Annotated in this window: 51 protein-coding genes, 2 tRNA genes and 3 pseudogenes (1 of these 56 running past the window's edge); 54 read left to right on the top strand and 2 right to left on the bottom strand. The window is 52.9% G+C overall.

The annotated features are described in order from the left end of the window. From JQC72_RS14285 to JQC72_RS14170, 24 genes and pseudogenes are all read left to right on the top strand, one after another. A pseudogene (locus JQC72_RS14285) lies at positions 1–113 on the top strand (hypothetical protein); its annotated part reaches 68 nt to the left of the window's first position; the annotation flags it as partial. Positions 114–290: 177 nt separating this feature from the next. Further along, entirely contained in the window at positions 291–833 is a 543-nt protein-coding gene (spoVT, locus tag JQC72_RS14280) for a stage V sporulation protein T (protein ID WP_205496791.1), read from the top strand. A 623-nt stretch (positions 834–1,456) separates the two neighbouring features. After that, positions 1,457–3,073, top strand: a complete 1,617-nt coding sequence (locus JQC72_RS14275; RefSeq protein ID WP_205496789.1) for a putative polysaccharide biosynthesis protein — start codon at positions 1,457–1,459, stop codon at positions 3,071–3,073. 13 nt (positions 3,074–3,086) lie between these two features. Further along, on the top strand, positions 3,087–4,559 hold the full coding sequence (gene yabN / locus JQC72_RS14270; protein WP_205496787.1) for a bifunctional methyltransferase/pyrophosphohydrolase YabN: 1,473 nt from the start codon (positions 3,087–3,089) through the stop codon (positions 4,557–4,559). Positions 4,560–4,684: 125 nt separating this feature from the next. After that, positions 4,685–4,957: an HU family DNA-binding protein gene (locus JQC72_RS14265; protein WP_205496785.1), complete on the top strand. Its 273-nt coding sequence runs from the start codon at positions 4,685–4,687 to the stop codon at positions 4,955–4,957. Position 4,958: 1 nt separating this feature from the next. Then, positions 4,959–5,249 carry an RNA-binding S4 domain-containing protein gene (locus tag JQC72_RS14260; protein ID WP_205496784.1) on the top strand — a complete coding sequence of 97 codons (291 nt, stop codon included), beginning with the start codon at positions 4,959–4,961 and terminating at the stop codon, positions 5,247–5,249. Positions 5,250–5,627: 378 nt separating this feature from the next. Further along, complete coding sequence (gene yabP, locus JQC72_RS14255; protein ID WP_205496781.1) at positions 5,628–5,918, top strand: sporulation protein YabP; 291 nt, start codon at positions 5,628–5,630, stop codon at positions 5,916–5,918. After that, positions 5,915–6,499 carry a spore cortex biosynthesis protein YabQ gene (yabQ, locus tag JQC72_RS14250; RefSeq protein WP_205496779.1) on the top strand — a complete coding sequence of 195 codons (585 nt, stop codon included), beginning with the start codon at positions 5,915–5,917 and terminating at the stop codon, positions 6,497–6,499. Before yabP ends, yabQ begins: the two co-directional genes overlap by 4 nt. 5 nt (positions 6,500–6,504) lie before the next feature. Then, entirely contained in the window at positions 6,505–6,879 is a 375-nt protein-coding gene (locus JQC72_RS14245; RefSeq protein ID WP_205496777.1) for an FtsB family cell division protein, read from the top strand. A 408-nt stretch (positions 6,880–7,287) separates the two neighbouring features. Next, positions 7,288–8,583 (top strand): exo-beta-N-acetylmuramidase NamZ family protein, encoded by a 1,296-nt coding sequence (locus tag JQC72_RS14240; RefSeq protein ID WP_205496776.1) that lies wholly within the window; start codon positions 7,288–7,290, stop codon positions 8,581–8,583. 69 nt (positions 8,584–8,652) lie between these two features. Further along, a tRNA-Met gene (locus JQC72_RS14235) sits at positions 8,653–8,728 on the top strand. A gap of 39 nt (positions 8,729–8,767) precedes the next feature. Then, a tRNA-Met gene (locus tag JQC72_RS14230) sits at positions 8,768–8,844 on the top strand. A 146-nt stretch (positions 8,845–8,990) separates the two neighbouring features. Further along, on the top strand, positions 8,991–9,464 hold the full coding sequence (locus tag JQC72_RS14225; protein ID WP_205496774.1) for a ribonuclease FAU-1 family protein: 474 nt from the start codon (positions 8,991–8,993) through the stop codon (positions 9,462–9,464). A 321-nt stretch (positions 9,465–9,785) separates the two neighbouring features. Further along, positions 9,786–12,254 (top strand): stage II sporulation protein E, encoded by a 2,469-nt coding sequence (spoIIE, locus tag JQC72_RS14220; protein WP_205496772.1) that lies wholly within the window; start codon positions 9,786–9,788, stop codon positions 12,252–12,254. Between the two features lie 520 nt (positions 12,255–12,774). Then, complete coding sequence (gene tilS, locus JQC72_RS14215) at positions 12,775–14,211, top strand: tRNA lysidine(34) synthetase TilS (protein ID WP_205496770.1); 1,437 nt, start codon at positions 12,775–12,777, stop codon at positions 14,209–14,211. Positions 14,212–14,229: 18 nt separating this feature from the next. Then, on the top strand, positions 14,230–14,772 hold the full coding sequence (gene hpt, locus JQC72_RS14210; RefSeq protein WP_205496768.1) for a hypoxanthine phosphoribosyltransferase: 543 nt from the start codon (positions 14,230–14,232) through the stop codon (positions 14,770–14,772). A gap of 61 nt (positions 14,773–14,833) precedes the next feature. Next, a complete protein-coding gene (ftsH, locus tag JQC72_RS14205) occupies positions 14,834–16,813 on the top strand; it encodes an ATP-dependent zinc metalloprotease FtsH (RefSeq protein WP_205496766.1) in 1,980 nt (659 codons plus the stop codon). A 122-nt stretch (positions 16,814–16,935) separates the two neighbouring features. Then, positions 16,936–17,124: pseudogene (locus tag JQC72_RS16635) on the top strand (RNA-guided endonuclease TnpB family protein); the annotation flags it as partial. Between the two features lie 362 nt (positions 17,125–17,486). Then, the gene (locus JQC72_RS14195) at positions 17,487–18,608 is read left to right on the top strand and encodes a polysaccharide pyruvyl transferase family protein (protein ID WP_205496762.1); all 1,122 of its coding nucleotides are present in this window, start codon (positions 17,487–17,489) and stop codon (positions 18,606–18,608) included. 7 nt (positions 18,609–18,615) lie between these two features. After that, a complete protein-coding gene (locus JQC72_RS14190) occupies positions 18,616–19,602 on the top strand; it encodes a CgeB family protein (RefSeq protein ID WP_205496760.1) in 987 nt (328 codons plus the stop codon). A 207-nt stretch (positions 19,603–19,809) separates the two neighbouring features. Continuing rightward, positions 19,810–20,256, top strand: coding sequence for a hypothetical protein (locus JQC72_RS14185; protein WP_205496758.1), 447 nt, complete (start codon positions 19,810–19,812; stop codon positions 20,254–20,256). 280 nt (positions 20,257–20,536) lie between these two features. Continuing rightward, a complete protein-coding gene (locus JQC72_RS14180; RefSeq protein ID WP_205496756.1) occupies positions 20,537–21,055 on the top strand; it encodes a carbohydrate binding domain-containing protein in 519 nt (172 codons plus the stop codon). Between the two features lie 519 nt (positions 21,056–21,574). After that, the gene (locus tag JQC72_RS14175; RefSeq protein WP_205496754.1) at positions 21,575–21,955 is read left to right on the top strand and encodes a hypothetical protein; all 381 of its coding nucleotides are present in this window, start codon (positions 21,575–21,577) and stop codon (positions 21,953–21,955) included. Between the two features lie 48 nt (positions 21,956–22,003). After that, on the top strand, positions 22,004–23,026 hold the full coding sequence (locus JQC72_RS14170; protein WP_205496752.1) for a glycosyltransferase family protein: 1,023 nt from the start codon (positions 22,004–22,006) through the stop codon (positions 23,024–23,026). Positions 23,027–23,233: 207 nt separating this feature from the next. Here JQC72_RS14170 and wecB read toward each other — a convergent pair whose 3' ends face one another. Further along, positions 23,234–24,361: a non-hydrolyzing UDP-N-acetylglucosamine 2-epimerase gene (gene wecB, locus JQC72_RS14165; RefSeq protein ID WP_205496750.1), complete on the bottom strand. Its 1,128-nt coding sequence runs from the start codon at positions 24,359–24,361 to the stop codon at positions 23,234–23,236. Positions 24,362–24,793: 432 nt separating this feature from the next. Here wecB and JQC72_RS14160 point away from each other — a divergent pair, with 432 nt between their 5' ends. From JQC72_RS14160 to JQC72_RS14105, 12 genes are all read left to right on the top strand, one after another. Beyond that, entirely contained in the window at positions 24,794–25,564 is a 771-nt protein-coding gene (locus JQC72_RS14160) for a type III pantothenate kinase (RefSeq protein WP_205496748.1), read from the top strand. A 244-nt stretch (positions 25,565–25,808) separates the two neighbouring features. Beyond that, a complete protein-coding gene (gene hslO / locus JQC72_RS14155; protein ID WP_205496746.1) occupies positions 25,809–26,684 on the top strand; it encodes an Hsp33 family molecular chaperone HslO in 876 nt (291 codons plus the stop codon). A gap of 153 nt (positions 26,685–26,837) precedes the next feature. Continuing rightward, a complete protein-coding gene (gene cysK, locus JQC72_RS14150) occupies positions 26,838–27,764 on the top strand; it encodes a cysteine synthase A (RefSeq protein WP_205496745.1) in 927 nt (308 codons plus the stop codon). 65 nt (positions 27,765–27,829) lie between these two features. Further along, a complete protein-coding gene (locus JQC72_RS14145; protein WP_205496743.1) occupies positions 27,830–28,192 on the top strand; it encodes a hypothetical protein in 363 nt (120 codons plus the stop codon). Between the two features lie 208 nt (positions 28,193–28,400). Continuing rightward, complete coding sequence (locus tag JQC72_RS14140) at positions 28,401–29,006, top strand: anthranilate synthase component II (RefSeq protein ID WP_205496741.1); 606 nt, start codon at positions 28,401–28,403, stop codon at positions 29,004–29,006. Then, on the top strand, positions 29,003–29,896 hold the full coding sequence (locus JQC72_RS14135; RefSeq protein WP_205496738.1) for an aminotransferase class IV: 894 nt from the start codon (positions 29,003–29,005) through the stop codon (positions 29,894–29,896). Before JQC72_RS14140 ends, JQC72_RS14135 begins: the two co-directional genes overlap by 4 nt. A 137-nt stretch (positions 29,897–30,033) precedes the next feature. After that, positions 30,034–30,810, top strand: a complete 777-nt coding sequence (gene folP / locus JQC72_RS14130; protein ID WP_302104885.1) for a dihydropteroate synthase — start codon at positions 30,034–30,036, stop codon at positions 30,808–30,810. Between the two features lie 4 nt (positions 30,811–30,814). Further along, positions 30,815–31,174 (top strand): dihydroneopterin aldolase, encoded by a 360-nt coding sequence (folB, locus tag JQC72_RS14125; protein WP_205496736.1) that lies wholly within the window; start codon positions 30,815–30,817, stop codon positions 31,172–31,174. Next, positions 31,171–31,710, top strand: coding sequence for a 2-amino-4-hydroxy-6-hydroxymethyldihydropteridine diphosphokinase (folK, locus tag JQC72_RS14120; protein WP_205496735.1), 540 nt, complete (start codon positions 31,171–31,173; stop codon positions 31,708–31,710). Before folB ends, folK begins: the two co-directional genes overlap by 4 nt. Positions 31,711–31,727: 17 nt before the next feature. Further along, the gene (gene dusB / locus JQC72_RS14115; RefSeq protein ID WP_205496732.1) at positions 31,728–32,729 is read left to right on the top strand and encodes a tRNA dihydrouridine synthase DusB; all 1,002 of its coding nucleotides are present in this window, start codon (positions 31,728–31,730) and stop codon (positions 32,727–32,729) included. A gap of 273 nt (positions 32,730–33,002) precedes the next feature. Further along, entirely contained in the window at positions 33,003–34,499 is a 1,497-nt protein-coding gene (gene lysS, locus JQC72_RS14110) for a lysine--tRNA ligase (protein ID WP_205496730.1), read from the top strand. 328 nt (positions 34,500–34,827) lie between these two features. Continuing rightward, entirely contained in the window at positions 34,828–35,301 is a 474-nt protein-coding gene (locus JQC72_RS14105) for a DinB family protein (RefSeq protein WP_205496728.1), read from the top strand. Positions 35,302–35,961: 660 nt separating this feature from the next. On the opposite strand, the gene JQC72_RS14100 is transcribed toward JQC72_RS14105, so the two are convergent. Further along, positions 35,962–36,873, bottom strand: a complete 912-nt coding sequence (locus JQC72_RS14100; protein WP_205496726.1) for a glycerophosphodiester phosphodiesterase — start codon at positions 36,871–36,873, stop codon at positions 35,962–35,964. Between the two features lie 360 nt (positions 36,874–37,233). Between JQC72_RS14100 and ggt the strand changes: the two are divergent. From ggt to JQC72_RS14010, 18 genes and pseudogenes are all read left to right on the top strand, one after another. Beyond that, positions 37,234–39,009: pseudogene (gene ggt, locus JQC72_RS14095) on the top strand (gamma-glutamyltransferase). 980 nt (positions 39,010–39,989) lie between these two features. Continuing rightward, the gene (locus tag JQC72_RS14090) at positions 39,990–40,433 is read left to right on the top strand and encodes a prepilin peptidase (RefSeq protein WP_205496725.1); all 444 of its coding nucleotides are present in this window, start codon (positions 39,990–39,992) and stop codon (positions 40,431–40,433) included. Positions 40,434–40,451: 18 nt separating this feature from the next. After that, positions 40,452–41,057, top strand: coding sequence for a nucleotide exchange factor GrpE (locus JQC72_RS14085; RefSeq protein ID WP_205496723.1), 606 nt, complete (start codon positions 40,452–40,454; stop codon positions 41,055–41,057). Between the two features lie 42 nt (positions 41,058–41,099). Beyond that, a complete protein-coding gene (locus JQC72_RS14080; protein WP_205496721.1) occupies positions 41,100–42,644 on the top strand; it encodes an Hsp70 family protein in 1,545 nt (514 codons plus the stop codon). Positions 42,645–42,687: 43 nt separating this feature from the next. Continuing rightward, positions 42,688–44,211, top strand: coding sequence for an Hsp70 family protein (locus JQC72_RS14075; protein ID WP_205496719.1), 1,524 nt, complete (start codon positions 42,688–42,690; stop codon positions 44,209–44,211). 42 nt (positions 44,212–44,253) lie between these two features. Beyond that, on the top strand, positions 44,254–45,594 hold the full coding sequence (locus JQC72_RS14070) for a tetratricopeptide repeat protein (RefSeq protein WP_205496717.1): 1,341 nt from the start codon (positions 44,254–44,256) through the stop codon (positions 45,592–45,594). A gap of 125 nt (positions 45,595–45,719) precedes the next feature. Further along, entirely contained in the window at positions 45,720–46,442 is a 723-nt protein-coding gene (locus JQC72_RS14065; protein ID WP_205496715.1) for a CpaB family protein, read from the top strand. A gap of 36 nt (positions 46,443–46,478) precedes the next feature. Further along, on the top strand, positions 46,479–47,654 hold the full coding sequence (locus JQC72_RS14060) for a CpaE/TadZ family protein (RefSeq protein WP_205496713.1): 1,176 nt from the start codon (positions 46,479–46,481) through the stop codon (positions 47,652–47,654). Positions 47,655–47,668: 14 nt separating this feature from the next. Beyond that, a complete protein-coding gene (locus tag JQC72_RS14055; RefSeq protein ID WP_205496711.1) occupies positions 47,669–49,036 on the top strand; it encodes a TadA family conjugal transfer-associated ATPase in 1,368 nt (455 codons plus the stop codon). Further along, entirely contained in the window at positions 49,033–49,959 is a 927-nt protein-coding gene (locus tag JQC72_RS14050; RefSeq protein ID WP_205496709.1) for a type II secretion system F family protein, read from the top strand. The genes JQC72_RS14055 and JQC72_RS14050 overlap by 4 nt, the downstream gene beginning before the upstream one ends. A gap of 14 nt (positions 49,960–49,973) precedes the next feature. Further along, positions 49,974–50,888 carry a type II secretion system F family protein gene (locus JQC72_RS14045; protein ID WP_205496707.1) on the top strand — a complete coding sequence of 305 codons (915 nt, stop codon included), beginning with the start codon at positions 49,974–49,976 and terminating at the stop codon, positions 50,886–50,888. 82 nt (positions 50,889–50,970) lie between these two features. Then, a complete protein-coding gene (locus JQC72_RS14040; protein ID WP_205496705.1) occupies positions 50,971–51,195 on the top strand; it encodes a DUF4244 domain-containing protein in 225 nt (74 codons plus the stop codon). 61 nt (positions 51,196–51,256) lie between these two features. Next, positions 51,257–52,576 (top strand): vWA domain-containing protein, encoded by a 1,320-nt coding sequence (locus JQC72_RS14035; RefSeq protein WP_205496703.1) that lies wholly within the window; start codon positions 51,257–51,259, stop codon positions 52,574–52,576. A 54-nt stretch (positions 52,577–52,630) separates the two neighbouring features. Next, positions 52,631–53,215: a TadE/TadG family type IV pilus assembly protein gene (locus JQC72_RS14030; RefSeq protein ID WP_205496701.1), complete on the top strand. Its 585-nt coding sequence runs from the start codon at positions 52,631–52,633 to the stop codon at positions 53,213–53,215. Positions 53,216–53,235: 20 nt separating this feature from the next. Continuing rightward, positions 53,236–53,622, top strand: a complete 387-nt coding sequence (locus JQC72_RS14025; RefSeq protein WP_205496699.1) for a TadE/TadG family type IV pilus assembly protein — start codon at positions 53,236–53,238, stop codon at positions 53,620–53,622. A gap of 34 nt (positions 53,623–53,656) precedes the next feature. After that, positions 53,657–54,847 (top strand): Tle-like phospholipase domain-containing protein, encoded by a 1,191-nt coding sequence (locus tag JQC72_RS14020; RefSeq protein WP_205496697.1) that lies wholly within the window; start codon positions 53,657–53,659, stop codon positions 54,845–54,847. 12 nt (positions 54,848–54,859) lie between these two features. Beyond that, a complete protein-coding gene (locus JQC72_RS14015) occupies positions 54,860–55,897 on the top strand; it encodes a hypothetical protein (RefSeq protein ID WP_205496695.1) in 1,038 nt (345 codons plus the stop codon). A gap of 107 nt (positions 55,898–56,004) precedes the next feature. Beyond that, positions 56,005–57,330, top strand: a complete 1,326-nt coding sequence (locus tag JQC72_RS14010; protein WP_205496693.1) for a vWA domain-containing protein — start codon at positions 56,005–56,007, stop codon at positions 57,328–57,330. Positions 57,331–57,671: the final 341 nt, after the last annotated feature.

Genomic DNA, 57,671 nt, shown 5'->3' with positions numbered 1-57,671 from the left:
GAAGAAACCGATGGCCGGGATCAACGCGGCACGAAAAGTGGCAGGGCAAGGAACCGGTTATCCTGGATCGTTCCCAGCCTGATATCGGTGTGCTGATCGATGATCTGGGCACCTCTTGCGGTTTGAAAAGTCGAATGATGCCCTATTGGAAAATACCTCCTGTATTGTTTCGTGAGGGCCTATCCGCATAATTAATTGGAAGCAGATGAATACTATGGGCGGATAGGACGTTTCAGACATTCAAGGCCTGATCCGGAAAAATCATCGACGAAAGTGAGGCATCACGACAGATGAAAGCAACCGGCATCGTCCGGCGCATCGACGATTTGGGTCGTGTGGTCATTCCAAAGGAAATTCGCCGGACGCTTCGCATTCGGGAAGGAGACCCATTGGAAATCTTTGTGGATCGTGACGGAGAAGTGATCTTGAAAAAATATTCCCCCATTGGTGAGTTGGGGGATTTTGCTCAAGAGTATGCGGAATCCTTGTTTGAAAATCTTCAACATGTCACCTTGATCTGTGATCGGGACAGCGTGATCGCCGTCGCCGGCGCCTCCAAGAAAGATTATCTGGAAAAACCGGTGGGCAGCCTGGTGGAATCCTGCATGGATCAGCGACGCACCCTTTTGGAAGCCAATCCTACCCGGGCAGAACTGATTCGTGACATGCCTGAACCATATCAATCGTACGTGGTGGCACCGATCATCGCGGGCGGGGACCCGATCGGCGCCGTGATCCTCCTGACCAAAAAAGAAGGCGTGCGCATGGGAGACCTGGAAGTGAAGATTGCGGGGACGGCCGCCGGATTTTTGGGTAAGCAGATGGAGCAATGACTTGGAGGGATATCGTTTATCCAGGCTGGGACCAAGCTGTCGCGGATGGAAGTGGGTTGGTCACCCGGATGAAGTGAGAAACCCACGGTGACATGGAGTGTCATTGGTGTCAGCCGTGTGGAGCAAGTAACGGCAGTGGATCCAACACTCTGAGCGGGCTACAGCCTGCTTTTTCTTTGCGCTTGGAATCGTATCTGACCAAGTCGTATCCGATCTGCTTGGAGCGTGCTGGCAATACCTTCCGTGATGCTTTCCCCGTTCGCTCCAACTGCGCCCTTGCAAGGAAACGGATCATGGCCGCGTGTAACCGGGGAGGATCGGACGCGGGAAAAGTGCGTCTCGCTTGGATGAAATTGTACGCGGTGAGTTCCTGCGTCCGATTGTTCGATCTGTCGGTCTTGGGTCTGTCCTCACCCGGGAAAACACTGCCCCCTTAACGGAATTGCCGGACACGTCGTAAAAAAGGTTTTGCCCGGACTTCAATGCGGTTCCGGTTCTCCGTTCGGTAGTCAGGCGGTTGGTTTCATGCTACAATATCAAAGATCCGATCGACTGCTGACAATCCCGTTGTCGGCAGTTTCGTTTTGTTGGGTGTCTGGAGGCGGACGGGAAAGGAGATCATCATGTCGCGGGGTTATTCCTTCGTCCGAGGGGCGGCCATTCTGGGTGCCGCCGCTTTCGTGTCCAAACTGCTCGGGGCATTGTACAAAGTGCCCTACCAAAACATCACGGGCAATGAGGGGTTGTTCGTCTACCAGCAGGTATATCCGTTGTACAGTACCTTGTTGTTGCTTGCCACCGCCGGATTTCCCACGGCGATATCCAAGATGGTATCCGAACGTCTGGCTGAGGGGGATCGTGATGCGGCCGGACGGATTTTCCGCGTGGCAACGGTCATCCTAAGTATGACCGGATTCTGTTTGTTTGTCTTGTTGTTTGCCGGAGCAGAAATGATCGCCGCGTGGATGGGGAGTCAACAACTGCTTACGGTCCCGATCCGGACCGTGTCGTTTGCATTGCTGGTGGTACCGGTTGTATCCGTCATCCGCGGCTATTTTCAAGGACATCAGGACATGATGCCCACGGCGGTTTCCCAGGTGATGGAACAGTTGGTGCGCGTCGCCACCATCTTGATTGCCGCGTGGTGGTTTATGACCACCGGAGCGGGTGTCGTGATGGCGGGTGCTGGGGCAATGTTTGGCGCGTTTACCGGTGCGGCGGCTGCATTGGTGTTCCTGCTGATCACGTGGAACCGACATTTGCGCGGGCAAGCCGCACACCGGGGACCCGCTCGCGATCAACGTGAAAATGAATGGCAAATTGCCCGTCAACTGTTGGAATTGTCACTGCCGATCTGCTTGGGGTCCTTGGTTTTGCCGTTATTGTCACTGACGGATTCCTTTACCGTCACCAACATTTTGTTGCATCAGGGATGGCAACCGGCAGAAGCTGTTGAGGCCAAAGGCATTTTTGACCGCGGACAACCGTTGATCCAATTTGCATCCTTTTTTGCCGGTGCATTGTCCTTGTCGCTGGTGCCGGCCATCGCCTCGGAAAGAGTTCATCGCGATGAGAAAGAAGTACGCCGTCTCTCCAATTCTGCTCTGCGGTTGACAGTGATGGTGGGTTTGCCCGCCTCCGTCGGGTTGGCGATCGTTGCCGGGCCGACCAATGTGATGTTGTATGAAGATGGAGAGGGAACGGCCGCGCTGTCCATCTTGGCTTTCGCCGCTTTGTTTTCCATGGTGAAAATGACGGCGGCCGGCGTGTTGCAGGGGTTGGGCAACGTATATGTGCCCGCGCGTAATTTGTTGATCGGTGTGGCGGTGAAAGTGGCGGCCAACTTGCTGTTGATTCCCGTCTGGGATATTCGGGGCGCCGCTTTGGCCACAGTGTTGGGTTACGGCGTGGCGGCCCAGTTGAACTTGCGAACGCTGAGACGGATGGGATATGGATGGAAATGGCGGGATGCATTGCTCCCGTTTGCCGGACCGACGGCCGTGATGAGCCTGTCGTCATGGTCCGCGATGTGGGGATTGGAGTGGATGATGGCGGGGTGGCTGCCGGAACGTCTGATGATGACGGTCGTTGCGCTGGTCTCGGTGTCCATCGGTGTGGCCGTGTACGGATTTGCTTTGATCCGCTTTGGTATCGTAAGCAGGGCGGATCTCGAAAACATGCCGAAGATCGGTCCCAAACTGATTCCGCTGGTGGAGCGGTGGCGCCGGTCTGATATGTAAAGGGGGAGTTCCTTTGCAAGGAACCATTACCATCGTCGGTTTGGGTTTCGGTGATGCATCCGCTTTGCCGATGGGGACATTGGAGGTCTTGGAGCGCGCGGATGCATTGTGGCTTCGAACAGAAGACCATCCGGTAGTCGATTGGTTGAAAGAACGTGGCCTTGGTTTCGCTACCTTCGATTCCATCTATGAAGCACACGCCGATTTTGAATCCGTCTATCGGGATATCGTCGATCGGTTGCTGGCCGAGGCCAAAGCGGGCCGTCCGGTTGTGTATGCGGTGCCTGGACACCCGATGGTGGCGGAACGGACGGTACGTCTGTTGCGGGAGGAAGCCACCCGACACAACATCCGGGTCGACGTACGCGGAGGCGCCAGTTTCCTCGACGCGGCGTTTGCCCGGCTGGGTATTGATCCGATTGACGGGTTCCTCCTCCTGGACGGGACCGATCTGTCCGCCGAACGCCTCGATCCGCGGGTGCACCAGCTGATCGCGCAGGTGTACGATCGGATGGTCGCTTCCGACATCAAGCTGACGTTGATGGAAGTCTATCCGGACGACTTTCCGGTTACGGTGGCGAGCGCGCTGGGAGTAGAGGAGAGGGAGCGGATTGAAACGGTTCCGCTGTATCAACTGGATCGCGAGGAGCGGTTCGACAACCTTACCCTGTTGTACATTCCGCCAACGGACGATGCAAGGGTACTCAACCGTCGTTTCGATACTTTGACCGACATCATCGCCCGCTTGCGCGGCCCGGGGGGTTGTCCGTGGGACCGCAAACAGACGCATCAAAGTCTGCGCAAATATCTGCTGGAAGAAGCGTATGAGTTTTTGGACGCATTGGCTGAAGAGGACCCTGACGCGATGGCGGACGAACTGGGAGACGTGCTGTTGCAGGTTGTCCTGCACGCTCAGATTGCCCGGGAGGAAGGAACATTCGACATCCGGGACGTGATAGGGAATCTCTCAGAGAAGCTGATCCGCCGCCATCCGCACGTATTTGGCGACGACTCGGCTGAAACGGCGGAGGACGTCAAGCGGAAATGGGACGAAATCAAGCAGCAGGAGCGGGCGGATCAACCGGAGTCCCGGTCCGTGTTGGACGGTGTTTCTTCCCAATTCCCCGCGCTGCTTCGTTCAATGGCATTGCAGAAACGGGCGGCCAAGGTGGGATTTGATTGGGAAACGTCCGAAGATGTTCGAGACAAGGTGATGGAAGAGCTGGACGAGCTGTTCCGGGCGGAAGACCACGCTCACCGGGAAGAAGAACTGGGTGATCTGCTGTTCGTCATCTCCGCACTGGCGCGCTTTTTCGATGTGGACCCCGAACAAGCGCTGCTCGGGGCCTGCCGCAAGTTTACCAAACGTTTTCAGTGGGTGGAAAAACGGGCAAGAGAGGACGGACGACCGCTGTCCGAGATTCCGATGGCAGAGCTGGATGCTTGGTGGGAGGAAGCCAAAGAAAAAATGCATGATGAACGATGATCCTCTGGCAAACCATTACCGTGAGCCGCCGAAATAGATGGATTTTTCCATTTATGGGGCAGGATTTTGTTTCTCCGCACAGAATGGTAAACCAGTGAGTACCCGACAAAAGGAGGTAGCGTGGAGTGAACAAGCAGGATTTGATTGCCCGCATCGCACAAAACAGCGGAATGACCAAAAAAGACGTTGAAGCGGTCATCAACCATTTTTTAAATGAAATCACGCAAGCGCTCAGCGAAGGTGAGAAGGTCCAACTGATCGGCTTCGGAACATTTGAAACGCGCAAACGTTCCGGGCGAGTGGGACGGAATCCGCAGACGGGGGCGACGATCGAAATTCCGGAATCCCAGGTGCCTGCCTTCCGTGCAGGCAGCCGGCTGAAAGAAGCCGTAAAGTAAGATGCGGCTGGATAAGTTTCTCAAGGTGTCCCGTTTGGTGAAGCGGCGGACGTTGGCCAAAGAAGTGTGCGACCAAGGCCGCGTACAGGTCAATGGCCGCCCCGCCAAAGCGGGCACCAACGTCTCCGTCGGCGACCAACTCACCATTCGCTTCGGCAAAAAACTGCTCACGGTCCGCGTTGACTCCATTGCGGAAACCTCCCGGAAATCGGAAGCCAGCCAGATGTACACGATCGTATCGGAGGAGACACTGTCGGAAACATCTTCGGACGAGACGGAAGAAGTGTCTTAGAATAGAGTCTGTTTTTTCGGTCAGGCGGTGATGTTTTCCTTGGGTGGACGAAATACTTGATCCCGATCGAGCGGAGAACCGGAACAGTGCGGGAACGATTCGCGTCCGGACGGAGTAAACCGGACGGCCATGAGCGGCTTCCCGAGGGGGCTCACCGGAAAGGGAATGCGGACGATCTGGAGCAGAGACCCCTTGGTATCGCGTCTGTCCGGCGTTGTTCGTCGGTTTTGTTCAGGGCGGCCCGCATCCTGCGAGCGCCTTGCTCCCATCCATCCGGGAGCGGGAGGGAAGAGGCGCAGCTGAATCAAGGAGGAAGCACAGCCTTGGTTCTAACATCTTGACGTCGTCCATATCATGTACCGAGAGGGGGTACATGCCATGGTCGACGAATTGTATACAGCCGCCCGTCACGAAGTGGTGCTGAGCGGGAGAAACGCTTTGGACGTGTCGGGCGTGGTCAGCGTGGAGAGTTTTGACAGCGAGGAATTCCTGTTGAATACGGAGTGCGGCTACTTGGGCATCCGCGGACAAAACCTGCACATCAAAAGTTTGGATTTGGAACAGGGCAAAGTGTCGATCGAAGGCAGCTTTTACGAAATGAGCTACCTGGATGACGGTACTACCCGCATGGAAAGAACGAAAGGTTTGTTGGGCAGGTTGTTCCGGTGAGTCTCGAAGCGCAATGGCTGACGATGGGCTGGATGACCGCATCCGGGATCATCCTCGGCGTCTTGCTGGACATCTATCGTGTGATAAAAGGCCGGTTCCGGTTCAAAGGATGGGTGGTTTCGCTCATCGACCTGTTATATTGGACAGTGGCCGCGGGCTTGGTTTTTGGCTTGCTGATGTGGAGCAATTGGGGTGTGCTCCGCTTTTATGTCTTCCTCGCTGTCATCCTCGGGGTTGTGCTTTACTATTTCTGGATGAGCCGGACGATGATCCGGCTGATCTCCTGGACGATCCGCTTGGCAGAGTGGATGATCCGCATTGTGCTCCGCACGCTGTATGTCACATTCTGGGTGCCGCTCACATACGCATGGACGGCCTTGTGCTTCACGGGGGCCTGGACGATTCGTTTGCTCCTCATGCTTCTTCGGATCATCCGGCGGATCACGATCGCCGATGTCTGGCTGATCCGTCCCTGGACCCGGTATGTCCGGCCCCGTATCATTCCTTGCCTGAATTGGGTCCGTTCGGCATGGCACCGGATAACTCGCCTGTTTTCCATAAACAGGGGGAAAGGGGGATGATGCCCATGATCCGAAAACCTGCCGCGAACAATGTTGTGACGTTTCGACCCCAGAAAACGGCACAAACTTCATCGTCCGATCGTCTCGACCACCGGCCGATTTCCCCGAAAGCGCGACGGCGTCGATTGGCGTGGTTGGCGATCATGTGCACGTTTCTCGTCTGGTTTCTCGTCGAACTGATCATCCAGACGGGACGAATTTCGGAAGCCGAAGCTGCATTGGCACAGAAGAGGGCACAAATCTCCGCACTGCAAGCGCGCCAGAAGCAACTGCGGGAACAAATCCGGCAGATGCAGACGGATACGTACATGGATGAGATGGCCAGAAAATTGGGCTATACAAAAGACGATCGGGAGGAACTTTATCTCACACCGAAATGAGCGAGGGTAATCCCGTCACGCAGAAACGGCCACATCCTTGTAAGAGCGGAGGCCGAATGTCCCGGAGCGACGAACGCTGTTGCTGCGGAGCGCAGACGGGAATCGGAGCCCTCATGGAGTTTGCCATCCAATTGTGGGAACCACGGTTCCCATGGTAAATGGGACTTTTCCCCAAAAGGGGGATGCAGAAGCTTCATCATTCGAACCGCTGCCAAACCGCGGCGGGTTTTTTTATGGAGTAAATCGGGGAGAATGACGAAGGAGTGGGACCGTTTTCTGCACCGATCATGGAAAGGTTTTGGCAATCAGCAGGATTCCCCGCATATGACGGAGAACTGTTTCGAGGAACTGCCGGGCGGAATAAGCTGAAACCACACCACCGTCTTGTTCGGAAGGGGGAGACGTGGGATGCACGTCAAACGTTGGCTGAGCATGGCCATGATCGGTTTGCTTTCCTTGGGCATGATGGGTTCTGAAGTGGCCGACGGAGCAGAATCCTTGACCAGCCATCACCGGGGTCATGTGAAAACGGGATTGGAAATCTTGTTGGAACACCCGGAATCCCTCGCCGGGAAACGCGTCGGACTGATCACCAACCCGACTGGCATGACCAGAGATTACCAACACGGATTGGATGCCATGCTGGCCAAGGGGATCCGTGTCGTGAAGGTGTATGGACCGGAGCATGGTGTCCGCGGGACGGAGCAGGCTGGTCAAACTCCCGGCTCCTTTGTAGATCCGCGAACAGGATTGCCGTTCGTCAATCTGTACGGTAAAACGCCGGATGAGATGGTCCCGTTGTTTGATGGTGTCGATGTGCTGGTGTTTGATATCCAGGATGTGGGAACCCGTTTTTACACCTACATCTATACGATGGCTTACGCCATGGAGGCGGCGGCCAAGGCAGACATCCCGTTTATCGTGCTGGACCGTCCCAATCCGATCGGCGGGGAAAAGGTGGAGGGGCCGGTGTTGGCCCCCGCATACCGTTCCTTTGTCGGTTTGTTTCCGATCCCGCTCCGCCACGGGATGACGGTGGGAGAATTGGCCCAGTTGTTCAACGGGGAATTCCTGCCTGAGGAAACGGGAGGAAAACGGGCGCGACTGACGGTGATCCGGATGAAAGGATGGACGCGCAATCAATGGTACGATCAGACAGGGCTGCCTTGGGTTCCGCCGTCCCCCAACATGCCGACACTGGATACGGCCACGGTTTATCCGGGCATGGGATTGATCGAGGGAACCAACCTGTCGGAAGGCCGGGGCACGACCCGTCCGTTCGAGTTGATCGGCGCACCTTATATCGAAGGATGGAAATTGGCGGATGCACTGAATCGGGCAAATTTGCCGGGGGTGTCGTTCAGGGAGGCGTATTTCACCCCCACGTTTTCCAAATATACGGGGAAGACGGTCGGCGGCGTGCAGGTTTACGTGGAGGATCCCCGTACGTTTGATCCGGTGTTGACCGGATTGACACTCATCCAAACAGTGAAGCAACTGTATCCCGACCAGTTTGCTTGGCGGGAAACGCAGGAACCGTACTGGATTGACAAACTGACGGGAACGGATCAGGTCCGCAAGCAAATTGACGCGGGCGTTCCCGCTCGTGAAATCGCCGCCCAATGGAAAAAGGGACTGGAATCCTTCCGGCAAATGCGGAGTAAGTATTTATTGTATCCGCCGCATGATCCAAATATTGACTGAGGAAATATCGGGATTTCATGCTTGACAAGGTTGCGGAGGGTTTATATAATAGAAGCTGTTCGCAACCGACGCGGGGTGGAGCAGTTGGTAGCTCGTCGGGCTCATAACCCGAAGGTCGCAGGTTCGAGTCCTGCCCCCGCAACCAAACATATCCCGGTAAGGGGGATCCTCTTACTGATCATGTGGCGGCGTAGCTCAGTTGGCTAGAGCGTACGGTTCATACCCGTGAGGTCGGGGGTTCGAGGCCCTCCGCCGCTACCAAATGTGGAGAGGGGAAGGCGAGGGAACGGCCCTTCATCATAAGGGCGCCATTCGCCTTTTTTTATTTATCCTGAAAGCCGGTCCGTTCCGAGGCGCGTCCGCCGGGAATCCGGGGCCGTCAAACAGCGGCTGGTGGGAGTGGTATTGTGAATGTCTCTATCAAGAAGATTAAATTCACAACAATCAACAAAACCTATACAGAAAAGGTGAGGGACTGGCGGGGACGTCACTGCTTCGCGACCCAATATCCCAACCCCGACGGCAAGCGGATTTTTCTGACGTATTATTTCGTCCGCAAGGGATACACCATCTCCAAGGTGTTTCAACGTAACGGGGAATTCATGTACTATTACTGTGACGTGATGGATATGCGGCAGGTGGGACGCACGCGGTACGTCATGGTCGACCTGTTGTTGGACGTGATCGTTTATCCTGACGGTCGCTACCATGTGATCGATATTGACGAATTTGCAACGGCGATCGAAAAAGGACAGCTCAAACGACGCCAGCAAGTGCATGCATTGCGTACCCTGGATAAAATGATCCGTCTGCAGACCCAACAGAAGTTTATTCCAACGTACCTGGCTGAAGCCACGATGTTCCCCTTGGAAGAAGGATAAGCCGTCGCTTCCTCTCGACAAACCGGTCCCTCAGCCGCTGCGGTTTTGGTATGAATTGAGAAGTTTTGTCAAAGCCAAGACATTCGTCCTCGATATCGACAAGGTGATACATAAAAATACCGCCCTCCGCCGACAAATGGCGGGGGATTGTTTTTTTCGCAAGGAAAAACGAATCGGCGTTTTCAACCGGAGCTGTGGGAAGCATGCCTTTTTCAAATGTTGTCGGAATATTTTTTTGGACAACCTTCGCATTGTGACAAACTTTCCCATCCTCGCCCCGCTATAATGGGTGGCACACGAGCCAAGAAAGGTGTGGGATGGATGCAAATGCGATGGATGGATGTGGGGATGACCTGGATGCGGCCGATCGGAAAAGCGTTTCGCTTAAGCCCCGACACCAAGCAAAAGCTTAGGCGATGGTCGCGTGTGTGGAACCTCCCACTCATGCTGATGGGCTTTCTTTTCGGACGGGCCGTGATGTTGGACGCCGTATCTCCGTTTTCCGTCGCCTATCTTGCCGTTGTCTACCAACTGTCGCGCAGGCAGTGGCCGGCCGTGGCTGTGGCACTGATGGCGGGAGCGGCAACCAGGGAACCTGTACACACGGCACAAACAGCCGCAGGACTTATTCTGTTTTTGGTGATTCAGAAGATCTTTGCCTGGGTGAAAAGGGGACAGATCAATTACGTCCCTTTTGTCGTGCTGACTACGAGCGCAGGGGTCCACCTGTTACGCTTCTGGTGGAGCGGATGGACACCGTACCAAGCGATGATGGCCGGAATCGACGTATTGCTGAGCTTCATTCTCTCGTTTATTTTCGTTCAGTCGTTGCCCTTTTTCACCGTGCGCCGAAAAAGGATGGCCCTTCGCCAAGACGAGATGATCTGCCTCGTCATATTGATCGGCTCGGTGATGACGGGAGCGATGGGATGGGCGGCAGCAGGCGTGTCGGCGGTCCATGTGTTGTCCCGGTATGTCATTCTCGTGCTGGCGCTGGTGGGTGGCGGCATGACGGGTGCGGCTGTCGGAGTGGTGAACGGGATGATTCTCAGCCTGTCCGACCCCCGTTCGCTTGGAGAGATCAGTTTGCTGGCATTCGCCGGATTGTTGGCCGGACTTTTCCGGGAAGGCAAGCGATGGGGTGTGACGGTGGGGTTCATACTGGGTACCGCCATTTTGTCACTGTATGCGGGAGGGAAATGGCATGCCTGGATTTCTCTTGCCGAGTCGGCGAGCGCGATCGTCTTGTTGTGGCTGACTCCGTCCGCCTTTTTCAAAGTGATTTCCCGTCATATCCCCGGGACGGACGAATATCAGCACTCCCAACAGGAGTATGTGCGCCGTTTGCGCGATGTGACTGCCGCCAAAGTGGATCAGTTTACCGAACTCTTCGTGGAGCTGGCCCGCAGTTTCCGGGAGGACCCCGGTTTGCAGCGGCAACAGGAGACTGCTCACTTCAGCCGTTTTCTCGGAGATGTGACGGAAAAGACATGCAAATCGTGTCACCGATACCGGCAATGCTGGGAGCGTGACATGATGAAAACGTATCAGGGAATGACCGATTTGATGGCGATGGTGGAAATGCATCCAAAAGATCGCCAGCTCCGGACACCGCGGTCGTGGAGCGAGCATTGCGTCAAAGCGGACAAGGTGTTGGCGCTGATCCAAGAGCGGTACGATTTGTATGAGCACGACCTGTATTGGCGGGAGCAGGTCCGGGAAGCACGCCGGTTGGTGTCTGAACAGTTGGAAGGCGTGGCAGGTGTGATGCGCGATTTGGCCGAAGACATCCGGCGGGAAGCACAAGTGCTCGCCGCACAAGAAGAGCAGATACAGCTGGCGCTGGAAGAATTGGGTCTTTCCATCCAGCGGGTGGAAGTGATCAGTTTGGAGGAAGGGAAGGTGGAAATAGAAGTTACACTGCCGCACGGCGATGCACTGGATGAGTGCCGGAAGCTGATCGCGCCGTTGTTGACGGAAATCATCGGTGAACCCATCGCCGTTTACCGAAAGGTCATCCAGGGCAGGACATCGGGAACTGTCGTCACGTTGGGATCGGCCCAACGCTACGAGATCAAGACCGGTGTGGCGGGCGCCGCCAAGGGGGGACACTGGTTGTCCGGCGACAGTTATTGCTACATGAATCTGGGAACAGGGAAGTATGCGGTGGCCTTGAGCGACGGTATGGGCAACGGCCAGCGCGCCCAGGAAGAGAGTCATGCAGCCCTCGGATTGCTCCGACGACTGCTGCAAGCGGGGATGGACGAGAAAAAAGCGGTGGAGACGGTCAACGCCATCTTGGGCTTGCGATCCACTGACGAGATGTTTGCCACGATCGATCTGGCGATCATCGATTTGAAAGACGCGAACACCCGGTTTTTGAAGATCGGTTCCACACCCGGCTTTATCAAACGGGGCAAAGAAGTGATCACCCTGTCGGCCGGCAATCCGCCGATCGGGATTTTGCGCAATATCGATGTGGAGCCGTTGGAAAAGCAGCTTCAACCGGGTGATCTGTTGATCATGGTGACGGACGGTGTATTGGATGCGCCGCGTCATGCGCACAACAAAGAGTTGCACCTCAAACGCCTGATCGCCGAGATTGATACCAAAGACCCGCAATCATTTGCGGACTGCCTGCTGGAACAGGTCGTACGAGGAAATGGGGGGAACATCGACGACGATATGACGGTCGTCGTGTCCAAGGTGGATCACTACACACCGGAATGGGCGACGATCCGTCTGTCCGGAGTGTCTCGTGTTGAACGCCCGCAAGCAGCGGCATTTTGAACGGCCGAATCTGGGGGGAGCGGCCGTTTGATTCCGCTGTGGGATGCGGGTACAATAAAAGGGAACGGACAATTGTAAATGCGATGCCCGGGGAGTGCCCCCGGGTTTTTGTCTAGGGCGTGTCTGGTCATTCTGTAAAGGGGCGATGTTTTCCGCGGTGAGCGACGAACCGGGGCATGGCTTGTCAATCGGTGAGGGAGCAAATACTTCCCTAGGTGAGGTGAAAAACCAAGCCCCGGCTGAGCGAAGACCCAGGAAGCGCAGAGATGAAATCGCGGCAATTTCCTCTGAGCGAAGCGTACTTTTCCCGCGTCCTGCACCCCGGATCGAAGTGCCATGATCTGTTTCCTTGCAGGGCGCAGGCGGAGCGAGCCGAAGTAGAATCGGACAGGATCACCAGACACAGCTTGGCCGTGCACTGTAACAGGTGCATCGGGTCTGCAAGCGACCATTTCGTTTGCGAAACAGGGGCGAGTGGGAGATTTTGAATTTGCGAGTCCCAGGAAGGGATGCAGGAAGGATGTTGTTGGAAACACTGAAAAAAACGGTCCAAAACCACAAACTGCTCCACCCGGGGGATCGTGTGCTGATCGGTGTGTCGGGCGGACCGGATTCACTCGCATTGTTGCACGCGCTCCATCGGTTGGCGCCGGAGTTTGAGTGGCAGGTGTTCGCCGTGCATGTGGACCATCAGCTTCGGGGGGAGGCCAGTGCCGAGGATGCCAGATTTGTTGAGCAAATTTGCGCGGAGTGGGGAATCCCGTGTCGGGTGAGTCGGGTGGATGTGGCGGGCCAATTGCGCCTGCATGGGGGCAACAAACAGGACGTGGCGCGGCGGTTGCGATATCGGGCGTACCGGCAGGCGGCAGATCACTGGGATGTGGATGCGTTGGCACTGGCGCATCACGCCGACGACCAGGTGGAGACCATTTTGATGCGCTTGTTGAGGGGAACCGGTGTCAGCGGATTGGCCGGTATGCCGTATATCCGCCAGTGGGAAGGAAGAAGGCTGATCCGGCCGCTGCTTGACGTGTATCGGGAGGAGATTGAAAAGTATTGCGCGGACCACGCGTTGTCTCCCCGTTTGGACGAAAGCAATCGTTCCGACGTATATACCCGCAACCGTGTCCGTTTGCAACTCATTCCCGAGCTTCAGCGGTATAACCCCCGCGTGAAGGAAGCACTGCTCCAACTGTCCCGTGTGGTGGGAGAGGAGGAAGACTGGTGGCGCGAACAGATGGATCGGGCTTGGGGACGGGTTGTGAGGAAAAAAGGAAAAAATGAAATCGTTTTGGATCGAAACCGTTTGTTGGATCTTCACGTTGCTTTACAAAGGAGGGTGATTAAACTAATATTAAATTGTCTTCTGGAAGAAGAAGCAAACGAGGCAACGATGGATACGGTGGAACAGATTCGTCATCTGGCGGCCCATCCCGAACCGTCGGCGCGGATCGACTTGCCCGGCCGTTTCCGGGCGGAACGTCAATACGACCTGCTCCGGATCGCGGTCGGGGATGATTCACCGGTCAAACCGTTGGCGCCCGTACGGCTCCATGTTCCGGGAGAAACAATCATTCCCGGTTTGGGCGGACGGTTTGTCTGTCGTGTTACGGCCAAACGCCTTGATGCCAAACATTTACGCGGGATTTGGGCAGTATTTGATGCGGATGCGCTTACATTTCCGCTCTGGGTTCGCACGCGCAGACCCGGCGATCGCATCCGACCGATCGGATTGAACGGCACGACCAAAGTGAAGGACCTGTTGATCTCCGCCAAAATTCCCAGGAGGGAACGTGACCGTCTGCCCATGGTACTCCATGGGGAGACGATCGTTTGGATTCCGGGCGTTCGCCGATCGGATTGGGCACCGGTGGCCCCAGACACCCGTCATTTTTTGTATCTGGAATGGTTGACGGACGGAATGCCTGAACGGTTGCCTCATCAGCAGCATACATAGGATGATTGGGAGGTTATCATGCACGAGGATATCCAAGAAATCCTGTATACCGAAGAAGAGATCAAAACCAAAGTGAAAGAATTGGGACGTCGCCTGTCCGAGGATTACAGGGGTCTGAATCCGCTCTGTATCTGTGTGCTCAAAGGTGCGGCCCCGTTCATGACCGATCTGGTCCGCAGCATGGACATTCCGCTCGAGATGGACTTCATGGCGGTCTCCAGCTACGGCGCATCGACGAAATCGTCGGGCGTGGTTCGCATCATCAAGGATCTGGACGCCTCCGTGGAAGGCCGGCACGTGATCATTGTGGAAGACATCATCGACAGCGGATTGACCTTGAGTCACCTGATCGATTTGTTGCGTCACCGCAACGCCGCCTCGATCAAAGTGGTCACGCTGCTCGACAAACCGGGGCGCAGAACGGTGGATTTACAGCCGGATTATTGCGGGTTCACGATTCCCGACGCCTTCGTGGTGGGATACGGCCTGGACTATGCGGAGAAATATCGGAATCTGCCGTACATCGGGATTCTGAAGGAACAGGTGTACCAGCAACAGTAGGTTGTGACAGGTCGTCGCCCTGTGGTAAAATGATGTAAGTGGCATTGAGAGGAGGTCAAGGATGAAAAACGTCTTCCGGATTCCCGGATTATATATTATTCTCATCCTTGTCGTCGTCGGGATTGTGAATATTATCGCAAACCAAGGAACCGACACCGTAACGCTTACGTACGATCAATACCGAGCCAAACTGGCGGCGGGCCAGATTGAGAACGTCACCGTTCAACCGGAAGGAAATACGACCTACCGTATCGAAGGGAAGCTGAAAGGGAAGCCGGACAAAACGTTTGTTGTCGAGGCGCCGATGCTCCACGGCAGCACCGTTGTGCAAGACCTGGTGAAGTACAAAGTTCGGCACTCCTATGAAAAGGCGAAAAGTGATTCTGTCTGGCTGACCTTTTTTACGTCCATCATTCCTTTCGTGATCATTCTGCTGCTCTTTTTCTTTTTGTTGAACCAGGCGCAGGGCGGCGGCAGTCGGGTGATGAACTTTGGCAAAAGCCGCGCCAAGCTGTATAACGAGGAGAAGAAAAAAGTTACGTTTAACGATGTGGCGGGCGCGGATGAAGAAAAAGCGGAATTGGTGGAAATCGTCGAGTTTCTCAAAGACCCGCGCAAATTTGCGGCTGTAGGTGCACGCATTCCCAAGGGCGTATTGCTCGTGGGGCCGCCCGGAACAGGGAAAACGCTGTTGGCTCGTGCTGTTGCAGGGGAGGCGGGCGTGCCGTTTTTCAGTATCAGCGGTTCTGACTTCGTGGAGATGTTCGTCGGTGTGGGGGCCTCCCGTGTCCGGGATTTGTTTGAGCAGGCCAAGAAAAACCACCCGTGTATCATCTTTATCGACGAGATCGATGCTGTCGGTCGTCAGCGGGGGGCCGGATTGGGTGGCGGCCATGACGAGCGTGAGCAGACTCTGAACCAATTGCTCGTGGAGATGGATGGATTTGGTGCCAACGAAGGCATTATCATCATGGCAGCGACCAACCGACCGGACATCCTTGACCCCGCGTTGCTTCGTCCGGGCCGTTTCGACCGTCAGATCACGGTGAACCGACCCGACGTCAAAGGGCGTGAAGAGATCCTGAAGGTGCATGCCCGTAACAAACCGTTGGCCAATGACGTCAATTTGGAAGTGATCGCACAGCGGACGACCGGATTCACGGGTGCTGATCTGGAAAACCTGTTGAACGAGGCGGCACTGTTGGCGGCACGGCGGAACAAGAAAACGATCAGCATGGAAGAGGTCGACGAGGCGATCGATCGCGTGATTGCGGGACCGCAGAAGAAAAGCCGTGTCATCAGTGAAAAGGAGAAAAAGACGATCGCCTACCACGAAGCAGGCCACACGATCGTGGGGTACTACCTGGAGCATGCCGATACCGTGCACAAGGTGACGGTCGTTCCCCGTGGCCAAGCAGGCGGGTATGTCGTCATGCTGCCCAAAGAAGATCGTTTCCTGCTCACCAAAAACGAATTGCTGGATAAAGTGACCGGACTGCTGGCCGGGCGCGTCGCCGAGGAGATCGTATTCGGTGAAATCAGCACCGGTGCGCACAACGACTTTGAGAAGGCCACCTCCATCGTGCGCCGGATGATTACGGAGTACGGCATGAGCGACAAACTGGCGCCGATGCAGTTTGGCCGTCCGCAGGGACACGTTTTCCTGGGTCGCGATCTGGGTCACGAGCAAAACTATTCGGATGCGATCGCGTATGAAATCGACCAGGAGATGCAGGAGATGATCCGCCGTTGCTACGAGCGGGCGAAAAAGCTGTTGCTGGAAAAACGCAAGGAACTGGAGCTCGTGGCGCAGACCCTGCTGGTCAAAGAGACATTGGATGCCGACGAGATCAAACAGTTGCTGGAAACCGGCAAACTGGACGATCCGGAAGTGAACGAGAAAATCCGGATCAACATCCAGGGCAAGGAGCAAGCACAAGCGGATGCGAAACCGGAATCCGCAGAACCGATCGAACCGGACGACGACCGATCCCAATCGGAGTCTCCTTCTGATGAAAACCCGAAGGATCCGGAAGATTGATCATGATAAACGCAGCGGGGATGCCTGAGCGGGCATCCCCGCTTTCAGTTTGACGGACAAAAAACGGTTTTGTTGCCCTTCGATAGAAAGAATGGCCCCAAAAAAGGGGGCCGTCTGCCCTTAAAAACGGCGACTTCTACACGGTGTCGTTCCTTATGCCGGAGAAGCGCATCGGTGTGCCGGTTGTGGCTCGGTTGTATCAGCAACAATGGCTGGATCGGATCATCGACGGAATGGCCAAACAAGGAACGGCGAAGCTCTACAGGAAGAAGCGCAAATGGTTCATTGGCTTGCCGATCACGTTTGAGATGTGGACGGAGTTTCAAGTGGACAAACGGAAGGATCGGGGTGTCTCTAGTCAGAGTGGGAAGGAAAAGGGGCTTCTGACGAAGCCCGAATATGGTCGGAGTACAGGTCGACAGTGACAGCTGTCGACCTTATTATGTGGATTTGACAGTGAACATCACGGTGGACGGTGATCGCAATGCAGCCGAAAGCCAACAATTAGCCGGAGATCCATACTATTCATTCAGACATCGGGCTTCTTGCCAATAGAGCGTTGACTATATAAATATCTGGTTAGGTTCTACAGAATGGTAATTAGCCGGCGCCAAATGATAGACCAAATAATAAATATATCAATAAACCTTTTTCACGAAGGAGACTTACCACGATGCAAATTTTACTTCACGGCTATTATGGCGCCGGCAATCTGGGGGATGACGCCATATTGGAATCAATCATAGACAGCTTCGCCCAGAAGTTCCCGAAAGCTTCCTTCACCGTTGTTTCCAAAGGACTTTGTCCGGCATACAGGGGTCCCCGCCGTGTGAAAACGATCCGTATCGATTCTCACAGCGCCGTTAAAAACGCAGTTCGGCAAGCCAGCTTTGTCGTTCTCGGGGGTGGTGGGATCCTACAGGATTATAACGGTTGGGAGCCTCACTACAACTTCGGAAGTAAAGCGAGAGGAATGAATTATTACGGTCAGGTGGTCGATTTGGCCAAAAAGTTTGGCAAGCCGGTCTATTTCTACGGGATCGGTGCAGGGCCTTTTTTCTCCCAACATGCGAAACAGTATGCTATCCGTTTGTTGGCCGGAGCCAGAAGAGCTACGGTGCGGGATGCCGACTCGCTGAAAATGGTCCGCTCCGTGGGAAACATCAGGCTAACTGCGGATCCGGCCTTAAATTTGAAGCATGATCCACCCAAAACAGCTCTGAAGTATCTGCGTAGCGAAGGAGTACCCGTACACAAGACATTGGTCGGCATCTCCCTGCGACCCTGGAAATTCAAAGGGGGGGGACGGAAAGCATTCATCGAGGCAATGGCGAAGGTCGCTTCCGGCATCGTCCGCAACAGCAAGGCCCACCTGGTCCTCCTCCCTTTCAGCCGTAACGGTGATGCCGCTGTCTTGAATGAACTCGCCAAACGCCTGCCGGCCGGCAGTTATACGCTGATGAGGAAACATTACCCTCCCAAAGCGATGAAAGGGATCTGCGGCCGGCTTTCCCTGATGATCGGTATGCGTCTGCACTCTCTGATCCTGTCTGCTGCCATGGGAGTACCGGTCATGGGGCTCTCTTACGATCCCAAGGTCGCACTGTTTATGAGATCGATCCGCATGTCCTCATACTGCCACCCCCTTCACCCTCTTCCCACCCCGAAAATGACCCGACAAGCCCTGACACTGATGAAACCGTCAATCTCGTGGCGAAGGAACTACCAATCCCATGTACTGAAGCTGAAAGTCAGGGAAAAACAAAATATCCCATTTCTGTTTCAGGGGGTATAAGAAACCTATGAGAATTGCTCATTTCGGCCGTTATGCCCAAGGTGCCACCGACATCGTCCGTAGCATGTTTCTTTCCCTTAAAAAATCGGGACACGTCGTCCAAGAATGGAATCTGGGGGCTCACCCCGAATGGGTATACAACCCGCACAGATGTTTGGGCGGAAACGGACCCGTCTATATCCGTCTGAGCCGGATCAGAAGTCGGCTGATGCGGTTTCGTCCCCATCTGATCATCTGTAATGCCGGCGGCTACACCTTTTCCAAAAAGGATTTCCTGTGGCTGAAGAAAAGGGGGATCCCTGTTCTGGGGATCACGCTGAGCGACCCCGATGTCTTCCCGACGGTATCCCGTTATTCCCGCCATTTCACCTGGCACGCCACCAATTCGTTGCTCGCCTATCGGAGGTATAAGCAGCTGGGTCATCGGAACGTCCATTATTTTCCCTTTGGCATCGATGAACGGTTCTTTCGGCAAAGGCCGGTCCATTCCCGTTTCAAATGCGATGTGGCGGTGATTGCCCACGGACGGAGGGATCGGTACCCCTTGGCCTGGAAGCTGGTGAAAAACTTCGATACGAAATTGTACGGCAATTCCTGGCCCTTCCCAAAAAACAGCCCCGGACCGGTCCGCGGCGAGGATTGGTTCAGAGCAGCCTATTCGGCGAAGATGCTGGTCAACTTCCCGCGCACGGTCAAAGGTTACACCAACGTCAAGGTCGGCATATTTGAAGCCGCCGCCACGGGAAGGCTGGTATTCACCCAATACTTTCCCGAGATGAGAAGGTTTTTCCGGTACAGCAAAGAGATTGTGGGCTATTCCTCATCGGAAGACCTGATAAAAAAAATCCGGTATTATCTGAACCACTTGCAGGAAGCCAAAAAAATCGCCCGCGCCGGCAGGGAACGCTGCTGGAGAGAGCACACCTGGACCCGGCGTTTCCACAAACTTTTTCGGGAGATCGGGATTTATCACCGCCTTTCAAGGCGGCGATAAAAAATCTGGCCGCCCCGTATGCTGAGCCGAGACCGGTCTTCACATAGCCGAAGGCGAGTGTCGAAGGATCCCGAGGAATCAAGGGCATAGACCGCCGAAACATGGCATAGAGGGCGTGATCAGCGCCCTTTTTTCGATGGATGGTCTATTATCAGCTCAAATGACGGGATAGTTTCATAGATTGTATCAATGGAGGTGAAATTGAGAATGAGCATCAATCTGTTAAAAAACCCTTCCTTCAAAGATGCATCGACGCTGGCTTTCTGGGATAGAAGTGGCGTCACGAGCAATCCGGGGGATCCCCAGGCTTTTGAGGGGGAAAAGGTGGCCCAATTGGGGGACGTCACCGCTGATGGGGAAGTGGCCATCATCAGCCAGCGGGTCCTGCTGCCCTCCGGCACCCAGCAGCTACATGTCAGCTTTGCCGTTCGAAGGGCCAACTATGGTGGCATCTTCACTGCCCCCTGGCGCGTCACCATCCAGTGGTTGGGGAGCAGTGGGACGCCGGTCTTGTTGGAAGAAACCCTGATCCAACGGCAAGCTGGCATGGAAACCGAGAACGCCAACGACTGGCTGACCTATGTCGCTGTCTCCGGCCCGAAACCGACCGGGGTCGTCTACGCCGTCTTCGCTTCATCCTCCAAGGTGACGTGATTGGTGGAGATAACTTCTTCGATGGGATCCAGATCGACTTTGTGGTCTTGACCACCGACTGAGGATTCCCCATGGCGAGGTGATGATACCTCGCTTTTTGCTGTCGGTTTCGGGGCAAGTGGATGGACCTCGAGAGGCATTCGATCGGGATGGATAAACGCGTTCCCCACTCCCGGATCAAGCTTCATCCAGGGATATGTGGTGAATTTTATATATTTTAGTCTGTCGTTGCTGTCAAAGAGAAGAGTAGGTTCATAGATTGTGAATAAAGGAGGTGAAATTGAGAATGAGTGGCAATCTGTTAAAAAACCCTTCTTTCGAAGATGCGTCGACGCTGGCTTTCTGGGATAGAAGTGGCGTCACGAGCAATCCGGGGGATCCCCAGGCTTTTGAGGGGTTAAAGGTAGCCCAATTGGGGCCCGTCACCGCTGATGGGGCAGTGGCCATCATCAGCCAACGGGTTTTGTTGCCCTCCGGTACCCAAAATCTGCATGTGAGCTTTGCCGTTCAAAATGCCGTCATTGATGGAACCAGCACTGCCCCCTGGCGCGTCACCATCCAGTGGTTGGGGGGCGCGCCGAATACGCCGGTCTTGTTGGAAGAAACCCTGGTGACACGGCAAGCCGGCATGGTAACCGTGGACTCCAACGACTGGCTGACCTACGTCGCCGTCTCCGGCCCGAAACCGACCGGGGCCGTCTACGCCCGTCTCCGCTTCATCCTTCAGGGTGACGTGATTGGCGCAACTAACTTCTTCCAAGGGATCCAGATCGACAATGTGGTCCTGACAACCGACTGAGGCTCCATCCAGTGAAGTGAGGCGAAAGCCTCACTTTTTTTGTGGGTAAATGGCCCATGTTTGATTCGTGTAATGGAAGTTACCACACACCATTTACAGGGGGGAATCAAACAGGTATTGCTCTCACCTCAGCACATTTGAGCGTGGTCAGCCAGACATGCTGTACGGTTTTGGCTCGTTGACAGCACGAGCCACTGGGTGCAAACTCGGTGTCACCATTCGACCTTTGCCCGTGAGTGAGTTGATACCTGAACAGATCTCGGAGGCCCGCTTTCGGTTGAAATACGCGGGCTTCCTCTATCTTAAAAATATCGTCCTCCTGACAAGGGTCCAAGCAGGGGCGGAATTGCTTTCATACCTTATCGTATGTGGTGATGAGAGGCTATGAGACCACGGTTCCCGTTTATCATACTTTCCTGTCCCGGGGCCCGACATTGAAAGAGAGGATTTCCTCGGCGGGAGGGATTGTCTTGAAAGCCATTACCGCGGGACGGTGTCGGCTGTTATCCCTCACGGGGAGTGAAACGGGTTCTGGAAGACCCGCAGTTGATCGTCGCCGAAGCGAGAGCAGTCGGTAATCCTGCCCGCCTCGGATCACCGGGGTTCTGCCCGACAGGCCCTTCGGCCGGATGTAAGCAGGTCGTCGCGGTCCACCTGGAACATCCGGCGGGTGTGAAGAGAGCCTGTTGCCGAGATGGTGTGTCCATCATCAGTCAACGGTTTTTGTTGCCCTCCGGCACCACGCATCTGCATGTCAGCTTTGCCGTTCGGGAAGAGGTAGGGGATGCCGTACAGGTAAAAGAATCCGGATCGATGTGGTCGACACGGGGATTGACCTCAACCATCCGGATCTGGCAGCCAACATCAAGCATGGCGTGTGAACTCCATATTCCATATTAACCATACATTTGGAATATCCGTACAACAAGGAAAGGGGCTTTGTTTACCATGGCATTCATTATTTGCCCGCGGGTTCCGTTTGCTTGGAGTTTTATGAAACAGCGCCCACAACAACTGATGACACAATTCGGCAAACTGGGCCACAAAGTCTTTGTTATACAGAAGTCGAATATAGGAAAAAAATACATGAAAGTAAGCAAAAATGTTACTTTGGTTTCTGATCCCGGTCACTTCATAACCAAACGAATTCCCCTTTTAAAGAAAAGAGACAAAATCATTGTTTGGACCCATATCCCGCGTATTTGGCATACTTTGCAGAATTATCAGCCCGATGGCATCGTCTTCGATTGCATTGATGAATTTACAAAGCACCTCATCTTTGAGCGCCGCATGGTTGGTATATCAAAGCATGTGGTTTGTACAGCACAGACCATTTATGATCGTCTGAAGGAACAGTATCCGAGTAAACCGGTATCGCTCATTCGTAATGGCGCCGATCTCAGTTTCTTCAGCAAGGTAAAACACAATCGACCAGCAGATCTGCCGAAAGGCCCGATTGTCGGGTATATAGGCTCTTGGGCGAAGTGGATTGATTTTCCTTTGGTGGATTCTCTGTGCAACAAGTATCCAAATGTAAATTTTGTGGTTATAGGTGCAAAGTTACCGTTGCGCTCCCCTGCAATCCCAAATATCCGCAGAGCCAACTTGCATTTTCTGGGACATAAGCAGCACCATGAGCTTTTAAGTTATATCCAACACTTTGACGTTGCTCTCATCCCTTTCCTCTATAACCACATCACTTTGGCGACAAACCCTGTAAAAGCCTATGAATACTTGGCTGGGGGTGCAAGAGTGTTATCCACGGCACTGCCGGAATGTATAGCGATGGAACCATACATCCAAACCGCAACATCACACTCTGATTTTATCAATAAATTGGGGATCATGCTGAAACAAAAAGATTCGCCGGCGTCAAAACAGGCCCGGATCAATTTCGCCGCAAGGAATACTTGGGAAGTTCGCGCTCGGAAAGCAAATACTATTATAGAGAAAATCGCTCGTCGAGCCTGATGATCATCATGAAGTTTTCTAATCGAACGAAAACAGCCTGTTTTTTGCTTGGGCTGTTTTCCGTTTGATGGAACTGAATCTCAATTTTGTTGTACCATCTGCACCAACCCTGCCCCATACAGCCGATCTGACCACAGTCGAACCGCCCGGCGGACAGGATGACGTTTCACCGCTCGAGCCGAGGGTATGCGAAAACGAATTATCGGGTTACGGTCTAATGTCCCCTCTGAAGTATTCGATGATGTGGCGAATAATTTTCTGGGATGCCGTCCCATCTCCGTAGGGGTTTGGTGCATTTGCCATGCGATCATATAGTTGCCTGTTGTTTAACAATTCCTTAATTGATTCATAAACCGATTCTTCACTGGTCCCGGCAACTTTCAATGTACCGGCTTTGACACCTTCTGGTCGTTCCGTCGTATCACGCAGCACTAACACGGGGATCCCCAATGAAGGTGCTTCTTCCTGAATCCCTCCCGAATCAGTTAATATTAAATAAGACCGCGCGGCTATATTGTGGAAGTCCTCCACATTTAAAGGGGGGATCAAATGAATGCGGGCGTGGTTTCCGAGCTCATGGTGAGCGGCTTCCAAAACCGCTGGATTCGGATGTACTGGATAAACGACTTGGACATGATCAATTTCGTTTACGATCCGCTTTATGGCACGAAAGATATTGCGCATGGGTGTGCCTATGTTTTCACGTCTGTGTGTAGTGAGAAGGATGAATCGATGATTGCCTATTTTGTCTAAAATTTCGTGGCGAAATGAAGGTCGAACTGTGGTTTTCAGGGCATCTATCACTGTATTTCCCGTGACAAATATTGCATGAGGATGGATGTTTTCTGAAAGAAGGTTTTCCGCTGCTTGAGCGGTGGGCGCGAAGTGCAAGTCCGCTATAACCCCGATCAGTCGTCGGTTCAACTCTTCAGGAAACGGGGAATATTTATTTCTCGTCCGAAGTCCTGCTTCCACGTGGCCGATGGGGATTTTATTGTAAAAAGCGACCAGTGCCGATATCAGGGCTGTGGTCGTATCGCCATGAATCAATACAAGATCCGGTTTCACTTGTATCAATATCGGCTCTAAACGACTCATAATTTCCTTGGTAATATAGGGCAATGTCTGATTGTTTTTCATTATATCCAGATCAAAATCAGGTACGATCCCAAAAGTATTCAATATCTTATCCAGCATCTCACGATGTTGTGCCGAAACAGTTACAATGGATTGGATCAAAGGGTTCTTTTGCATTTCCAAAATAAGCGGAGCCATTTTGATTGCTTCCGGTCGGGTGCCGAAGATGGACATGATTTTAATACGTTCTTTTCTCATTTCCTTCACACTCCTAACTGTTTATGATCTAAAACACGCCTCTGTCAGCGGATATTTTCGGGAAATTCAGATCGGAGAACCGTTCCTTGCAAAAACTTGCGTTCTTATATTTTATGAATACTATGAATACTTAGTGATGGAACAAGAGGCTATTTCATTTTATGAAGGAAAAAATGACCCGCCCTATTTCGTGGAATCGCAAGCAACCAGGGGATTTCACACCCACCGATGGGTAACCGTTCCAAGCTGGTTGGAGATAATCGGTGTTCTTCAGTCTCGTTTGTGGTGATATGTGTAATATGCTTGCTAAGGCAAGGGTGATGTCCGGTCACGCCTATTACCAGAGGGCGTTGCAGGTCTTTTCCGTTGAATTTGCAAGGGTGCCTTGCTATGATGAATGTGAACTTTTTTTGAAAAAGCAGGTGGATGGGCATGTTAATGGTAATGGACGTCGGCAATACCAACATCGTGGCCGGACTGTACCAGGGCAAGGAATTGGTGCATCATTGGCGGATTCATACGAATCGAAATTCCACTGAAGACGAATACGGCATGCTTCTCAAAAATTTGTTCGATCACGCCGGTTTGCGTTTTGAACTGGTGGACGGTGCGATCATCTCTTCCGTTGTCCCTCCGATCACCCATGTATTGCGCAACTTCGTCAAAAAATATATGGGACTGTCTCCGCTGGTGGTGGGTCCCGGCGTCAAAACGGGCCTCAACATCCTGTACGAAAACCCGCGGGAAGTAGGGGCCGACCGAATCGCCAATGCCGTGGCAGCCATCGAGCAATACGGCGCTCCCGTGATTATCGTCGATTTCGGTACGGCAACCACCTTCTGTTTTGTCAACGAGCAAGGGCACTATGTCGGTGGGGCGATCACACCGGGCGTCATGGTTTCCAGTGAAGCGTTGTACCAACGGACGGCCAAACTGACACGGGTGGAGATTGTCAAGCCGGAAAGCGTAGTGGGGCGCAATACGGTGCAGGCGATTCAGTCGGGTATTTTTTATGGCTACGTCGGTGTGGTGGATGGGATCGTCACCCGTATGAAACAACTGCTCCACAAGCGGCCGACCGTTGTGGCCACCGGAGGCTTGGCCGAACTGATCTGCGGCGATGCGGAGACGATCGATGTGGTCGATCCGTTCCTCACGCTGGAAGGGTTGCGGTTGATCTACGAACGCAACCGGAGCAGGTGACAAATCGGCATCCGTCAGCCGACCCACTTTGCGGCCTTGCTTCCCTTTTTGGAAGTGCGCAGAGTGGAGCGGGCGGGAAAACGTTGCACACGATGTCAGAAACGACCTGGAAGCGGATGAATGACCGGATACGCTTCGGGAACCGTGAGCAGCGAAACGGGAACGCTTCCGAAAAAATCGGTATCTATAAATCCTCAAACATAACCTTCTTTCATCTTTGTCGTGTTGGAACTGGGAGGTCATCATGAGCGATTACGCCATTCGAGTCACAGCGGCCAATGGCCAATTGCGCGGATTTGCCGCATTGACCACCGGATTGGTGGGAGAATTGCAGAGAAGGCATCACACCTGGCCGGTGGCAAGTGCCGCATTGGGCCGTACGGCCACGGTCGGGGCCATGATGGGGCTGATGCTGAAAAGTGAACGGGACCGGTTGACGATCCAGATCAAAGGGGACGGCCCGTTGGGTCAGATCGTCGTGGATGCCGATGCACAGGGACATGTCCGGGGGTATGTGGACAATCCCGCCGTCGATTTGCCGCTCAATGCCGCCGGGAAACTGGATGTAGCGGGTGCGGTGGGGAAAGGAATGCTCTATGTGATCAAGGATCTGGGGCTCAAGGAGCCGTATCGGGGTGCATCTCCGATTGTCTCCGGTGAGCTGGGCGACGACTTCACCTATTATTTCACCCGTTCGGAACAGATCCCGTCCGCTGTCGGCGTGGGCGTGCTGGTAGACCGGGATGCTTCCATCCTCGCTTCCGGGGGATTTATCGTCCAAGTCATGCCCGGTGCCGACGATGCGGTTATCACCGCTGTCGAACAACAGCTGGCCAAAATCACATCGGTCACCGAGCTGATCCAGCAGGGAGCCGGTCCTGAGGATTTGCTTCAGGCCGTACTGGGTGACACTGATATAGAGGTACATCAACGTCAGCCGCTCTCGTTTGCCTGCCGTTGCTCCCGTGAGCGGATTGCCAATGTGCTGCGTGGTTTGGGTCGGGAGGATCTGCAAAAATTGTTGGAGGAACAGGGGCAGGCGGAAGTACACTGCCATTTTTGCAATGAACGGTATGTGTTTGATCGCGACGAATTGACCACGATGATCCAAAGTTTGTGAGCCAAGACCCGGCGGGACCTGTCCCCCGGGTTTTTCCGCATGGATTTTCCGCATGGATTTGATTTTACATTGACATCTGATTGGTCCGATTGTTAAGATAAATAAAAGCAGAAAAACCGACCAAATTAATGGGATTAGGAGGTCTTCACATCCATGCGCGTTGGCAACAATATTTTGGAACTCATCGGTCAAACTCCGGTTGTAAAGTTAAATCGGATTGTCGGGAAAACGGACGCAGACGTGTATCTGAAGCTGGAATTCTTCAACCCGGGCGGCAGTGTGAAAGACCGGATCGCCCTTTCCATGATTGAAGACGCGGAGAAGCGGGGCATTTTGAAACCCGGTGACACGATTCTGGAGCCGACCAGCGGCAACACCGGGATCGGTCTGGCGATGGTGGCGGCGGCCAAAGGATATCGCGCACTGCTGGTTATGCCGGACACGATGAGCCTGGAGCGGCGCAACCTGTTGCGTGCGTTCGGTGCAGAACTGGTACTCACGCCGGGTGCGCAAGGCATGAAAGGAGCGATCGCCAAAGCGGAGGAGATCGCCAAAGAACATCCGGAATATTTTGTTCCGCAACAATTCAAAAACCCGGCCAACGTCAAAATCCATATGGAAACGACGGCACAAGAGTTGTTGGAGCAAATGGACGGCCATTTCGACGCTTTCGTGGCCGGGATCGGCACGGGCGGTACGATCACGGGTGTCGGTAAAGTGATCAAAGAGAAAATCCCCGGCGTTCACATCGCCGCAGTGGAACCGGCGGCGTCTCCGGTCCTCTCCGGCGGCAAACCGGGACCGCACAAAATCCAGGGAATCGGTGCCGGTTTCGTTCCGGATATTTTGGATACGGAGATTTATGATGAAGTGATCACCGTAGAAAACGAGGAAGCATTTGAGTGGGCCCGTCGGATGGCGCGGGAAGAAGGCATTCTGGGCGGAATTTCTTCCGGTGCGGCCGTTGCGGCGGCGATCAAAGTGGCACGGCGTTTGGGACAAGGCAAAAAAGTGGTGGCCGTCGTGCCGAGCAACGGCGAACGTTATCTGACCACCCCGCTGTTCCAATTTGAAGAGTAAAGATCCGAATGGTTTGGTTTCGTTCGAAAGCGGAGCCCGTCTTCCCGTGCATGGGAAGACGGGCTTTGTTTGTGAAGGAATATGCGTCTGTGGAGTATAGATCAGTAGCACTCATTTCAAAAATCGTCATCCGTGTTTTCTTGCGTCGTCTTACGCTCGTTTTCCCGGCTCGCTCGACAGTCGATCCGCAAGGAAGCAAGCAAGTGCGCTTTGAAACGGCCACGAGTGCGGGCAAAAATCGCCATCGCTCCAACATCTGGCAGCGATTTCTTTGCTTCGCAGGGCTTCTCTGGGTCGTTCACCCGGAAAACCTTCGCTCTGCCGCATTTTTATTCATAGTGATGAGAATTGATCCATCCGATCCTGCAGATTGGCAAAGGGTCATTGCTTTGGAGGGTATTGCCCGCACATCGGCCCTCGCGTTTTAGAGGGTTCTCTCCGACGGTCAAAGGTTTTCACTCAACCGGGAAGCGTTGATGACTTGGATGTATAAAATCACCTGATCCGCCGGCGGAAGTGATCATCCATCGCTTTCGGAGGGCAGCTTTTTTCCTGTTTTTCATCGCTTTTATCCGACGGGGTTTTGTTGTAAACTGATGAAGAGATCATGGGTGAAAATCCGAGGGGTTCCCGGACATGATTTGGCTGATCGACAACTATGACTCGTTTACCTATAATTTGGTGCAATATCTGCTCTCATCGGGCGAAGCGCTGGAAGTGTACCGCAATGATGAGATTACCCTGTCTGACATCGAAACAGCGCAACCGTCCGCGTTGATTCTCTCACCGGGACCGGGATCACCCGATACGGCGGGTGTCTGCTTGGATGTGGTCCGACGGTTTGCCGGCCGCATCCCGATTTTGGGCGTTTGCCTGGGGCATCAAACCATCGCCCAAGCTTTCGGCGGTCGTGTGGTACATGCCCCCCGGTTGATGCACGGGAAAACATCACCCGTTTACCATGACGGTCAAACGTTGTTTCGCGGGTTGCCTTCGCCGTTTCAAGCGATGCGCTATCATTCGCTGGTGGTGGAGCGGGACAGCTTGCCACCGCCATTTGAAATCAGCGCGTGGACGGCGGAGGGAGAAGTGATGGCCATCCGCCATCGGCAGTATCCTCTTGAAGGGGTGCAGTTTCATCCCGAATCGGTTTTGACCGAATATGGATTATCCCTGCTGTTGCAGTTTCTGGATACGTATCTCCGGCGACCGGTGCCGCAAAAACGGGGGATACGGATATGAACTGTGTTTGGTTGAACGGGAAACTGGTACCGGAAAACGAAGCCGTCGTCTCTGTGATGGATCACGGCTTTTTATACGGAGTGGGCGTCTTTGAAACGCTGCGGGTGTATGCGGGTCATCCGTTTCTGTTGAAGGATCATGTGGATCGTTTGTCCCGCGGGTTACAATTGTTGCGCATCCGTCCGCCTCTATCTTTGAATGAGTGGACGGAGGCGATCCGGCGACTGTTGGATGCCAACGAATTGCGTGACGCGTACGTGCGGATCAGCGTCACCGGTGGAGCGGTCGGACCGGGATTGTCCGCCCGACATTACGATGAGCCGACGACGGTGATCTTTGTCCGCCCGTTGCCGAAATGGCCGGAACAGATGTATACGGAAGGCAAAACGGTGGAAGTGTTGGACATTCCCCGTCAAGTGCCGGGCGGGACGGAATCACTCAAATCGCATAACTACCTCAATTCCGTGCTGGCCCGTCTGGAAATGGGGGAGCGGTTTCCCACGCATGAGGGATTGCAACTCAGTCCCGGCGGTTGGATTGCCGAGGGGATCGTCACCAACCTGTTTTTTGTGCGGGATGGCACGATCTGTACTCCGTCGACGGAAACCGGGATTTTGCCCGGCGTGACAAGACGATTCGTACTGGAACTCGCCCGGCAGTCGGGATTACCGGTGGAAGAAGGCCGGTATCCCTTATCGGTATTGACAGAAGCGGATGAGATTTTTCTCACCAACTCCTTGCAGGAAATCGTGCCGGTCCGAAAGATACCGGGTTGGTTCGACAAAGGTGTCGGACCTGTAGCCGCCGGATTGTTGGCCGCCTATCGGCAGTGGACCGGCCGGTTGTGGAGCGTCCGTGAGTTGGACGTGGCATCAGATGCGTATTTGTGAGGATGATCACGAGAGAGGAGGCAGGCGACATGTCATTGATGACGGCGACACCGGTTTCGGTTGCGGCGTGGAAACGGCCGGAACGCCCGATCATCGTCGGCGGCCATGAAATTCCGGTTCATCGGCGCACGGTGGTGATGGGCATCCTCAACGTCACGCCGGATTCGTTCTCCGACGGCGGACGATACGTCGACTTGGATCGCGCCGTTGCACACGCGCGGCAAATGGTGGCCGAAGGTGCGGACATCATCGATATCGGCGGAGAATCGACGCGCCCCGGTCACCAACCGGTCCCCGTTGAAGAAGAGCTGAAGCGCGTGATCCCGGTGATCGAGCGTGTGTCCCGGGAGGTAAATGTGCCGATTTCCATTGACACGTATAAAGCGGAGACTGCTCGGCAAGCACTGAAAGCAGGTGCCCACATCGTCAACGATGTGTGGGGGTTCAAACGGGACCCTGACATGGCGAAGGTGGTGGCGGAATTCGGCGTGCCGGTCATCCTCATGCACAACCGCAAACAGGCGACGTACGATTCGCTATTGGACGACATCGTCGAAGATTTGCGGGATAGTATCCGGATCGGCCATACCCACGGGGTGCGGGAGGAACAGATCATATTGGACCCCGGGATCGGATTCGCCAAAACCTATGAGGAAAACCTCACGGTGATGCGGCATCTGGAAACGGTCACGTCATTGGGTTACCCCGTATTGCTCGGTACGTCGCGCAAGTCGATGATCGGAAAAACGCTGGATCTGCCGGTGAATGAGCGGGTGGAAGGCACGGCGGCGACCGTGGCGCTCGGCATCGCCAAAGGATGCAGCATCATTCGCGTCCACGACGTTCAGCCGATGGTCCGCGTCGCCCGGATGATGGATGCGATGTTGTACGGTCCCGACGCGCCGAGGGGGTGAAGGCGTGGACAAGATCTTTTTCCGCCGGATGCAATTTTACGGCTATCATGGCGTGTATTCCGAAGAAAACAAACTGGGTCAACGCTTTTACGTCGATCTGGAGTTGATGTTGGACTTGTCCGTACCGGCGGAGACGGATGATTTGAACCGGACGGTGGATTATGCGAAAGTGTACGAAACGGTCCGGGAGCTTGTAGAGGAGCGCACGTACCGATTGGTGGAGTCGCTGGCCGAATCGATCGCACAAGCGTTGCTCGCCGCCTTTCCGGTAGAAGAAGTATGGGTGCGCGTCACCAAGCCCGATCCCCCGATTCCGGGACATTATGATGCGGTGGGTGTGGAAATCCGCCGGAAACGCCGATGAAACGCGAAGTCACGGCATATATCGGATTGGGCTCCAATTTGGGTGATCGGCTCGGCTACCTGCAGTCGGCGGTGGATTGTCTGCACGAGACGGACGGGATTCGCGTCACGCGGGTATCCCGCGTCTATGAGACAGCACCGGTCGGGTTATCCGAACAGCCGGACTTTCTCAATCTGGTCGCCGAAGTGCGGACCACACTGTCAGCGGAAACGATACTGGATGTGCTTCTCTCTGTGGAGCGGTCACTCCGCCGGGTCCGCCTGGTGCGGTGGGGACCGCGCACGATCGACCTGGATTTGCTCCTGTACGGGGAAGAAACGATCAACCGTCCTTCGTTGACCGTTCCTCATCCCCGGATGACGGAGCGCGCTTTTGTTTTGATTCCGCTCGGGGAATTGGCGGGGAATCACCCGATTCCCGGAACGGACGCCACGGTGGGTGAATGGATCACCCGGTTGCCGGCAGAAGAAGGCATTCGGCTGTTTGAAGGACGGATTTCTCTTCCCGAACGGAAAAAAGAACCGGATACCGTATGAGAAAGGAGGAGGAGAGCATGGCCAAGTTTCGGATTGGACCGGTGGAATTGGCAAACCAAGTTGTGCTGGCACCGATGGCCGGTGTGTGCAATCCGGCCTTTCGCCTGATCGCCAAGGAGTTTGGTGCCGGGCTGGTCTGTGCGGAGATGGTGAGCGACAAGGCGATTCTGCACGGAAACGAGCGGACCAAACAGATGCTGTACGTGGATGAACGGGAAAAACCGCTCAGCCTGCAGATTTTCGGCGGCAGCAAGGAAACGCTGGTGGAGGCCGCCAAATACGTGGATCAATACACCAATGCTGACATTATCGACATCAACATGGGATGCCCGGCTCCCAAGGTCGTCAAGTGCGACGCCGGGGCCAAATGGTTGCTCGATCCCAACAAAATCGAGGAAATGGTGTCCGCAGTGGTGGCGGTGGTGAAAAAGCCGGTCACTGTCAAAATGCGGATCGGTTGGGACGAAGAGCACATTTACGTCGTGGACAACGCGCTGGCGGCGGAACGGGGTGGCGCGCAGGCAGTGGCCGTTCACGGACGGACGCGGGCGCAGATGTACACCGGCCGCGCGCGCTGGGAATACATCCGGCAGGTGAAGGAAGCGGTGAAGATTCCCGTCATCGGCAACGGGGACGTCTTCACGCCCGAAGATGCCCGTCGCATGCTGGATGAAACGGGTTGCGACGCCGTCATGATCGGCCGGGCCGCTTTGGGGAATCCGTGGATGCTCTACCGGACAGTGCATTACTTGACCAAGGGAGAACTGCTTCCCGAACCGACGCCACGTGAAAAGGTAGAGATTGCGTTGTTGCACATGGACCGGCTGATCAAGCTGAAGGGTGAAAAAGTGGCCATCCGCGAAATGCGCAAACACGCATCCTGGTACTTGAAAGGTATGCGTGGCGCGGCCAAGGTGAAAGATCGAATCAACGAGCAGGAGACCCGGGAAGGGATGGCGCGTGTCCTGCTTCAATTCGTGGAGCAACTGGAAGCTGAACAGATGGGACAAACCGCTTGAGCGTATGTCAATGACAGGATGTGTCCGGTCATTCGCAGAATCGAATCAGGGTGGCAGGTTGCCCCGGCGACCTTATGAGCCGGCGATGCAAAGCGAAAAATGCGGGCGAAAATATTTCGTTTCAAGGAAACGGCCCGCTCGGCTCGCCCGCATGAAAAGCAATTTGCCGGACACGCTCTGGACGAACCGAACGAAAGAGTAGGAGACTGATGCCCGAGCAGCCGCCCATCCCGCGGCGGAAGGCGGCCGGGTACCGGAGGAGTGAAACGAGGCATGTCAGAAGAACGCAATGAACTGGAGCGGAATGAACTGTTACAGGTGCGCCGCGACAAAATGGAAGCACTCAGGGAAAAAGGGGTGGACCCGTTCGGCGGCAAGTTCGAACGGACACACACCGCGCAGGAAATCTTGGACACCTATGGCGATTTGAGCAAAGAGGAGCTGGAGGAGAAGGCGGTCACCGTCACCATCGCCGGTCGCCTCATGTCCAAGCGGAAACAGGGAAAAGCGTCGTTCGCCCATTTGCAGGATGTAACCGGCCGGATTCAGATCTATGTGCGGCTGGATCGGGTAGGGGAGGAACAGTACGAGATTTTCAGCACGGCCGATATCGGTGACTGGCTGGGCATCTCGGGAACCGTGTTCAAAACCAACCGCGGTGAAACCAGTGTCAAGGCGGATACCGTCACGTTCCTGACCAAATCGTTGCGCCCCCTGCCGGAAAAATTCCATGGACTCAAAGACGTGGAATTGCGTTACCGCAAACGGTACCTGGATCTCATCATGAATCCGGAAGTGAAGGAGACATTCATCCTGAGGAGCCGGATCATTGCGGCGATTCGCCGTTACTTGGACGAACGCGGCTTCCTCGAAGTGGAGACGCCGACCATGCATACCATCGCCGGCGGTGCGGCGGCACGTCCGTTCATCACGCATCACAATGCATTGGACATGGATTTGTACATGCGGATCGCCATCGAACTGCACCTGAAACGGTTGATCGTCGGCGGATTGGAAAAAGTGTATGAGATCGGCCGCGTGTACCGGAACGAAGGGATCTCCACCAAGCACAATCCGGAATTCACCATGATGGAGCTGTACCAGGCTTATGCCGACTTCCACGATATCATGGACCTGACCGAAAACCTGATCGCCCATGTGGCGCAGGAAGTGTTGGGCACGACCAAAATCACGTACCAAGGGCATGAGATCGACCTGACCCCGCCGTGGGACCGCAAATCGATGGTCGAATTGATCAAGGAACACGTCGGCATCGACTTCAAACAGGAGATGAGCGACGAGGAAGCGCGTCGCCTGGCCAAGGAACACGGTGTCGAAATCGAGTCCAACATGACCTTCGGTCATATCGTCAACGAATTTTTCGAGCAAAAAGTGGAGGACAAGCTGATTCAGCCCACCTTCGTCTACGGCCATCCGGTGGCCATTTCGCCCTTGGCCAAGAAAAATGAAGAAGATCCGCGGTTTACCGATCGGTTTGAGTTGTTCATCGTCGGGCGCGAACACGCCAACGCTTTCTCCGAGCTGAACGACCCGATCGATCAGCGTCAGCGTTTCGAAGCGCAATTGGCCGAACGGGCCGCGGGTAACGACGAGGCTCACCCGATGGATGAAGATTTCCTCGAAGCGCTGGAGTACGGCATGCCGCCAACCGGGGGTCTCGGCATCGGGATCGACCGATTGGTGATGCTGCTTACGGACAGTGCCTCGATCCGGGATGTTTTGTTGTTCCCGTTGATGCGCGATCGTTGAGGACGGACAGGACGTTTCCCCTTTCATGGATGGGGAGCGTCCTGTTTGTTTTTGTTCGCCCGAAACTTTCGTCCATAATACTACAGTGTATACGCCGTGATGACCGGAACAAAAATGAGCGTCAAGTGCGAATCACAACAGGTGGGAAACGGGTGCGATCCCCGACAACCGAGGTATCCCGAATACGATGAAAGCCGTTTGGGCGTAATTTCCGTCCTCCTGTACCTTTAAAAATTCTGTCATATGCAGGAAGAGGGGTGGATGGTATAGAATATAGAGTAGCAAACATATGTTTGCCATTAACTGATCCAAAAGAGGAGGTATTGGAATGTACCGCACGATTGACGAGTTCTTGACCGATTGGAAAATGGAAAGCGATTCCACGTATAAGGTATTGCAGGCATTGACCGATGAATCGTTGGGACAAGTCGTCTCTCCGCAAGACCGGACACTGGGCGAGATTGCCTGGCACATCGTGACCACCCTTCATGAAATGATGTCCCGAACCGGGCTGGTGTTTGATGCGCCGAAAAAGGACGCGCCTGTTCCGTCGTCGGCCCAAACCATCGCCGAACGTTATCGGCAAGCGAGTGAAGCGATGGCAGAGGCGATCCGACAGCAATGGACCGATGAGACGTTGCAGGAAACGACTGACATGTACGGGATGCAGTGGACCAACGCCTTCACGTTGTCCATCCTCATCCGACACGAGATTCATCATCGCGGTCAGATGACCGTTTTGATGCGCCAGGCCGGACTCCGCTTGCCCGGCGTGTACGGTCCGTCCAGGGATGAGGTGTGAGAGAGGTATTCGTTGTTTGGGGGCAATAGGCATGTGATCACGCGGAATCATTCGGTCGACGATCCGCTCGTTGAAACGGGTGGATCGTTTGTTTTTGTTGTGCAGGATGTGTCCAAGATGTTTGAAGAAGAGTGCTGAGTAATAAATGGTATAATAATATTGGATCATGCTCCCCGCACTACTGCTGACATAAGCCGAGAGATCCGCCCCCGTCGGACGAGGAGGCCGTGGCTACAGAGCTAGACGATACGCTGATACATCAAACAATGTAAAAGGAAGAAGGAGATTACATGCTTAATTATGTAATCATTATCTTTTGTATATTATGTATAGCTATTTCTTTCGTACTTACATTTAAATTAGGAGTGGCACAAAACCCGGCACAGAATGAGAAGTATAATCAAAACAGACGTAAAACGGTATTGTTATTAATTGTTATTTATGGAGTAGCGGTTCTTATTGGTGTAGCTCTAATCTACACCTATTATTAATATTAAATCTGTACATAGATCGTTATCTCTGATTGAAGCTGAAACGGGGTCAAGATTCGACATTGTACCCCACATGCCTTCCCTCTCCAGACCGGCAAATAGTGAAAGGCCAGTGTCCAAAAGGCACTGGCCTTGTTGATGAGAAAAACGGGTATCGCTCGCGAATCGATTATTTTCCTTTCCGTTCTTTCAACACTTCGTGCAACCGGTCCGGGAAGTTGGTGAACATGCCCGTTACGCCCCAGTCGATCAGGCGCTTCATATCTGCTTTCTCGTTGACCGTGTACGGATGGATCAGCAGGCCGTGTTGACGTACTTTTTGTACGTATGCACGGTCGATTTTGTTGAAGTTGGGACCCACACCGATCGCGTAGGTGTGGATTTCGCTCAGTTCCCGATCGGTGATTTGCGCCGGTTGCTCGTACCACAACAGTTGTACCAGCGGGATGCCGGGGTCCAGGTGATGTACTTTTTTCAGGCTGTCGGGGCTGAAGGATTGGATGATCACTTGTCCCGGCTTGGCGTTCGGTCCGATCAGATGGTGCCGTTTCAGTGTTTCCAGCAGCTTCTCTTCCATACCCGGATAGGTTTCCGGCGATTTGGTCTCGATATAATAGTTGACGCTGTGTCCGAAATGATCCAGCACTTCTTCCAGAGTGGGCACCTTCAAGCCTTTGTACTCCGGATTGGCGTATTGCGGATAGGCTTCGTTGAACCAGGAACCGGCGTCCAGTTGTTTGATCTCTGCCAGCGTGTGCTCTTTGACGTATCCGGTGCCGTTCGTGGTCCGATCCAGCGTTTCATCGTGCATGCAGATTAAGTGACCGTCTTTGGTCATTTGCAAATCCAGCTCGATGTAATCAGCCTTCATGTCTTTTGCCAGTTCATAGGCCGGGATCGTGTGCTCCGGTGCATAACCGGATGCGCCGCGGTGACCGACATTCAAAATGCGGTCGGGGGAGAGCAACCCCGTTCGTTTCACTTGCGGGAGATCGGCGGCCAATACGGTCGGAATCGTCAATAACGCTACCATCGTCCACACGCCGACGACGGCCAGCAGCCGATGCAACCCATGTTTCATGCGTCTCACTCCTCCATGCCGGGATTGTCTTTCGGGCTGTCCGTAAGGATCAATGTTTTCGCGGATGGAGCCAGTCCGGGAAAACTAATACGAACGAGATCGATCAGACACGCTCTGTGGTACAAAATGACCGGACACGCTCTCGTGTGAAGCGTCGAGTTGTTTTGTCTTCAGCACAATTCGACTTTTATGTACTTCCTGTACGTGTTTATCGTAACGGAACGATGTGAATCATATGTGAACCTGCCGTTAAATCCGATCAAGAATCGCTTGCCAAATATTTTTTTCCATGTGTACAATTATGCTATCGTTAATAGATAGATAATTCAATATATTCCGGCTGAAGGAGGGAATCAGGAAATGAGAAAACGGCGCGCGTGGCGGGCAGCTTGGCTCAGTTTGCTGTTGGCGTTGACGTTGGCCCTGCCTGCGGGAGTGTGGGCGCAGACGACCGCCGAAGCACCGGCGTCGGTTCATCCCGGTTGGTCGACGGATGAAGGACAGGTGGCCCGAGGGAAATACGGCATGGTGGCGACCGCGCATCCCGTTGCTTCCAAGGTGGGGGCCGAAGTGCTCAAACACGGCGGCAATGCGGTGGACGCGGCAGTAGCCATTCAATTTGCCTTAAACGTCGTTGAACCGCAGATGTCCGGGATCGGTGGCGGCGGATTTATGATGGTGTACGATGCCAAAACGAAAAAAGTCTCCATCATCGACAGTCGCGAACGGGCGCCGCAATCGGCACGGCCGGACATGTTCCTCGATGAAAACGGTCGGGTGATCCCGTTCCCGGTACGCTCCACGCAAGGATATGCTGTCGGGGTGCCCGGAACGCTGAAAGGATTGCAGGCGGCTCTGGACAAATGGGGCACCAAACCGATGGCCGAGTTGATTCAGCCGGCCATTCTCTTGGCGGAACGCGGGGTGAAGGTAAACTGGGTACTTGCCCGTGACATCGCAGCGAGTAAGGAAAGGCTGTCCCGATCGGCGGCCAAAGACGTGTTCCTCCCGAACGGTGAGCCTTTGAAAGAAGGCGACCTCCTGGTGCAGAAGGATCTGGCCAAGACGTTTCGCCTGATTCAAGCTTTCGGCCCCAGCGTGTTTTACCACGGGAAAATCGGCTAGGCCCTCGTCAAAACAGTGAACGCGTACGGCGGACATATGTCGATGAGCGATTTGAAGCGCTACCACATCACGGTGGACAAGCCGTTGGAAGCGGATTTCCGCGGGTATTGTGTGGCGACGATGCCGCCGCCCAGCTCCGGCGGCGTAACTGTCCTGTACATTCTGAAACTGCTGGAAGAGAAAAACGCTTGGCAAACCGCGCTCCGCTCGCCGGAACGTTATCACCTGATGACGGAGTCGATGCATCTCGCCTATGCGGACCGCGGGGCGTACATCGGTGATCCGGAATTCGTGGACGTACCGGTGCAGGGTATGTTGGACCCGCGCTACATCAAGGAACGCGCCGCGTTGATTGATCCAAACAAGGCAAACTCCGACGTCCGACCGGGTGATCCGTGGAAATACCAGCAAACGGGCGCTCCGAAGCGGACGGTGAAACAGCCGGACGACAAGCGCATCGGACAAACGACACATTTTACTGTGGCCGATCGTTGGGGCAACCTCGTCTCTTACACCACCACCATCGAGCAGGAGTTCGGTACGGGGATCATGGTGCCGGACTACGGCTTCATGTTGAACAACGAAATGACCGACTTTGACGCCGTACCGGGCGGACCCAACCAAGCGGAGCCCGACAAACGGCCGATGTCCAGCATGAGCCCGACGATTGTGTTCAAAGACGGCAAACCGGTGATGACCGTCGGTTCACCGGGAGGTCCGACGATCATCGCGTCGGTGTTCCAAGTGCTGATGTATACACTGGTGGATGGCCTGGACATCAAATCGGCGATTGAAGAGCCACGCATCTACAGCAACAAATACCCCATGATCCTTTGGGAGACCGGTGTGCCGGATGCCGCGCGTGAACGAATGGCGCAAATGGGGCATCAATTTGAAAGCAGTCCGCAAAGCATTGGCAACGTGCAAAGCATCGTGATCGACCCCGTCACGGGTGCCTATACCGGAGCGGCAGACTCATCCCGTGAAGGTTGGGCGGTTGGCTTGAACTAGGGCGACGGGTGAAATACTGTCCACATCGTTTTCCCGGTTCGCTCCGCCTGCACCATTCAGGGAAGCAGATCATGACCGCCCCGACCGGGAGTCAAGGACGCGGGCAAAGTACGTTTCATTCACGGGAAATTGTCCGAGATTCCGTTCCTGCGGTTTCCCGGTCTTCGTTCGCCCGGGCTAAAGTCTTTGCTCACCTGCTCCGGTGCATAACCGGATAAGCCGCGGTGGCCGACATTCAGAGAGAAAACATTGCCCCCTTGCGGAAATGACCGGACAACCCAGGGGGTTGTCCGATTACATGGCTCAACACCGATTCAGGGATTCAGCCGGTTTGACCGATGCCACCTGCCGCCTTTTCGTACCGCTACGGGACGGGGAGGCGGTTTGGTTTTTAAAAAAGAAAAGAGGGAGAGAGAATGCGGGAATCACTTGGATCTATCTGGGATGATCTTGGGTTTTCGTCTACTTGGAGAGTCTTTGATTTTTGGATGTCCATTTCCTGGATTAAAGGATGCACATCATCCGGTTCTGATGATTCGTGTGATGATCAAACCGATCAAAACGATGGGTACAGTGAATCCGATCCAGTTTCCTATAACCTTTTTCGTAGTGTTTCTTCCATTATATATAGTACTGTGTTCGTATACCGCAACCTGTTGACTCGGATTACAAGATCCGACACATCCACAGTGTATCAAGGGATCATAAGTGTCTGCCAAAAGTCGACGAAAGTCTGCCAGAATCGTATTTTTCTCCTTGTCCGGCTTGGAAGTTTATGAGTATAATGTGATTTGAGATTCACCATGGCTCAATCCGTGGGATTTTTTGAAACAGTGGGTTTCCCGAATGATCAGGATCGGTTACTGCAGCCCCCTGTCATCATGTTCGAAGGAACGGCAACCCAACGGGAGAGGTACCGTTCAAAGGGATTCCAAACAGGCAGGAGCGTCACTGTTCGGAGAAAAGGGTGAAACCAAAACGTGGGGGAACATATTGTTTTTATCGTGTTGTTGATCTTGACCGGGATTGCGAGCGTCACCGATCTGCGCGAGCGGCTCATCTACGACCGCGTCGTGTTGGTCGGAGCGGCGTTTGCCATCATGTTTCGCCTCTGGTACCGGGTGGAGCCGTGGTGGGACTACCTGCTCACCGGTTTCGGCGTGTTGTTCGTGCTGGCGACGATCGGAGCGTTGACCGGGGCGACCGCCATCGGCGGGGGAGATATCAAACTCTTTGCAATGATTGGTTTATGTGTCGGCTGGGAGAAATTTTTCGTCATTTTCCTTATCTCCCACGTTTTGGCGGCCTTGGTGGCGATTCCGATGAAACTGTTCAGCCGAAAGGCAGACTGGAAATCGACACTGCCGATGGCACCTTTCATTTTTACCGGAACTCTCGTCACATACGTGTTGTATCTATTTTGAACCGGGAGGAAGCCGCGCGTGAAAGACAAACAACGAACCGGGAAACACTGGTTTTGGCAGGAGAACCGTTCCGCGGGCAAAACCGAATCCGACCAACACACGCTTCAACAACTCCTCGCTTCCCTGACCCATTTGAACAAGGAATTTTCCTCGCTCAATCATATCATCGAAAAACGGATCCGCTACGACAAAACCAAAGAAGAAGCGTTCGACCGCCTGTATGCCGAGCTGGAAGAACTGAAGCAGGATGCGGCGTTTCGGCAAAACAAGCCATTATACATAGATCTGATCCTGTTGTTTGACCGGTTGGATAACATGAGTCGGGAGATTGATACCGACTCGGAGGTCGGGCGCACGTTTGCTCGTCTGTTGGACACGCTCAGGGACGAGGTGCTGGAGATTCTCTACCGTCGGGAGGTTCAGCTGTTGCGTACGGGTTCCGACGTCTTCGACCCGCGACTGCAGCATGCGATCGGAGTGGAGCCCACGGATGATCCGGCGGAGAACAACCGGGTAGCCAGGGTGGTCCGGCACGGGTTTCTGTATCGGGACACGGTGCTGCGACCGGAGGAAGTGATCGTGAAGCGGTATCGGTCGTCGTCCATGTCGTTGGTGGAAAGATGAACAGTCCGTTTCAAGACATTTTGGGAAAGGAGCGTACCGATCTTGAGTGAAGAAGTGATTGTCGGGATCGATTTGGGGACGACGTTTTCGGCGATCGCCTACGTCAACGCATACGGGAAGCCGGAGGTGATTCCCAACCGCGAAGGGGATCGGACCACTCCGTCCGTCATCTTTTTCGAACCGGACGGTACCCCGATCGTAGGCAAGGAAGCGCGCCATCAGGCGTTGGTGGACCCGCGCCGGGCGGTTCGTTTCATCAAACGGGAGATGGGGAATCCCTCCTATCGTTTCAATGTGAACGGACAGGACTATTTCCCGGAGGATCTCTCCGCATTGATCCTGAAAAAACTGAAGGCGGACGCGGAAGCCTATTTGGGCAAACCGGTGAACAAAGCCGTCATCAGCGTGCCGGCCTACTTCAAGGACGCCCAGCGCGAGTGCACCCGCCAAGCGGGCAAAATCGCCGGACTGGATGTGATCCGCATCATCAACGAACCGACCGCGGCCGCGCTCGCCTACGGGTTGGACAAGGCCGAGGGCGACCAGACCATTTTGGTGTACGACTTCGGCGGCGGGACGTTTGACGTGACGGTGATGCGAGTCGAGGGGCAACGCTTCACCATCCTGGCCACCGACGGGGATTCCCACTTGGGCGGCAAGGACATTGACGAGCGGTTGGTCGATTATTTCGCGGAGGAATTCATGCGGGCCTACTGGATGGATCTCCGCCAGGAACCGCACACCTTGCAGGATTTGTGGGACAAGGCGGAGATTGCCAAAAAGGATCTCTCCTTCCGCAACCAATTGGCCGTCACGCTGGCCACCGGGGACAAAGCGTTGCGGGTGGATATCGACCGGGAGCTGTTTGAGGAGTTGACCCTCGATTTGATTGCCCGGACGGAAGTCTGCATGCAACGGGTGATCCAGTCGGCCGGTTTGACGTGGGACCAGATCGACACGATTCTGCTCGCCGGAGGTTCCAGCCGGATTCCCGCCGTGAAGGAGATGATCAAGCGCGTCACCGGCAAGGATGCGGCACGCAACATGAACCCGGACGAATGTGTGGCGATGGGCGCGGCGATCCAGGCGGTCGTTTCCATGATGGAAAAAGGGGAGCAGGAATTCGCACCGCCGCTGGATGGGGCCGCAGACATCGTCGTTCAGGACGTGGCGTCCCACAGTTTGGGCGTCAAGGCCCTGTCCTCGGACAAAACGCGCTATGTCAACAGCATCATCATTCCCAAACACACGCCGATCCCCTGCGAACGGACCCGTACCTACGTCACCGGCGAGGATAACCAACCGCGGGTGGAGATCGAGGTGTTGCAGGGAGAGGACGAAGATCCCAACTCCCCCAATGTGCAGCTGATCGGCAAAGCGGGCTTGCGCAACCTGCCCCCGCATAAGGCCGGGGAGCTGGTGATCGAGGTGACGCTGCGCTATGACGCCGACGGCGTGATCGAAGTGGTGGCCAAGGAACTGAAGAGCGGGCAGAAAACGCGCGAAGTCGTCATGCAGAAAACGAACAGCCTGTCCGAAGACGTGTTGGAGGAACGGAAACGGCTGCTGGATTCAGTCAGGTTGTAAAAAGAGAGAACCGGATGGAACCGGATGAAGGAGTGGACAAGCGATGAGCAAGGTTGTGGGCATCGATCTCGGCACGACCAACTCGGCGATCGCCGTCGTCAACCCTTACGGGAAGCCGGAGATTTTGGTCAACCGCGAGGGGGAACGCATCACCCCCTCCGTCGTGTTGTTTGAGGGCAACGAGCCGATTGTCGGCAGTATCGCCAAACGGTCGGCGGTGATGTCGCCGCTCAACGTCGTGCAGTTTGCCAAACGGCAGATGGGCGTGAAATCCTGGAAGTTCCGCACGGAGACCGGCGAGATTTACAACGCGGAGGACATTTCCGCCATCATTTTGAAACGGCTCAAAGAAGATGCGGAAATGCTCCTGGGCGAGGAGATCCGGGATGCCGTCATCACCGTTCCCGCCTATTTCGATGACGCGCAGCGAAAAGCGACGCTGGACGCCGGACGAATCGCGGGGCTCAATGTATTGCGCATCATCAACGAGCCGACCGCGGCCGCCCTCGCCTACGGGCTGAACAAGGTGGGAGAAGAGCAGACCATCCTCGTCTATGACTTGGGCGGCGGCACGTTTGACGTTACCATCATGCGTTTGAACGGAGAGCGCATCGAGGTGGTCGCCACCGGCGGGGCGAAAAACCTGGGCGGCTTCGACTGGGACAACGAGATCATGAAGTATCTGAATGAGGAGTTTCAAAAACAAGGCGGCCCCAATCTGTTCGACGACCCGGTGATGGAACAGGATCTGCGCGACAAAGCGGAGATGGCCAAGCGCACCCTTTCCTCGCGCGAAAAGACCAACGTCTTTCTCTCCGCCGGCGGGGTGACCGCCTCCATCACGCTGACACGCGAAACGTTTGAGACGATCACGCGCCATCTGTTGCGCCAGACGCAGAGCATCATGGAGTTTGTACTGGAAGATGCGGGCATGCAGTGGAAGGATATCGACAGGATCCTGCTCGTCGGCGGATCCACTCGCATGAAGGCCGTTCCGGCCATGATCGAGCGCGTGACGGGGATCAAACCGTCGATGGACGTCAACCCGGACGAAGTGGTGGCGATGGGAGCGGCCATTCAGGGCACGCTGATCCAGGTGCAACAGGGCACGGCCCAATTGCACGAAGCGGCGGATTTCCCGATCGTGGAGGTGCAGGATGTCAACTCCCACAGTTTGGGTGTCGTCGCCTTGGACGAACACGACCGGGAAGTCAACTCGATCGTGTTGAAAAAGGACACCCCCATCCCGTGCAAGGTGAGCGGCCGCTACGTCACCAGCGTGGACAACCAAACTCAGCTTCATGTGCAGGTGACGGAAGGAGAGGACACCGACCTCAACTACGTGAAGATCGTGGGCGAAGGCGTGATGGATCTGCCGCCGCGTCCGAAAGGTTCGCCGTTGGAAGTGATCTTCGAGTACGACCGTGACGGGATCATCCACGTCTCCGTCGTCGATTTGACCGCCGGCCAGCGGTTGGGTGAGCTGAAGATCGAGCGCGTCTCCAACCTGACCGAAGAAGAAGTGGCGGAAAAACAACAACGCCTCGGCAAACTGGCCATCGGCTGAGGCGCACCTTCGGCATTTTGAAACAGAAAAGGGTTGTTGGCGATGGAAAACTACTACGAACGCTTCGGGATTCCCCGCGATGCGGACGAGGGGGAAATCCGCAAACGGATTCACCAGGAACTGCGTAAATGGAGCAACCGAACCAACGCCCCGCAGATGGAGCGCCGCCAAGAGGCGGAGCGGATGGTGCAGCTGCTGGAGGAAGCGGAGGAAATCTTGCTCGACCCTGACAAGCGGGCGGCCTATGACCGGCAGTTGGCCGCCGCTTCCCGCCTCCAGACGTCTGCACGCCGGGAACAGGCATCCACTGCCTCCCGGACGGGAACCGGTACGGTCACTCCGGTGGAAACCATCATTTCCCGGGGAACGGAACTGTTGGAGCAAAACCGGGTGGCGGATACGATCGTCCTCGCGCGCCAAGCCACCGAGCAGGACCCGCACAACCCCGACGCATGGGCACTGCTGGCCCACGCCAAGAAGGAGTGGGGCGAACCGGAACAGGCAGTGGAAGCGTTCCGGCGGGCGATTGAGCTGAAACCCAATGACGGACGGTACTACTACGGTCTCGGCCAAACCTTGGAACAATTGAACCGCTGGGAGGAAGCCGTCACCCAGTACCGGCGTGCCAGCCAAACGGACCCGGACAATCATCAGTACCGGGTCGTCCTCGGCATGGCGCTGATCCGAACGGAGCAATTCGATGAGGGGTTGGCACTGCTGGAACAGTGCGTGCAAGCCGAACCGGACAATCCGGCATACCAGGAGAGCCTGGCGCTCGGTTACCAGGCCAAAGCCTACTACAGCTGGACCGAAGTGCCCGCCGGTCACCCGATGATGGCGGAGGGACGATACCCCACCACCTATCAGCAGTACCGCACTGCCCTGCGCTACCTGAGCAAAGCATTGGCACTGCGGTTCGACAACCCCCAGTTGCGGCAGAGCCTGCGCGAGACGCTGAAAAAGGTGGAGAAAGAGGGTACCCGCCTGTTCACCGGCAGCAAGCTGTCCATCGGCATCGTCTGGGCATTGGCGATCTACAGCCTGTTTGTCGACGCCACCGTCGGCGCGCGGGTGTTTTTGTTCCTGTTGCCGGCTTTCTACATTGCCTCGGCGTTGACGCCCAAGTACAAGATGTACCAAAGCCTGATCCGTCACGGCACCCCGCATTCCGATCTGGCCTTGGCGGACGAATGGCTGAGCAAACGGATTCGTCGCATCGGATCGGTCATCGTCTTTGTCATCCTCGGCATCTATTTCATGCCGTGGGTGATGCTGGCGGTGACGTTGTACAACTTCTACCATAACTACCCTGTGAAAAGATGGTTGGATGTCGTATTCGCCCGCTGGAAAAGGAAATCCATGTCGAAAAAAAGAGAGTTATGAAAAAATGAGTATTGTCATAGGTGGAAAGAGTTGCTATTATATTGACTAGCAACAGCAATTGTAATAATTCTAGTCTCATCCACCAACACTTTTCCCATCTCACAATAAGCAGGTGTTAAACAAACATGCAGGATGCAAAACGGAGAGCCATTATTTTTACCGTCATTTCCGTTGTTTTGGCCGGGATGGCCGGGATCTTGTTTTTGCAGGAAGTCAATGCGGTGCAGGGGCAATTGGGAGGCATGCGGACGGTCTATGTGGCAGCACGCCCCATCAATGAGCTGACACCGCTGAGACCCGATTTCTTTAAGGAAGAGCAAATCCCGGAAGCGTACTATGAGAAGATCAAGTCTTCCGTCGTACAAAATATCAACCAAGTACAGGGAAAAGTTTCAGTCATTGCTTTGAAAGAAGGGGAATTGCTCACCAATAATGTTTTAAGAATGGCAACCGACCTGACGGACTCCAATCACCGATTGGTTCAGCTCTCCGCTTCGGAGCGGGTCGGGTTTGATGTTCCGTTGACGGCGCAGGACAAAGTGGACATTCTCATCACTGTTTCCAAGGATGACAAGAACGGCACGACAACCGTCGAATGGAAAGGCGTACCGGTTTGGCAGGTGGCGGACAAGCAAAAAGCGATCTGGGTGGAGCTGCCGTTGGATGACGCGGCCAAACTGATCAACTACCAAAACTTTGCCACCTCGATTCGGGTGTTGAAGGCGCCGCAAAATGAGCAGCCAAGCTTCTCTTCCGGTGGCGAAGAGGGAGACGGGGACGGCGAGTCTCCTCAAACGGGCAGTGACAAGAGCGGCAAACAAACCCAAGGAAAACAGGCGAAGCGATAACATGACCGGAGACCGAACGGGAGGTACATATTCAGAATGGCCGTTGATGCGAAATTACTTGTTGTGACGGAGGATCATACACAAGCGGAGGATATCCGCAATCGGGTGGGACAAACCTTCCCCCAGTTTCTGCACATCCTGCCCAAAGAGGTGCGCCGGGAGATCTCCCGTCTGCAACCCGACTTGGTCGTGTTGCACGAGACCAAAGACGGGATGGGACTTCAGTTGTTGCCCTACATCGCACGGGAAGTGCCGGATGCCCTCGTCGTCTTTCTCACCGAGCGGCGCGACCCGATCCGCACACGGGACGCCAACCGTTCCGGCGCTTTTGACATCCTTTTCTTGCCGGATGAAATCACTGCGCTGGAAGACGTGTTAAACCGGGCGGTCAAAGTGTTGCAGGAGAAAAACGTGAAGCGGGATACAGCAACCGCATTCACCTGGGGACGGGGGAACGTCATCACATTCTACAGCGGCAAGGGAGGCAGCGGTCGCAGCCTGATCGCCGCAACGTTGGCCCAGACGCTGCAGTTGGACTCCACTGCCGGGGTGCTGTTGGTGGATCTCAACCTCCAGTACGGGGGATTGGAAACCTACATGAACGTGACCAGCGACCGTTCCTTGTATGACCTCACCCCGGTGTTGAATGAGCTGAACGACAACCACATCCGGAGCGTCACGGTGGTGGAACCCAACTCCCAGGTGGAGCTGTTGGCCAGCCCGGCTGATGCGGAGATCGCGGAGCAGATCACCGAGGAGCATGTGGAGCGTGTCCTGCGGGCGGCTCGCCTGTACTACGACTACATCCTGGTGGATCTGCCGACGGAGATGACCACGTTGTCGTATACGGCGTTGGAAGAAGCGGATCACCTCTTTTACGTGCTGACGCCTGATGCGCCTGCCATGCGTACGTTGGGCCGGGTGTTGGATCTGTTCGACAAGATCGGTGTAGACCCGACGGATCGATTTGAGCTGATTTTGAACCGGATCAGTCGGGACAGTGAAATTTCGGCAAAAGACGTGCGCGAGCATTTCCCATACCCGGTGATCGGGGAACTGCACGAAGATGCCAAGAAAATTCAGCAGTTCATCAACCGCGGCAAACCCATCCGCAAATCCCGCAAAGAGCGCGGTCTGCCGGTGTTTGCCCGCGATGTGCAAAAGCTGGCCGGTGTTCTTCTGGGCAAAAATGCGGATAAATCGGCGTCGTAAGGAGGGACGAGCGAATGTCCTTGTTTCAACGAAGCAACAAATCCATACCGGCTCCCACCCGGACACCTCGCCGTTCCGAATCGCGTCGGTCTACTGAGGAAAACTCACGCATCGAACAATTGGCACAGCACTTCAAAGCCCGTTTGTTGCGTGAGACGGACCTCGAAAAGCTGACCCAGATGCCGTCCGCCGAGTTGCGGGTGACACTCGACCGGTTGATCGGACGCTATTTGGCCGATGAACAAGTGGTGATCCCGCGTCATGAACGGGACCGGCTCATCACGCGGATCATCGACGAGTCGGTCGGATACGGTCCGCTCGAACCTCTGCTGGAAGACGACGAGATCACCGAGATCATGGTGAACGGCCCCTACGAAGTCTACTACGAGAAGAAGGGGCGCTTGTACAAGACGGATATCCAGTTTCGTGACGAAGAGGCTCTGCGGCACGTCATCGACCGGATCGTGGCACCGCTCGGCAGACGGATCGACGTCAGCTCACCGATGGTGGACGCGCGTCTCCCTGACGGCAGCCGGGTGAACGCCGTGATCCCGCCGATCAGTTTGAAAGGCTCGCTGTTGTCCATCCGGAAATTCCGCAAAGACCCGATCCGGATGGAGCACCTGATCGGCTTCGGCAGCTTGACGCCCGAGATGGCCACGTTCCTGGCCAGTGTCGTCAAATCCAAGCTGAACATCATTATCTCAGGGGGAACGGGCAGCGGGAAAACGACCCTGTTGAACGCATTGGCCTGTTTCATCCCGGAAAACGAACGGATTATCACCATCGAGGACATGGCCGAGCTCCGTATTCCCCACGGACACGTCGCCGGGTTGGAAGCTCGTCCCGCCAACGTGGAAGGCAAAGGGGAGATCACCATCCGCCAATTGGTGAAAAACGCCCTGCGGATGCGGCCCGACCGGATTATCGTCGGTGAGGTGCGGGGAGCCGAAGCGTTCGACATGTTGCAGGCGATGAACACCGGTCACGAAGGGTCGTTGACCACCGTCCACGCCAACTCGCCCGAAGATGCGATCAACCGTCTTGAGGCGATGGTGATGATGTCCTCCGCCGACCTGCCGCCGGCCATTATCCGGGAATACCTGGTGGGCGCGATCGACTTTATCATCCAGATCGGTCGTCTGCCTGACGGTCAGCGGAAAATGCTCTCCATCGCGGAGATCAAAAAGGACCAGCGCGGCAAAGTGGAGATGCAGGAAATTTTCCGGTTCAACCAGACAGGGGTGAACGAGGAAGGGACGGTCCAGGGTTATCATACCGCCACCGGCATCCTTCCCAACTGCCTGCAACGACTCAAAGCCTACGGCAACGCAGTGGACCCGAAAATCTTCACCCCGGTCAGAGGAGGCAATGCCCGATGATCGCATTACTCGGAGCGGGAGCGGTCGCCTGTGCGGTCTGGGCTGTCTACTACGCCCTGATGGCCAGACAGCAAAAACAGGAAGTGCTGGAGCGTGTGGGGGAGTGGGTGCATCAGACGGAGGGTGACTCCGAAAGCTGGTCCGACTCCCTTTCCAAAAAACTGGACAACTCCAATCTCGGCAAGAAGCTTCGTCCCCAGCTGGAGCAAGCCAGCTTGGACATGGACCCGTCCGATTACATGGCGATCTTGTTCGGTGCGGGATTGGGCATTGCATTCATCTTAAAGATCGGACTGGGCGCACCGTGGCCGGTCGGCATTCTGATCGCTGTACCTTTGGTGCCCATCGGGTCCAAGTTCTTCCTCAGTTCGCGCAAGCATATCTACGTCAACCGGATCAATGCCCAGCTCTCGGAAGCATGCCGCTTGTTGAGCAGCGCCGCCAGAGCGGGATTGTCCGTTCCACAAGGATTGGAGCTGGTGGTGAAGGAAATGCCAGCCCCGATCAGCAAAGAGCTGGGAATTGTCGTCAAAGAGGTGCAGCTGGGTCGAAATTTGGAAGCAGCTTTACGCGATTTCTTAAAACGGGTTCACAGCAAGGACATCCAAGTGTTTGTCAATGCACTGATCATCCAGCGTCGGGCCGGGGGCGACCTGGCCAAGGTGTTGAGCGAGATGGCCAACACGATGGAGGAGCGGAAGATCATTCACCAAAATATTTTAGCTGTCACTTCTCAAGCCAGATACTCGGCTTATAGCTTGCCTTTGATATCGGTACTGGTCGTTTTTATGTTGAGTAAGATGATTGACGGATTTTATAACCTATTTACCACGATCCCGGGCATGATCATATTTGCTCTGTTTGTCGGATTACAGGTGATCGGGGTGCTGTTGGTTCGGAAGATCTCCGATATCCGTGTGTAAGGATGTGGCTGAGGATGGATCAGCATATGATCCTGTTGATACTGGTGTTTGCCGCATGGGTTTTCGTAGGGATTGCGGGCTATTACTATGTGCAGTACCGGAAACAACAGGTGGAAATCAACGAGTATTTGTCAGATGAGCAAATTACTCAGCTGGATGCCCAAACCAATCATAATAAGTGGGATTGGTTAGTCGGTTGGTTTGATCATTTTGCTCCCGTAGGGGAAAAAATTCAGTTGTTCAGCAACCCGATTGAGTTGGAAGATTATTTGATCAAGGCCAATTATCCGTACGGGTTGACGTTGAAACAATTGCAAGGTGCCAAGATCGTGGGAGCAATGGCAGGAGCGATTATTGGATTTTTCTACTTCCTACTGGGACTGCCATTGGCACCGATGTTGCTGGTTTTTGGCCCCATTTTGGGTTATATGGCTCCGATATTTCATATCCGATCCTTGGCCAAGAAAAGGCAGGAAGAGATTCAATATGAATTACCTGACTTCTTGGATATGATGAGTATTACCTTGCAGGCCGGGATGGGGATGGATACGGCTCTGGAATATTATGTTCAAACCACTAAGGGACCTTTGAGTGAAGAGATCAAGCGAATGCTTCAGGAAATTCATTTTGGTGTTCAGAGAGAGGCGGCTTATCGGGGGTTGTTGCAACGAACGGAATCACCCGAGCTGGAAGCACTGATCCAGTCGCTGATTCAAGCCCATCGTTTGGGAACGCCCATCTCCCAAACATTTGCACAGCAATCCGAAGAAATGAGAAGGATGCGAGCCGAAAAAGCGAAGGAAGCCGCCGGGAAAGCGGAACCGAAAATATCCATTATTGGCGGTTTGATTATTGCGCCATCGATTATGTTAATCATTCTAGGGAGCTTTGCTTTGAAATTCTTTTACAATGAAGGAGGAGGTTTTTAAGGAGGTGATGCGAGGAGTATAGGTAAGTAGTCTAATTCGTTGTTATTGGAAAGAAGGAATAATTCATAGGAGGTTATGGCAAATGAACAAATGGATGGCCAAAGGATTTCATGCTGTGGAAGACGTAAAAGAAGCGTTCAAAAAAGTGCTGATTGATCGTAAAGGTGGTTCTACGGTTGAGTATGTGGTCGTATTGGCCGCTGCGGTGGCATTGGCCGGAGTATTGTATAATTACGTTAAAAATGGGGGAGGTCAGAGTCTCCTGCAGCAAAAAATTCAAAATGTCTTTAACCAAATCAAAAGCTAAGCATTACGACATATGGCCCGTGGGCCATATGTCGTACCTTTATTATCAGGAGTGAAAGACAATGAAAAAAATGATCGCCTTATTGTTATCTCTTATTTTATTAGCAGCATGTTCCCAACAACCCTTATCGAGCAAAGGATCAAATCAAGAGAATGAAAGAAAAAGCGAACTGACTCCGACTACAGCACCAAAAGCGGCAACAACAATAGATGGGATAGTGAAGCAAGGCCCTGGTATATATGGTGGTAGTAAGTACGACAAACAGAAAGTATACGCGGCATTGGACAAAGTCCCCCCAAATCTACCACCTGAGAAATTATACAATTATTTGGTGGCATTGCTGGCTGAGGACTATAATCCAATCATACCAAAGATGAACAACTTTGATACTGGCTTTAGTAAACCAGTTGGTCCTCAAGGTAGCATTAAAACACCAGGCGTGTTGAATAAGAAAGTGAATATTGAGATTCTCCTGGATTCTAGTGGAAGTATGGCTGAACAAATTGATGGGCGAACAAAGATGGATCTTGCCAAAGAAGCCATCAATCAATTTGTTGCTTCGATGCCACAAGGTGCCAACGTGTCACTTCGTGTATATGGGCACAAAGGGAGTAATCAAAACAAGGATAAAGCCATCTCCTGTAATAGCTCTGAAGTGGTGTACCCCCTGGGAGCATACGATAACCAAAAGTTCCAAAGCTCGCTTAACCAATTTCAACCGACGGGATGGACACCTTTGGCATTGGCGATTCGTTCTGCCCAACAAGATTTAAGCGCACAGTCAAATGCAGAAAACATTATCTATATCGTAAGTGATGGCGTTGAAACTTGTGAAGGAAATCCGGTGCAGGAGGCACAACAACTACATAACTCCAACGTCAAAGCAGTTGTCAATATTATCGGTTTCGATGTAGACAATGCGGGTCAAAAAGCACTTCAGCAAGTGGCCCAGTCCGGTGGGGGAACCTATTATACGGTTAACAATCAAGAGGATCTAAAAGCGTATTTTAATAAACAGTATGATGAATTAAGCAAAAAATGGGGTGAGTGGTTGTCAAAAGATACAAATGATGTTGGTCAGCAAACAAGTAAAAAATTAGATGCTATAGGTAAACTGCTCAATGATGGAGTGAATAAAGTAGATATTGAATATAACCATTTTATGGATGCTAAAGAATATTTAGTTACAAAACAGAAAGTATCAGATGTTCCGTCACTGGAACAATTTATTAAAGATAGATCAAATTTAATTCATGACTACATTGTGAAAAAGCATGGACAGCTTATAGATGAGATAGGGCAAAACGCTGTTGATAGGTATGGTGAGTCAAGAAACCAATATGAAGATGCGCAAAACCAAATCAATCAAAAGCGCAAATAGTGACGATAAATGGCCCATTAAGGGCCATCTCCAAATTTATAGGAGGTACCCTGCATGTTTAAGAAGTTGACAGATCAGCGGGGAAATGTCACAGTGGCTTGGGTAGCGATCCTCCCCGGATTCATCATTTTAGCACTTTTTATGGGAAGCGCCATGCTGGCCTGGGCTACCCACTCCTCTGCTCAGGTCGCTGCTGATGCAGGGAGTTTGGCAGCGACCAAGAAATTGGATGAACTCATCATGGCAGATTTTTTCCCCTTCCTAAAAAACGAAGCCATCCCGATCCCCGATGAACTAAAAGACTCAGAACATGATCTGAATAACGAAAAGAAGATGGAACAAATCATGAATAAACTGTTATCCAATCCTGTCATCAAAGAGAGGTTTGTTCAGTTTATATTGGATGAGCACAGAGATGAGATCGCCAACACGGTTCGTTATTATGTAGTGAAAAATGGAGGGGATAGCAAAGGGAAAATTATCTTTCCTGTTTATGGGCGGATTCAGGTAGAGGCGCGAAAGAAATATGAACCATTGGACTGGGATTATGTAAGTGGATATATCGAGGGAACAGGTTATGGCCCCAGTCGGCTGTACTTAAAATTATTGCCGGAGAAATCTATTGAAATCAACTATTAAACTCGCGGGAGAGAATGACCATGAAGTGGATGAAAAAGGTTGTGAAGTTTAGCCGTCAACACCGCAGTGGTGGTTCCACCGTTGAATTTGTCATCATTTTACCCCTCTTTTTGATGATGGCTTTTTTTGTATTTCAGTTTGCGATTGCCGGATTAGCTATTATGGATACACAAGCAGCGTTACGAGATGCGGTTCGCGTGGCGTCAGTTACAGGTGATAAAGAAAAAGCCATTCAACAAGGGAAAGCCTCTTTTGGCGGGTCCGGATTTTACCGTCTCAGCCAATTCGATATTACATTTTATGAGGATAAAGTGGTAGCCAAAGCACACACAAAGATTGATGTATTGTTTATGTCATCCAATCCGTTTGATTACGATCAAACTGCTGAGGCTCCGATTGTGAGATAAAAAGAGTACTGTTCTTTGAAAAGGGGAAATAGGAATGGGGCATGGAATAAAGAGACTAATGTCGGGCATCAGAAAGTGTTTTACAGATCGATCCGGTGGATCCACACTGGAATATGTGGTAATTTTGTTAGGAGCCATTGTTTTAGCCACTGTACTTTATTTGACTCTAAAAGATGACGGTGCTTCAATTGTACAAAATACTGTTGCTAAGATATTAAGAGGTGAACCGGTGCCCATTAAACAGCAGCCGATTGCTGTAAAAGGGCCATTGCATAAAGGCTCTAGTGGCAATAAACCAAGCAAACCCAATTGGCCAAAGGATCTAAAAGGAGTAAAGACATCCGATGCAGAGTTTTATGCTTTATGTACTTTATCATATTATGATTACAAAGGGGATTTTAAGTTTGATCCAGGAAAAGATGAGGATGAAAAGCGACAATACGCACTAGCGATGAAAATATTAAACGGTGGTAAAGAATGGGATGTATTGGAGACATATGACAATCCGAAAACAGGATATCATGGAATAGCTTTTAAGAATCAGAAAACGGGAGAAATAGTAGTAGTACACAGAGGTACAGATGATAAGAAAGACATTGTAGCTGATGCAACTTTGGTTTTTGAACGCCAAAACCCACAATTTAATGATGCGAAGAAATTTACAGATTTTGTGAAGCGTAGACATGGAGGGAAAGCAAAATCGTTTGTTCATTCAGGGCATTCGTTGGGAATGGCCATAGCCCAACATCAGGCTATGGAAGAAAATTTACCTGCAGTTGGCTTTAGTGGCCCGGGTGAAATGCCTCATAAGAGTGCAGGGAAAATGGCGATAGATATGGCTAATCCAAATCCCATTGCACGAGGCAAGGTAGTACTTGATGTGGTTAATGATCTTGTTCATGGAAGAAATCCTTTTAAAACCGGTGATGATAATCCCAATATGACCAAGGAACAGATGAGCAAAGATTACTCCAATCAGATTCGAAACTATACATTATCAGGTGACATGGTTTCCGAATTCGGAGTAAAACCACAGGGTTCACAGTATGAGATTGGATATGACGGATCTATTACCAAGAAGAATGACCGGTCGTATCTTGAAACATTAAAAGACAGCTCAACATATTTGTTGTTTACAGCACCATCCACTTACAGCAGACATCCACTAAAAGGTTTTGCACCCTATTTCAGCGGGAGCCCAGATAAAAACCTAATGCCAAGATGAGGAGGCTTAGCATTGAAGAACGTGATTTTAGCCACTGTGCTCTCCATTGTTTATCCGGGGATTGGTCAGATCTATAATCGACAAAAGATCAAAGGGTTCATCTTTGTGGTGATCCAATTAATTCTGGCAGTATTAAATATTTTAGCGTTGGGAAAAATGAACCTTCTATATAACAGTATTTGGGTTATTGGTATTATAGATGCATTCGTATTTGCGATTATAAAGGAGAAAAGAGCCAAACATGATTTGGATGAAACAGAAGATACCGAAGGTAAAAAGAGACCATGGGTTTTGATTGCAGTCACTACAGTTGTAGCTTATCTGTTGCATTATGGAATTGCCTATCTGCTTGGAACAGCTTTGTTCTCCCCTCTTCAAATGGGTATGCAACAACAAGCACCCAGCATCAAATCGGAAGTTCAATCCTATCTGGAAAAAAAGTATCATAAGAAGTTTGTGGTGGATCAGGAGAAGTACATTTGGCAGACGGGAGCGTACCAATTAGTTGTTCATCCTGCTGATGATCCAAAACTGTTTTTTCCGGTGACGAAAGATGAAGTTTATGGGATTGTGGATGGTTATATTCAAAGATTATGGGTAAAACAATCAACAGAGGAAGTTACACCCATAGTGAAAAGTATCTATCCAGAACATGTAACAATTGAATCGGCTGTCGCTATCGATGAAACAGATGAAAAAAAGGCTGTTAAACTAAATAAAGTATTAACTTACAAGGAATATCGGAAAGAAAACAAAGGATATGTTCACGATCTCCGTATATATGTCATTAAAACTGTGAACCCAACAGAAGAGAAAGAAAATTTGTTTCGGTTAATTACAGAATTGAGAAAACATGGTATAACGGAGCTTCGGTTGATTGCCCAATACTTTGATCCTGTATTGCTAAAAAAAGGGGTATCCTCAGTAAACTTTGATACACAATTAAAATATTTTCCGTACCAGACCTATATTTGTGATCCCAACGAATATGATATAAAAAAGGTACAAACAGTTGATGATCTTGATCAACACTTTAGAGAGGTCAAATAATAAATGATTGGCTTGTAAGGCTGCTGAGTCTGCCGGTATGGGCAAACCTTTTGTACGACATATGGCCTATGGCCATATGTCGTACTTATTAAAGGAAGTGAAGAAGAATGAAAAAAATCATTATCACGATAATATCCCTTTTTTTGGTGGTTGGTTGTTCCCAACAACCAACGACAAATAAAGAAATGAATAATAGAAATACAGTAAATGAGAAGCTTACTCCAGCTACTGCTCCAAAAGCACCGACAACTTTTAAAGAAGTACTAAAGCGTGGACCGGGGAAATATGGGGGAAGCAAGTATGATAAAGCGAAGGTACAGGCAGAGTTAGATAAATTACCCCCAAATCTGCCCCCTGAAAAGGTGTATAATTATTTAGTTGCGTTGTTGGCTGAAGATTATAATCCTGTCATAGAAAAAATGAATCAGTTGGATACCAGTTTTAAAGGACCTACAGCAGGTCCACGAGGTGATATAAAAAATCCTGATTTAAAATTAAATAAAAAAATAAACATTGAAGTTCTCCTGGATTCCAGTGGGAGCATGGCTGAGCAAATTGGCGGAAAAACAAAGATGGACCTTGCCAAAGAAGCGATCAATCAATTTGTTGCTTCAATGCCACAAGGTGCCAGTGTCGCACTTCGTGTATATGGACACAAAGGGAGTAATCAAAATAAGGATAAAGCAATCTCCTGTAATAGTTCTGAGGTGGTGTACCCTCTGGGAGCATACGATAACCAAAAGTTCCAAAGCTCACTTAACAAATTTACACCAACGGGATGGACACCACTGGCATTGGCGATTCGTTCTGCCCAACAAGATTTAAGCGCACAGTCAAATGCAGAAAACATCATCTATATCGTAAGTGATGGCGTTGAAACCTGTGGAGGAAATCCGGTGCAAGAGGCTCAACAACTACATAACTCCAACGTCAAAGCAGTTGTCAATATTATCGGTTTCGATGTAGACAATGCGGGTCAAAAAGCACTTCAGCAAGTGGCCCAGTCCGGCGGGGGAACCTATTATACGGTTAACAATCAAGAGGATCTGAAAGCGTATTTTAATCAGCAGTATGATGAATTAAGCAAAAAATGGGGCGAGTGGTTATCAAAAGATACAGATAATGTACTAAAAGAAAGCACTAATAAACTGGACACTCTTGGGAAATTATTGGATTTAGGTACAAGTACTTTAAATACAGAGACTCAACATATTATAGATGCTAAAAATTATCTGAGTGAAAAAGGGAAAATTGATGGTATGTTGTTATATTCCTATATAACTGATAGACAAAATATGATTCAAAATTTCATTACCCAAAAGTATGAACAACTTTTGGACGAATTAAATAGTAATTCTACTAATAGACTTAAAGAAGGGACCAAGGTCTACGAAGATGCTAAAAACAAAATCAATCAACAAAGCAACCAATAGGCGTTGATGGCCCTGATTAAGGGCCATTCTCCAAATTCATAGGGGGTACCATGCATGTTTAAGAAGTTGACAGACCAGTGGTTGTTTCACTGGGTCTGTCAATTGCCACTACTTATTTCCCATTTCATATCCCGTATATTACCCAATCACCCCGGGCCCGACGGGATTAAGCGGTATTTTTTTAACTCACAACGCTTGTACACGATCTTTCTCCAGATCCACAAAGCTAGGATGATAATCCCCACCACGAAAAAGAGAGCGATAGGGATGATTTCTAACCACCTTGTTTCGGTCAATTGGTTGAAATCCGTATACAAACACTCCCAAAAGGGATGCCTGAA

This window comes from Polycladomyces zharkentensis, assembly GCF_016938855.1.
Lineage (GTDB): Bacteria > Bacillota > Bacilli > Thermoactinomycetales > JIR-001 > Polycladomyces > Polycladomyces zharkentensis.
Note: the sequence above shows the minus strand (reverse complement) of the source record. Positions and strands in the feature narration are given on the sequence as shown.

Excerpts from the sequence above, each read along its gene's own strand:
- spoIIE (WP_205496772.1), top strand. The coding sequence starts at position 9,786 with ATGCAAATGCGATGGATGGATGTGGGGATGACCTGGATGCGGCCGATC.
- JQC72_RS14010 (WP_205496693.1), top strand. The coding sequence starts at position 56,005 with ATGAAAAAAATCATTATCACGATAATATCCCTTTTTTTGGTGGTTGGT.
- JQC72_RS14105 (WP_205496728.1), top strand. The coding sequence starts at position 34,828 with ATGTACCGCACGATTGACGAGTTCTTGACCGATTGGAAAATGGAAAGC.
- JQC72_RS14240 (WP_205496776.1), top strand. The coding sequence starts at position 7,288 with ATGCACGTCAAACGTTGGCTGAGCATGGCCATGATCGGTTTGCTTTCC.
- JQC72_RS14050 (WP_205496709.1), top strand. The coding sequence starts at position 49,033 with ATGATCGCATTACTCGGAGCGGGAGCGGTCGCCTGTGCGGTCTGGGCT.
- JQC72_RS14135 (WP_205496738.1), top strand. The coding sequence starts at position 29,003 with ATGAACTGTGTTTGGTTGAACGGGAAACTGGTACCGGAAAACGAAGCC.
- JQC72_RS14140 (WP_205496741.1), top strand. The coding sequence starts at position 28,401 with ATGATTTGGCTGATCGACAACTATGACTCGTTTACCTATAATTTGGTG.
- JQC72_RS14070 (WP_205496717.1), top strand. The coding sequence starts at position 44,254 with ATGGAAAACTACTACGAACGCTTCGGGATTCCCCGCGATGCGGACGAG.
- JQC72_RS14160 (WP_205496748.1), top strand. The coding sequence starts at position 24,794 with ATGTTAATGGTAATGGACGTCGGCAATACCAACATCGTGGCCGGACTG.
- JQC72_RS14020 (WP_205496697.1), top strand. The coding sequence starts at position 53,657 with ATGGGGCATGGAATAAAGAGACTAATGTCGGGCATCAGAAAGTGTTTT.
- JQC72_RS14245 (WP_205496777.1), top strand. The coding sequence starts at position 6,505 with ATGATCCGAAAACCTGCCGCGAACAATGTTGTGACGTTTCGACCCCAG.
- JQC72_RS14040 (WP_205496705.1), top strand. The coding sequence starts at position 50,971 with ATGAACAAATGGATGGCCAAAGGATTTCATGCTGTGGAAGACGTAAAA.
- JQC72_RS14055 (WP_205496711.1), top strand. The coding sequence starts at position 47,669 with ATGTCCTTGTTTCAACGAAGCAACAAATCCATACCGGCTCCCACCCGG.
- spoVT (WP_205496791.1), top strand. The coding sequence starts at position 291 with ATGAAAGCAACCGGCATCGTCCGGCGCATCGACGATTTGGGTCGTGTG.
- JQC72_RS14100 (WP_205496726.1), bottom strand. The coding sequence starts at position 36,873 with ATGAAACATGGGTTGCATCGGCTGCTGGCCGTCGTCGGCGTGTGGACG.
- JQC72_RS14045 (WP_205496707.1), top strand. The coding sequence starts at position 49,974 with ATGGATCAGCATATGATCCTGTTGATACTGGTGTTTGCCGCATGGGTT.
- wecB (WP_205496750.1), bottom strand. The coding sequence starts at position 24,361 with ATGAGAAAAGAACGTATTAAAATCATGTCCATCTTCGGCACCCGACCG.
- lysS (WP_205496730.1), top strand. The coding sequence starts at position 33,003 with ATGTCAGAAGAACGCAATGAACTGGAGCGGAATGAACTGTTACAGGTG.
- JQC72_RS14065 (WP_205496715.1), top strand. The coding sequence starts at position 45,720 with ATGCAGGATGCAAAACGGAGAGCCATTATTTTTACCGTCATTTCCGTT.
- JQC72_RS14170 (WP_205496752.1), top strand. The coding sequence starts at position 22,004 with ATGGCATTCATTATTTGCCCGCGGGTTCCGTTTGCTTGGAGTTTTATG.
- JQC72_RS14185 (WP_205496758.1), top strand. The coding sequence starts at position 19,810 with ATGAGCATCAATCTGTTAAAAAACCCTTCCTTCAAAGATGCATCGACG.
- cysK (WP_205496745.1), top strand. The coding sequence starts at position 26,838 with ATGCGCGTTGGCAACAATATTTTGGAACTCATCGGTCAAACTCCGGTT.
- JQC72_RS14030 (WP_205496701.1), top strand. The coding sequence starts at position 52,631 with ATGTTTAAGAAGTTGACAGATCAGCGGGGAAATGTCACAGTGGCTTGG.
- dusB (WP_205496732.1), top strand. The coding sequence starts at position 31,728 with ATGGCCAAGTTTCGGATTGGACCGGTGGAATTGGCAAACCAAGTTGTG.
- JQC72_RS14025 (WP_205496699.1), top strand. The coding sequence starts at position 53,236 with ATGAAGTGGATGAAAAAGGTTGTGAAGTTTAGCCGTCAACACCGCAGT.
- JQC72_RS14195 (WP_205496762.1), top strand. The coding sequence starts at position 17,487 with ATGCAAATTTTACTTCACGGCTATTATGGCGCCGGCAATCTGGGGGAT.
- JQC72_RS14260 (WP_205496784.1), top strand. The coding sequence starts at position 4,959 with ATGCGGCTGGATAAGTTTCTCAAGGTGTCCCGTTTGGTGAAGCGGCGG.
- folK (WP_205496735.1), top strand. The coding sequence starts at position 31,171 with ATGAAACGCGAAGTCACGGCATATATCGGATTGGGCTCCAATTTGGGT.
- yabP (WP_205496781.1), top strand. The coding sequence starts at position 5,628 with ATGGTCGACGAATTGTATACAGCCGCCCGTCACGAAGTGGTGCTGAGC.
- folP (WP_302104885.1), top strand. The coding sequence starts at position 30,034 with ATGGGCATCCTCAACGTCACGCCGGATTCGTTCTCCGACGGCGGACGA.
- JQC72_RS14075 (WP_205496719.1), top strand. The coding sequence starts at position 42,688 with ATGAGCAAGGTTGTGGGCATCGATCTCGGCACGACCAACTCGGCGATC.
- hslO (WP_205496746.1), top strand. The coding sequence starts at position 25,809 with ATGAGCGATTACGCCATTCGAGTCACAGCGGCCAATGGCCAATTGCGC.
- JQC72_RS14190 (WP_205496760.1), top strand. The coding sequence starts at position 18,616 with ATGAGAATTGCTCATTTCGGCCGTTATGCCCAAGGTGCCACCGACATC.
- ftsH (WP_205496766.1), top strand. The coding sequence starts at position 14,834 with ATGAAAAACGTCTTCCGGATTCCCGGATTATATATTATTCTCATCCTT.
- JQC72_RS14060 (WP_205496713.1), top strand. The coding sequence starts at position 46,479 with ATGGCCGTTGATGCGAAATTACTTGTTGTGACGGAGGATCATACACAA.
- JQC72_RS14275 (WP_205496789.1), top strand. The coding sequence starts at position 1,457 with ATGTCGCGGGGTTATTCCTTCGTCCGAGGGGCGGCCATTCTGGGTGCC.
- JQC72_RS14035 (WP_205496703.1), top strand. The coding sequence starts at position 51,257 with ATGAAAAAAATGATCGCCTTATTGTTATCTCTTATTTTATTAGCAGCA.
- tilS (WP_205496770.1), top strand. The coding sequence starts at position 12,775 with ATGTTGTTGGAAACACTGAAAAAAACGGTCCAAAACCACAAACTGCTC.
- hpt (WP_205496768.1), top strand. The coding sequence starts at position 14,230 with ATGCACGAGGATATCCAAGAAATCCTGTATACCGAAGAAGAGATCAAA.